This window comes from Amycolatopsis sp. CA-126428 (assembly GCF_002904335.1).
In the GTDB taxonomy this organism is placed as follows: Bacteria; Actinomycetota; Actinomycetes; order Mycobacteriales; family Pseudonocardiaceae; genus Amycolatopsis.
Map to the genome: position 1 here is coordinate 1 of NZ_PPHF01000013.1, position 50,205 is coordinate 50,205.

General features: G+C 71.2%; 52 protein-coding genes. 36 read left to right on the top strand and 16 right to left on the bottom strand.

Translation table 11 applies throughout. The features are described from left to right. Positions 1–110: 110 nt before the first annotated feature. Positions 111–674 carry a TetR/AcrR family transcriptional regulator gene (locus C2L58_RS03055; RefSeq protein ID WP_103335641.1) on the bottom strand — a complete coding sequence of 188 codons (564 nt, stop codon included), beginning with the start codon at positions 672–674 and terminating at the stop codon, positions 111–113. A gap of 70 nt (positions 675–744) precedes the next feature. On the opposite strand from C2L58_RS03055, the gene C2L58_RS03060 reads away from it, so the two are divergent. The 13 genes from C2L58_RS03060 (at position 745) to C2L58_RS03120 (ending at position 9,320) form a co-directional block, all read left to right on the top strand. Further along, positions 745–1,647 carry an NADP-dependent oxidoreductase gene (locus C2L58_RS03060; protein ID WP_103335642.1) on the top strand — a complete coding sequence of 301 codons (903 nt, stop codon included), beginning with the start codon at positions 745–747 and terminating at the stop codon, positions 1,645–1,647. 91 nt (positions 1,648–1,738) lie between these two features. After that, positions 1,739–2,932 carry a MurT ligase domain-containing protein gene (locus tag C2L58_RS03065; protein WP_103335644.1) on the top strand — a complete coding sequence of 398 codons (1,194 nt, stop codon included), beginning with the start codon at positions 1,739–1,741 and terminating at the stop codon, positions 2,930–2,932. Next, positions 2,925–3,641, top strand: a complete 717-nt coding sequence (locus tag C2L58_RS03070; RefSeq protein WP_103335645.1) for a type 1 glutamine amidotransferase — start codon at positions 2,925–2,927, stop codon at positions 3,639–3,641. Before C2L58_RS03065 ends, C2L58_RS03070 begins: the two co-directional genes overlap by 8 nt. Before the next feature lie 70 nt (positions 3,642–3,711). Beyond that, positions 3,712–5,100 carry a sensor histidine kinase gene (locus C2L58_RS03075; RefSeq protein WP_233225521.1) on the top strand — a complete coding sequence of 463 codons (1,389 nt, stop codon included), beginning with the start codon at positions 3,712–3,714 and terminating at the stop codon, positions 5,098–5,100. After that, positions 5,100–5,780 carry a response regulator transcription factor gene (locus tag C2L58_RS03080; protein ID WP_103335647.1) on the top strand — a complete coding sequence of 227 codons (681 nt, stop codon included), beginning with the start codon at positions 5,100–5,102 and terminating at the stop codon, positions 5,778–5,780. Before C2L58_RS03075 ends, C2L58_RS03080 begins: the two co-directional genes overlap by 1 nt. 185 nt (positions 5,781–5,965) lie before the next feature. Beyond that, entirely contained in the window at positions 5,966–6,295 is a 330-nt protein-coding gene (locus tag C2L58_RS03085) for a gas vesicle protein GvpO (RefSeq protein ID WP_103335649.1), read from the top strand. 17 nt (positions 6,296–6,312) lie between these two features. Continuing rightward, positions 6,313–6,612 (top strand): gas vesicle protein, encoded by a 300-nt coding sequence (locus C2L58_RS03090; RefSeq protein WP_103335650.1) that lies wholly within the window; start codon positions 6,313–6,315, stop codon positions 6,610–6,612. After that, positions 6,609–7,343: a GvpL/GvpF family gas vesicle protein gene (locus C2L58_RS03095; protein ID WP_103335652.1), complete on the top strand. Its 735-nt coding sequence runs from the start codon at positions 6,609–6,611 to the stop codon at positions 7,341–7,343. The genes C2L58_RS03090 and C2L58_RS03095 overlap by 4 nt, the downstream gene beginning before the upstream one ends. Continuing rightward, positions 7,336–7,608, top strand: coding sequence for a gas vesicle protein (locus C2L58_RS03100; protein WP_103335653.1), 273 nt, complete (start codon positions 7,336–7,338; stop codon positions 7,606–7,608). Before C2L58_RS03095 ends, C2L58_RS03100 begins: the two co-directional genes overlap by 8 nt. Continuing rightward, a complete protein-coding gene (locus C2L58_RS03105; protein ID WP_103335655.1) occupies positions 7,605–7,838 on the top strand; it encodes a gas vesicle protein K in 234 nt (77 codons plus the stop codon). The genes C2L58_RS03100 and C2L58_RS03105 overlap by 4 nt, the downstream gene beginning before the upstream one ends. Then, positions 7,835–8,161 carry a gas vesicle protein GvpJ gene (gene gvpJ, locus C2L58_RS03110; RefSeq protein WP_103335657.1) on the top strand — a complete coding sequence of 109 codons (327 nt, stop codon included), beginning with the start codon at positions 7,835–7,837 and terminating at the stop codon, positions 8,159–8,161. Before C2L58_RS03105 ends, gvpJ begins: the two co-directional genes overlap by 4 nt. Further along, positions 8,158–8,718, top strand: a complete 561-nt coding sequence (locus tag C2L58_RS03115) for a GvpL/GvpF family gas vesicle protein (protein ID WP_103335658.1) — start codon at positions 8,158–8,160, stop codon at positions 8,716–8,718. Before gvpJ ends, C2L58_RS03115 begins: the two co-directional genes overlap by 4 nt. Positions 8,719–8,792: 74 nt before the next feature. Further along, on the top strand, positions 8,793–9,320 hold the full coding sequence (locus C2L58_RS03120) for an NHL repeat-containing protein (protein ID WP_103335660.1): 528 nt from the start codon (positions 8,793–8,795) through the stop codon (positions 9,318–9,320). Here the strand turns inward: C2L58_RS03120 and C2L58_RS03125 are convergent. From C2L58_RS03125 to C2L58_RS03135, 3 genes are read right to left on the bottom strand one after another with little or no spacing between them, the layout of a single operon-like run. Then, the gene (locus C2L58_RS03125) at positions 9,317–9,718 is read right to left on the bottom strand and encodes a CoA-binding protein (protein WP_103335661.1); all 402 of its coding nucleotides are present in this window, start codon (positions 9,716–9,718) and stop codon (positions 9,317–9,319) included. The two genes, C2L58_RS03120 and C2L58_RS03125, sit on opposite strands and share 4 nt — an antisense overlap. Before the next feature lie 23 nt (positions 9,719–9,741). Next, positions 9,742–10,314, bottom strand: a complete 573-nt coding sequence (locus C2L58_RS03130) for a hypothetical protein (RefSeq protein WP_103335663.1) — start codon at positions 10,312–10,314, stop codon at positions 9,742–9,744. Positions 10,315–10,370: 56 nt separating this feature from the next. Further along, entirely contained in the window at positions 10,371–10,874 is a 504-nt protein-coding gene (locus C2L58_RS03135) for a VOC family protein (RefSeq protein ID WP_199191075.1), read from the bottom strand. Positions 10,875–11,012: 138 nt separating this feature from the next. Here C2L58_RS03135 and C2L58_RS03140 point away from each other — a divergent pair, with 138 nt between their 5' ends. Further along, positions 11,013–11,810 carry a 2-keto-4-pentenoate hydratase gene (locus C2L58_RS03140; protein WP_103335666.1) on the top strand — a complete coding sequence of 266 codons (798 nt, stop codon included), beginning with the start codon at positions 11,013–11,015 and terminating at the stop codon, positions 11,808–11,810. Continuing rightward, complete coding sequence (locus C2L58_RS03145; protein ID WP_369903987.1) at positions 11,807–12,568, top strand: 2-keto-4-pentenoate hydratase; 762 nt, start codon at positions 11,807–11,809, stop codon at positions 12,566–12,568. The genes C2L58_RS03140 and C2L58_RS03145 overlap by 4 nt, the downstream gene beginning before the upstream one ends. A 412-nt stretch (positions 12,569–12,980) precedes the next feature. Here C2L58_RS03145 and C2L58_RS03150 read toward each other — a convergent pair whose 3' ends face one another. Together C2L58_RS03150 and C2L58_RS03155 are read right to left on the bottom strand one after the other, a co-directional pair. Then, the gene (locus tag C2L58_RS03150; protein ID WP_103335667.1) at positions 12,981–14,894 is read right to left on the bottom strand and encodes an ABC transporter ATP-binding protein; all 1,914 of its coding nucleotides are present in this window, start codon (positions 14,892–14,894) and stop codon (positions 12,981–12,983) included. Positions 14,895–14,935: 41 nt separating this feature from the next. Continuing rightward, a complete protein-coding gene (locus C2L58_RS03155) occupies positions 14,936–15,403 on the bottom strand; it encodes a DUF1579 family protein (protein ID WP_199191076.1) in 468 nt (155 codons plus the stop codon). 49 nt (positions 15,404–15,452) lie between these two features. On the opposite strand from C2L58_RS03155, the gene C2L58_RS03160 reads away from it, so the two are divergent. Then, positions 15,453–15,899 carry a MarR family winged helix-turn-helix transcriptional regulator gene (locus tag C2L58_RS03160; protein ID WP_103335671.1) on the top strand — a complete coding sequence of 149 codons (447 nt, stop codon included), beginning with the start codon at positions 15,453–15,455 and terminating at the stop codon, positions 15,897–15,899. A 53-nt stretch (positions 15,900–15,952) separates the two neighbouring features. Here C2L58_RS03160 and C2L58_RS03165 read toward each other — a convergent pair whose 3' ends face one another. Beyond that, the gene (locus tag C2L58_RS03165; protein WP_103335672.1) at positions 15,953–16,408 is read right to left on the bottom strand and encodes a winged helix-turn-helix transcriptional regulator; all 456 of its coding nucleotides are present in this window, start codon (positions 16,406–16,408) and stop codon (positions 15,953–15,955) included. 90 nt (positions 16,409–16,498) lie between these two features. Between C2L58_RS03165 and C2L58_RS03170 the strand changes: the two genes are divergently transcribed. Both C2L58_RS03170 and C2L58_RS03175 read left to right on the top strand, forming a co-directional pair. Then, positions 16,499–17,086 (top strand): dihydrofolate reductase family protein, encoded by a 588-nt coding sequence (locus C2L58_RS03170; protein ID WP_103335674.1) that lies wholly within the window; start codon positions 16,499–16,501, stop codon positions 17,084–17,086. Between the two features lie 41 nt (positions 17,087–17,127). Then, the gene (locus C2L58_RS03175; protein ID WP_103335676.1) at positions 17,128–17,511 is read left to right on the top strand and encodes a PPOX class F420-dependent oxidoreductase; all 384 of its coding nucleotides are present in this window, start codon (positions 17,128–17,130) and stop codon (positions 17,509–17,511) included. A gap of 3 nt (positions 17,512–17,514) precedes the next feature. Here C2L58_RS03175 and C2L58_RS03180 read toward each other — a convergent pair whose 3' ends face one another. Beyond that, positions 17,515–18,096: a TetR/AcrR family transcriptional regulator gene (locus C2L58_RS03180; protein ID WP_103335678.1), complete on the bottom strand. Its 582-nt coding sequence runs from the start codon at positions 18,094–18,096 to the stop codon at positions 17,515–17,517. A 95-nt stretch (positions 18,097–18,191) separates the two neighbouring features. Between C2L58_RS03180 and C2L58_RS03185 the strand changes: the two genes are divergently transcribed. The 7 genes from C2L58_RS03185 to C2L58_RS03215 all read left to right on the top strand — a co-directional run bounded on the left by C2L58_RS03185 (position 18,192) and on the right by C2L58_RS03215 (position 27,679). Further along, positions 18,192–20,618 carry a beta-glucosidase H gene (locus tag C2L58_RS03185; protein WP_103335679.1) on the top strand — a complete coding sequence of 809 codons (2,427 nt, stop codon included), beginning with the start codon at positions 18,192–18,194 and terminating at the stop codon, positions 20,616–20,618. A 152-nt stretch (positions 20,619–20,770) separates the two neighbouring features. Continuing rightward, on the top strand, positions 20,771–21,673 hold the full coding sequence (locus C2L58_RS03190) for a GNAT family N-acetyltransferase (protein WP_103335681.1): 903 nt from the start codon (positions 20,771–20,773) through the stop codon (positions 21,671–21,673). 98 nt (positions 21,674–21,771) lie between these two features. Next, entirely contained in the window at positions 21,772–22,197 is a 426-nt protein-coding gene (locus C2L58_RS03195) for a hypothetical protein (RefSeq protein ID WP_199191077.1), read from the top strand. A 31-nt stretch (positions 22,198–22,228) separates the two neighbouring features. Beyond that, positions 22,229–23,848: a 2,3-epoxybenzoyl-CoA dihydrolase gene (gene boxC, locus C2L58_RS03200; RefSeq protein ID WP_103335715.1), complete on the top strand. Its 1,620-nt coding sequence runs from the start codon at positions 22,229–22,231 to the stop codon at positions 23,846–23,848. A gap of 5 nt (positions 23,849–23,853) precedes the next feature. Then, the gene (gene boxB, locus C2L58_RS03205; protein WP_103335682.1) at positions 23,854–25,275 is read left to right on the top strand and encodes a benzoyl-CoA 2,3-epoxidase subunit BoxB; all 1,422 of its coding nucleotides are present in this window, start codon (positions 23,854–23,856) and stop codon (positions 25,273–25,275) included. 8 nt (positions 25,276–25,283) lie between these two features. Then, entirely contained in the window at positions 25,284–26,828 is a 1,545-nt protein-coding gene (locus C2L58_RS03210) for a benzoate-CoA ligase family protein (protein ID WP_103335684.1), read from the top strand. After that, complete coding sequence (locus tag C2L58_RS03215; RefSeq protein ID WP_103335685.1) at positions 26,825–27,679, top strand: amidohydrolase family protein; 855 nt, start codon at positions 26,825–26,827, stop codon at positions 27,677–27,679. Before C2L58_RS03210 ends, C2L58_RS03215 begins: the two co-directional genes overlap by 4 nt. 52 nt (positions 27,680–27,731) lie before the next feature. On the opposite strand, the gene C2L58_RS03220 is transcribed toward C2L58_RS03215, so the two are convergent. Continuing rightward, entirely contained in the window at positions 27,732–28,112 is a 381-nt protein-coding gene (locus C2L58_RS03220) for a VOC family protein (RefSeq protein ID WP_103335687.1), read from the bottom strand. 47 nt (positions 28,113–28,159) lie between these two features. Further along, positions 28,160–28,606 carry a MarR family winged helix-turn-helix transcriptional regulator gene (locus C2L58_RS03225; RefSeq protein ID WP_103335689.1) on the bottom strand — a complete coding sequence of 149 codons (447 nt, stop codon included), beginning with the start codon at positions 28,604–28,606 and terminating at the stop codon, positions 28,160–28,162. 101 nt (positions 28,607–28,707) lie between these two features. Between C2L58_RS03225 and C2L58_RS03230 the strand changes: the two genes are divergently transcribed. Together C2L58_RS03230 and C2L58_RS03235 are read left to right on the top strand one after the other, a co-directional pair. Then, positions 28,708–29,847, top strand: a complete 1,140-nt coding sequence (locus C2L58_RS03230) for a dipeptidase (RefSeq protein WP_103335690.1) — start codon at positions 28,708–28,710, stop codon at positions 29,845–29,847. 46 nt (positions 29,848–29,893) lie between these two features. Further along, positions 29,894–30,346 (top strand): LapA family protein, encoded by a 453-nt coding sequence (locus C2L58_RS03235; protein WP_103335692.1) that lies wholly within the window; start codon positions 29,894–29,896, stop codon positions 30,344–30,346. Here C2L58_RS03235 and C2L58_RS03240 read toward each other — a convergent pair. Further along, positions 30,343–31,164, bottom strand: coding sequence for a maleylpyruvate isomerase family mycothiol-dependent enzyme (locus C2L58_RS03240; protein ID WP_233225522.1), 822 nt, complete (start codon positions 31,162–31,164; stop codon positions 30,343–30,345). The two genes, C2L58_RS03235 and C2L58_RS03240, sit on opposite strands and share 4 nt — an antisense overlap. An 83-nt stretch (positions 31,165–31,247) precedes the next feature. Here C2L58_RS03240 and C2L58_RS03245 point away from each other — a divergent pair, with 83 nt between their 5' ends. The 9 genes from C2L58_RS03245 to C2L58_RS03285 all read left to right on the top strand — a co-directional run bounded on the left by C2L58_RS03245 (position 31,248) and on the right by C2L58_RS03285 (position 46,083). Beyond that, positions 31,248–32,039 (top strand): Abi-alpha family protein, encoded by a 792-nt coding sequence (locus C2L58_RS03245; RefSeq protein WP_103335695.1) that lies wholly within the window; start codon positions 31,248–31,250, stop codon positions 32,037–32,039. A gap of 3 nt (positions 32,040–32,042) precedes the next feature. After that, positions 32,043–33,278 carry a DUF445 domain-containing protein gene (locus C2L58_RS03250; RefSeq protein ID WP_103335696.1) on the top strand — a complete coding sequence of 412 codons (1,236 nt, stop codon included), beginning with the start codon at positions 32,043–32,045 and terminating at the stop codon, positions 33,276–33,278. A gap of 111 nt (positions 33,279–33,389) precedes the next feature. After that, positions 33,390–36,575, top strand: coding sequence for a patatin-like protein (locus C2L58_RS03255; RefSeq protein ID WP_103335698.1), 3,186 nt, complete (start codon positions 33,390–33,392; stop codon positions 36,573–36,575). Positions 36,576–36,634: 59 nt separating this feature from the next. Next, positions 36,635–39,550 (top strand): DUF3376 domain-containing protein, encoded by a 2,916-nt coding sequence (locus C2L58_RS03260; RefSeq protein WP_103335699.1) that lies wholly within the window; start codon positions 36,635–36,637, stop codon positions 39,548–39,550. Positions 39,551–39,729: 179 nt separating this feature from the next. Beyond that, on the top strand, positions 39,730–40,284 hold the full coding sequence (gene ectA, locus C2L58_RS03265) for a diaminobutyrate acetyltransferase (protein WP_369903997.1): 555 nt from the start codon (positions 39,730–39,732) through the stop codon (positions 40,282–40,284). 15 nt (positions 40,285–40,299) lie between these two features. After that, a complete protein-coding gene (ectB, locus tag C2L58_RS03270; protein ID WP_103335701.1) occupies positions 40,300–41,553 on the top strand; it encodes a diaminobutyrate--2-oxoglutarate transaminase in 1,254 nt (417 codons plus the stop codon). 12 nt (positions 41,554–41,565) lie between these two features. Then, on the top strand, positions 41,566–41,958 hold the full coding sequence (locus C2L58_RS03275; protein ID WP_003071625.1) for an ectoine synthase: 393 nt from the start codon (positions 41,566–41,568) through the stop codon (positions 41,956–41,958). A 30-nt stretch (positions 41,959–41,988) separates the two neighbouring features. Beyond that, positions 41,989–42,891, top strand: a complete 903-nt coding sequence (thpD, locus tag C2L58_RS03280; RefSeq protein WP_103335702.1) for an ectoine hydroxylase — start codon at positions 41,989–41,991, stop codon at positions 42,889–42,891. Positions 42,892–43,335: 444 nt separating this feature from the next. Next, positions 43,336–46,083 (top strand): AfsR/SARP family transcriptional regulator, encoded by a 2,748-nt coding sequence (locus C2L58_RS03285; RefSeq protein ID WP_103335718.1) that lies wholly within the window; start codon positions 43,336–43,338, stop codon positions 46,081–46,083. 284 nt (positions 46,084–46,367) lie between these two features. Here C2L58_RS03285 and C2L58_RS03290 read toward each other — a convergent pair whose 3' ends face one another. The 5 genes from C2L58_RS03290 to C2L58_RS03310 all read right to left on the bottom strand — a co-directional run bounded on the left by C2L58_RS03290 (position 46,368) and on the right by C2L58_RS03310 (position 49,920). Then, positions 46,368–47,033 carry a hypothetical protein gene (locus C2L58_RS03290; protein ID WP_103335704.1) on the bottom strand — a complete coding sequence of 222 codons (666 nt, stop codon included), beginning with the start codon at positions 47,031–47,033 and terminating at the stop codon, positions 46,368–46,370. A 306-nt stretch (positions 47,034–47,339) separates the two neighbouring features. Beyond that, the gene (locus tag C2L58_RS03295) at positions 47,340–48,224 is read right to left on the bottom strand and encodes a hypothetical protein (protein WP_043782686.1); all 885 of its coding nucleotides are present in this window, start codon (positions 48,222–48,224) and stop codon (positions 47,340–47,342) included. Beyond that, the gene (locus C2L58_RS03300) at positions 48,221–48,697 is read right to left on the bottom strand and encodes a DUF6932 family protein (RefSeq protein ID WP_103335705.1); all 477 of its coding nucleotides are present in this window, start codon (positions 48,695–48,697) and stop codon (positions 48,221–48,223) included. Before C2L58_RS03300 ends, C2L58_RS03295 begins: the two co-directional genes overlap by 4 nt. A 57-nt stretch (positions 48,698–48,754) precedes the next feature. After that, the gene (locus C2L58_RS03305; protein WP_103335707.1) at positions 48,755–49,168 is read right to left on the bottom strand and encodes a hypothetical protein; all 414 of its coding nucleotides are present in this window, start codon (positions 49,166–49,168) and stop codon (positions 48,755–48,757) included. A gap of 14 nt (positions 49,169–49,182) precedes the next feature. Next, positions 49,183–49,920 carry an OmpA family protein gene (locus tag C2L58_RS03310; RefSeq protein WP_233225523.1) on the bottom strand — a complete coding sequence of 246 codons (738 nt, stop codon included), beginning with the start codon at positions 49,918–49,920 and terminating at the stop codon, positions 49,183–49,185. Positions 49,921–50,205: the final 285 nt, after the last annotated feature.

Here is a 50,205-nt window from a genome sequence, read left to right on the forward strand (position 1 = left end):
GGTGCGGTGCGGTGCGGTGCGGTGCGGTGCGGTGCGGTGCGGTGCGGTGCGGTGCGGTGCGGTGCGGTGCGGGTACCAGAGGGCGCCGCCTTCGGTCGGAGCGCGACTGCTCAGGCGGTAACCGCCGCCCGAACCTCATCCAGAGCCCGCCGTGCAGCCTCTCCGAAGTCCACTGCCTCGGCGCAGCTCCACCGGTCGTAAGCGATCTTCATCGCCAGCGCCCCCAGTTCCGCCGCAACCCGCGCCGCCAGCTCCGGCACCCCGCGCTGCCGCAGCGCGTCAGCCATCGCCGAGGTCAGCGCCAGCCCCTTCAGCGCCTCCCGCTCCATCAACTCCGGGTGCGCCGAGATCACCGACCGCCGCAGGGCGCTGAACTCCCGGCGCTCGGCCGTGAACACCTTCCCGCCGAGCGCGTCCATCGCACACGCCACCGCCTCGAGCGGTGCAGAAGTCTCAGGCGCGCCGGCCACCGCCTCGGCGAGCAGGCCCGCCACCGTGCTCCCCCCGAACAGTACCTCGCGCTTGTCCTGGAAGTGCCGGAAGAACGTGCTCTTCGTCAGCCCCGCCCGCGCCGCGATGTCGATCACCGTCGTGTTCTCGTACCCGCGCTCCGCGAACAGTTCGAGGGCGGCTCGGCTCAGCCTCTCCGGCGCGTTCGGTTCCCAGCGGGCCATGACGACACGGTACTTGGTCCCGTCGGAGTGTGTACAGTGACGGGACCAAGTCCCATAACAGGAGGTCCTCATGAGCCGAGCCGTCGTCTACGAGAAGTTCGGTGGCCCCGAGGTGCTCGAACTGCGGGAAGTGCCGGAACCGCACGCCGGCCCCGGGGAGGTGCGGGTGCGCGTCACCGCCGCCGGGCTGAATCCGATGGACTGGGCGCTCGCCGCCCGGCCCGAAGCCGCCGCGCGGTTCGGGATCACGCTGCCGTCCGGCTTCGGGTACGACTTCGCCGGCGTCGTCGACGAAGTGGGGCCCGGGGTCGAAAACACCGCCGTAGGTGATCGCGTCCACGGTGGCGCGCTCGGCCGAGCCGTCGCCGACTTCGTGGTCGTCCAAGCCGAAGACTCGCTGTTCCCGACCCCGGACGGTCTCAGCGACGAGGTGGCAAGCACGCTTCCCGTCGCCGGCTCCTCGGCGGCCGCCGCACTGGCCGCCGTCGGCCTGCGGGCCGGTGACACTCTCCTGGTCGGCGGGGCCGCCGGTGGCGTGGGCATCTTCGCCGTCCAGCTCGCGAAGCTCGCCGGTGCCACCGTGATCGGCACCGGCTCCGAAGGCACCTTCCCGTTCCTGCGCAAGCTCGGCGCCGAGCCCGTCGCCTACGGCCCCGGACTGGCCGGCCGGGTCGGGAAAGTCACCGCGGCCGTCGACCTCTTCGGCACCGAGACGGCCGAAGCCGCGCTGGAACTCGGCGTCCCACCCGAACGGATCGCCACGATCGCCGCCGGCCCCAACCCGCCGGGCGGTGTGCGGGCCACCGGGGGCGCCGACGCCGAGCCGGGCGCGCTGAAGCAGATCGCCGACGCCATCGTCGCCGGCGGGCTCACCGTGCCCGTCGCCGCGGTCTTCCCGGTCGAACGGATCCGGGACGCCGTCGCGCTGCAGGCCACGCGGCACGTCCACGGCAAGGTCGTCGTCACGCTTTAGAGACCCGCGCCACGGACTCAGGAAACTCACAGCGCCCGGCGGGCAGCATCCAGGCGTGTCCGTCCGAAGTCCTCTCCGCACCCGCGCTTCCGTGGCCGCCGGGCGGCTGACCGCCTGGTTGTCGCGCAGTTCGGGGCTCGGCCGCGGCGGCATGATCGGCGGCCGCGTCACGCTGGCGCTCGATCCGGCCGCCCTGCGCCGCCTCGGCCGCGAACGCACCGTCGTGCTCGTCACCGGCACCAACGGCAAAACCACGACGTCGCTGATGCTCACCCGCGCGCTGGAAACGCTGGCCGAGGTCGCCGCGAACAGCGACGGCTCGAACATGCCCGACGGCGTCCTCGCCGCGCTGACCGCCCGCCCCGACGCGCCCTACGCGGTCCTCGAGGTCGACGAGACCTACGTGCCGTGGGTGGCCGACCAGGTCCGGCCCGCCGTGCTGGTGCTGCTCAACCTGAGCCGCGACCAGCTGGACCGGGTCGGCGAGGTGCGCGCCACCGAGCGCGACCTGCGGGCCGCCATCGCCGGGCTGCCCGGCACGGTGGTCGTCGCGAACTGCGACGACGTGCTGGTGACGTCCGCGGCGAGCGTGGCCGCGAAGCTCGTGTGGGTCAGCACGGGCCGCCGCTGGACCGGCGATTCGACGGCGTGCCCGCGCTGCGAAGGCCGCGTCGAGACCCACGAGCGGCACTGGAGCTGCGAGTGCGGGCTCGCCCGGCCGGAGCCCGCCTGGATGCTCGAGGGCGAACTCGTCCTCACCCCGGGCGGCCGCCAGGTCGACCTCGACCTGCGGCTGCCCGGCGAGGCCAACCGCGCGAACGCCGCGCTCGCGCTCGCCGCGGCGCACCGGCTCGGCGTGCCGCCGCACACCGCCGCGGCGCGGCTGCGGACCATCACCGACATCGGCGGCCGCTACCGGACGATCCGGCGGTCGCGGCACTCCGTGCGGGTGATGCTGGCGAAGAACCCGGCCGGCTGGGTGGAAACGCTGCGGGTGCTGGACGAGGACACCCCGGTCGTCGTCGCGGTCAACGCCCAGGAGGCCGACGGCCGGGACCTGTCCTGGCTGTGGGACGTCCACTTCGAACGGCTGCGCGGGCGCCAGGTGGTCGTCACCGGCGAGCGCGGCGCCGACCTCTCGGTCCGGCTCTGCTACGCCGAAGTGGCGCACTGGGCCGAGCCGGACCCGGTCACCGCGATCGACGCGCTGCCGCCCGGTGCCGTCGAACTGGTCGCCAACTACACCGCGTTCCGCGACCTGGTGGGCAGGCTGCCCGGTGGCTGATTCGGTCGTCCACATCGGACTTCTGCTGCCGGAGGTGCTCGGCACCTACGGCGACACCGGCAACGCCCAGGTGCTCGGCAAGCGGTTGCAGTGGCGCGGGCTCGACGCCGAGGTGGTGCCCGTCGGCCTCGGCGAACCGGTACCGTCCACTTTGGACCTGTATCTGCTCGGCGGCGGCGAGGACGGCGCGCAGGTGCTCGCGGCCGCGCACCTGCGCAAGTACCCGGGCCTGCGGCGGGCGGTCGCGGCCGGCGCGGTCGTGTTCGGCGTGTGCGCCGGCCTGCAGGTGCTCGGCACCCGCTTCCGCGGCCTCGACGGCGTCGACCACGAGGGGCTCGGCCTGCTCGACGTCACCACCGAACCGAGCCCGCAGCGCGCGGTCGCCGAACTGGTCGCGACGCCGTCCCGCCTCCTGGACGGGGCCGCCCTGACCGGCTTCGAAAACCACCTGGGCGTCAGCAAGCTCGGCGCCCGCAGCGAGCCGCTCGGGCGGGTCGTGCGCGGCACCGGCAACGGCGACGGCACCGAAGGCGCGGTGACCGACCGGGTCGTCGGCACCTACCTGCACGGCCCGGCGCTCGCCCGCAACCCCGCGCTGGCCGACCTGCTGCTGGCCTGGACGATCGGGCACCCGCTCGGGCCGCTGAGCCTGGCCGAGGTCGAGCGCCTGCGCGAGGAGCGGCTCGCCGTCCCGCGCCGGCGCCGGTGATCGGGTGGTCCCGCCGGCCGCCGCTGCCGACCACCGGCCGGCGGTCTGCGGCGGTCGTTACGCTGCGTTGGTGAAACTCGGCAGGGTGATCGCCGCGACCGGCGTCCGGATGCGCGCCACCGCGGTGGCGGTGTTCGCGCTCGCGCTGGCCATTGCCGTCGGCGGGGTGGCCGTGGTGCTGCTGCTCGAGGAGTCGCTCGACCGCAGCGTCACCGAGAGTGCCCGCAGCACCGGGCGGCAGGTCGCCATCCAGCTCGTCCGCGAGGGCGCGCGCGACCTGAGCGCGAGCGACGTCGCCAGCACCGGCGACACCGAGGCCGTCACGCAGGTGCTGGACGCGCGGCGGACACCGATCGCGAGCGACCCGGCGATCGTCGGGCACCCGCCGCTGACCACGGCCCGCCCGGTCGCCGGGCACGAAATCGTCGAAACGCTGCCGCTCGGGCTGAACGGCGACAACGACGACTACCGCGTCGTGTCGCAGGAGGTGATCGGGCCGGGCGGCCCGTACACCGTGATTTCCGCGCGCTCACTGGAACCGGTCACGGAGGCGTCGACGCGGCTGACGCTGCTGCTCGGCCTGCTCGCGGTGCCGCTGCTGGCGATCGCCGGGCTCGCGGTGTACCGCGCGGTCGGCTCGGCGCTGCGGCCGGTCGAGCGGATGCGCCGGACCGTCGCGGAGATCTCGACGCGCGACCTCGCCGCGCGCGTGCCGCTGCCGCCGGGCGGCGACGAGGTGCACCGCCTGGCCGTGACGCTCAACGAAATGCTGGCCCGGCTCGCGTCGGCCCAGGCCGCGCAACGCCGGTTCGTCGCGGACGCCAGCCACGAACTGCGCTCGCCGCTGTCGACGATCAGCACCGCGCTCGACGTCTCCGGGCGGCACCCGGAGAGCACGGGGGACCTGGTGCCGGTGATCGGCCGGGAAACCGCGCGGCTGCGCGAACTCGTCGACGACCTGCTCATGCTGGCCCGCACCGACGACGCGACCGACCGGCCGCAGCGCACCGAGGTCGACCTCGACGACATCGTCCGCGCGGAGGCCGAGCGCGTCCGCGGCGAAAGCACGGTGGACGTCGAGGTCCGCGCCGGGCCGGCGAAGGTGTACGGCAGCGAGGCCCAGCTGCGGCGGGCGGTGCGCAACCTGGTCGACAACGCGCGCGGGCACGCGCGCTCGCGCATCCGCGTCAGCAGCGCGGTGTGGGGCGACTTCGCCGTCGTCGAGGTGAGCGACGACGGCCCCGGCGTCGGGCCGGCCGACCGGGAGCGGATCTTCGAGCGGTTCGTCCGGCTCGACGCGTCGCGGCAGCGCGGGCACGGCGGCACCGGGCTGGGCCTGCCGATCGTGGCCGGCATCGCGGCGCGCCACGGCGGCCGGGCGCGGTACGCCGAACCGGACGGGCCGGGCGCGCGGTTCGTGATCGAACTGCCGGTGATCGAACTGCCGAAGGAGGAGTAGTGCGCCTGCTGATCGTGGAGGACGAGCGCGAGTTCGCGGAGACGCTGCGGCGGGGGCTGGTCGCCGAGGGCTTCACCGCCGATGTCGCGCACACCGGCCGGGAGGGCCTCTGGCGGGCGACCGAGCACGAGTACGACGTCGTGGTGCTCGACATCATGCTGCCCGAGCTGTCCGGTTACGAGGTGCTCAAACGCCTGCGGGCGGCCGAGAACTGGACGCCGGTGCTGATGCTGACGGCCAAGGACGGCGAGTACGACGAAGCCGACGCGTTCGACCTCGGCGCCGACGACTACCTGTCCAAGCCCTTCTCCTTCGTCGTGCTCATCGCCCGGCTGCGCGCGTTGCTGCGGCGCGGCGCCCCGGCCCGCCCGGCCGTGCTGGAGGCGGGCGACCTGCGGCTCGACCCCTCCGCCCGTACCGTCCACAGGGGACAAAAGCGGATCGAGCTCACCGCGCGGGAGTTCGGGTTGCTGGAGTTCCTGCTGCGGCGGGCCGGCGCGGCGCTGTCGAAGAACGAGATCCTCAGCCACGTCTGGGACGCGCACTACGACGGCGACGAGAACGTCGTCGAGGTCTACATCGGCTACCTGCGGCGCAAGATCGACGCGCCGTTCGGCACCCACACCATCGAGACGGTCCGGGGTGTCGGCTACCGGCTGGTAGACGTTACCCGATCGTAATCAGCCGGGTGTTTTCCGGAAATTGGTACCGCCGGGTGTCCGCTGGTTGCGCCATTTGTCTCCGTCGGTTGCCGCGGATCGCCCAATAGTTGCCGCGAACCGGTGAAAAATGCCGTGCCCCGACGGCGCTGCGCGTGATCCTCGGTGTTGCTACGGTGGGCACCCTACCTGCGACGAGGAAAGCGATGCCGGAATCGCCACTGCCGCTCCCTGCCCAAAACAAGAATTCCCCCACGCCCGCCGGGAAATCCGTTTCCCGGCTGCGTGCCGCCGACGCCATTCGGACGGCCAAGGATCAGTTCGCCATGGTGACGGGGCTCACTCCGCATGCCGTGACCGGGATCCGCAGCCGGGGTGACGGGGGCTGGTCGGTGCTCGTCGACGTCGTCGAGCTGGCCCGGATCCCGGACTCCACCAGCGTGATGGCCACCTACCGGGTCGACGTCGACGCCGACGGCGAGCTCGCCGCCTGTGAGCGGCTGCGCCGGTTCACCCGGGGTGCCACCGATTCCTGAAAGGAAGGTCGACACGATTGGCCGCTTCGTCCGATTCGTTGGCGGACATTCTGGAACGCGTGCTCGACAAGGGCGTCGTCATCGCCGGTGACATCGGCGTCAGTGTGGTCGACGTCGAATTGCTGACCCTGCGGATCCGGCTGTTCATCGCGTCCGCGCAGACCGCTCGGGAAATGGGCATGGACTGGTGGACGAACGATCCGTTCTTTGCTCCGAATGCCGCACGTGCGGAACTGGGAACGACTGATCTGGCGGCGCGCGTCGCCGAACTGGAGGCCCGGCTGCCCGCGCCGGGCGGGAGGGAAGAATCCCGGTGAGCACCGGAAACTGGCTGTGCGCGTACGCGATCACCCGCAACCGCCCGTCCACCTTGGACATCGGCCCGGTGCCGCGGCTGATCGGCTACCGCGATCTCGGCGTGGTCGTGTCCGAAGTGGCGCCGGCGCGTTTCGACCGCATCGACACGCTCGACCCGGTCGACGGCACCCTCGCCGAGCTGGCCCGCGAGCACGACGCCGTGGTGCGCGCGGTGTTCCGCAGCGAGCCGGTGCTGCCGCTGAGGTTCGGCACGGTCCTCGACGGCGAGGACGCCGCCCGCCGGCTCCTGGAGGCGGGCTACGACCAGGCGCGTGACTGCCTCGAAGAGGTGGCCGGCCACCGCGAGTGGGGGGTGCGGATCCGCCACGCCGAGCCGGCGGCGACCACCCGGCCCGACGCGACGGGCTTGACCGGAACGCAGTACCTCGTGCGCCGGCGTGAACGGCTGAAGGCGATTCAGCGCGCTCGCGAGGACGTGGCCGGCGCGGCACGCCGGCTCGACGAGGCGTTGCGCCGCCACGCGGCCGACAGCCTGGACCGGGCCCGGTCGCACGGGGTGCTGGCGAACACGGCGTACCTCGTGGAGACCGGCCGGGAGGCGGCGTTCCACGCGGAGGTCGAGTGGTTCGCCCGCGAGCTGAGCGCGGCGGGGGCGACGGTGGAGACCTCCGGGCCGTGGCCGCCGTACTCGTTCACCGACGTCGAGCTCGGAGCGACGGCGCATGGCTGACGAGGTTCCCCGGCCCGCGAGGCCCACGACGGCGATCGGCGACCTGCTCACCGGCGCCGGCGCGCCGAGCCGTGGCGACCTGCTCGCCGAGGTCTTCACGCCCACCGGCACCAACACCGCCGAAGCCATCGTGGATCTGCTCGACCGGGTCGTGCACCGCGGGGCCGTCGTCACCGGTGACGTCATCATCTCCCTCGCCGGCATCGATCTCGTGCGGCTCGACCTGCGGTTGCTGCTGCTCGGGCTCGACGGGACGCACCGATGACCCAGCGGATCGCCGCCGACGCCGGCCGCGGGCTCGGGCACCTCGTCGTCACCGTGCTCGACGTCCTCAAGGAGGTGCTGGAGCGGCAGGCACTGCGGCGGCTCGACGCCGGCACCCTGACCCCGGCCCAGGTCGAAGCGCTCGGCCAGGCCCTCATCGCGCTGGAGTTCCGGTTCGCCGAGATCCGCGCCGCCCTCGACGAAATCCCTGCGACCGAAGGAGCGAAGTGACCAGACCGGGACAGACCGGTGGCACCCTCACCGACACCCTCAACGTCCTGCTGGACAAGGGACTCGTCATCGACGCCACGGTCAAGGTGTCCTTGATCGGGATCGAGCTGCTGTCGATCGAGGCCAGGGTCGTGATCGCCAGCGTCGACACCTACATCCGCTACCTCGAAGCGATGCAGCGGGTGAACGCGCAGGCGCAGCAGCCGAACCCCGGGCAGGTCTCCATCGGGCTCGACCACACCGTCGGGCTGATCCCGCCCCCGCCGCCGACACCAGCCGTTGCCGTCCAGGTGGAGCCCGCCATCCCCGTCGAACAGCCGTGACGCTGCAGCTGTACGGGGTCGTGCGGGCCGGGCACCCGCGGGCGTCGCGCACGGTCTGCTGGGAGGACCTCGCCATGGTCGTCGGCGACCCCGAGCCCGACCCGGCGGCGCACTTGGCGGTGGTGTCCGCGCTCGTCGAGGGCGGCCCGGTGCTGCCGGTCCGGTTCGGCACCGTGGCCGAGGACGAGGACGCCGTCCGGACCGAGGTGCTCGCCCCGGCCGCGGACACCTACCGCGCCGACCTCGACCGGCTCGACGGCCTGGCCGAAGTGCACGTCTGCCTGCGGTTCACCGAACCCGGGTCGGCGTGGCGGGCGGCCCGCTCGGACGTCCTGCTTTCCCGGGTCGCCGAACGGGCCCGCGACTCCGTGGCGCTGCCGGCGGGCGAGAGCGCCGACGAGCGGTGGGCGTTCCTGGTCGGGCTGGGCGACCTGCTCGTCGTCCGGGACACCGTCGCCGGGCTCGCGCGTGGCGACGGCGTCCAGGCCGACTGGCTGGGACCGCTGCCCGCGTACAGCTTCCTCGACCGGCGGACGTGCTCCCGCTGGAGCTGGTGAGCGGGGGCGGAACAGTCGCTGAACACTCATCCCGGCGCTGGCCGCGGTGGCTCGCGGCCGGTGATCCTGGTGCTGTGACCAGCAGTGAAGCCGCCGCGCTGCCGCGCGCGTTCGGCGGGCCCGGCGCCGGGCCGGGGCAGTTCCGCGCGCCGTCCGGGCTCGCCGTCGACGCTCGCGGCCGGGTGTGGGTGGCCGACACCGGCAACGACCGGGTCCAGGCGTTCACCCGCGACGGCGCGCTCGTGCGCGTCCTGGCCGGGCGGCTCAAGGCACCGGAAGGGGTGGCGGTCGACGCGGCCGGCAACGTCTACGTCGCCGACACCGGCAACCGCCGCGTGGTCCAGTTTTCGTGGCAGGGCGGGTTCGTGCGCGAGTTCGCCGGCCTGACCCGGCCCCGCGGCGTCGCGCTCGACCACGAGGGGCGGCTGCTGGTCGACGACACCGGGCGCGTGGCCCGGTTCGACACCCGCACCGGCGTCGCGCTGCCCGGCACGGCCGAGCCGATCAGCTCACCGAGGGACGTCGCCGACGACGGCACCGGCGGGGTCTGGGTCGCCGAGCCGGGCAACCACCGGATCGTCCACTTCGGAGCGTCCGGCTAGCTCTTCGAGATCGAGGCGGTCGCGCGGACGACGGCGGTGCAGCGGTTCTCGACGTAGGCGAGCCCGCCCTCTTCGGCGATGCGACGCGCCTCGGCGGAGACGATGCCTTGCTGCAGCCACAGCGCTTTGGCGCCGATCTCGACGGCGTCGCGGGCGATGCCCGGCGCTTCGGGGGACGGCCGGAAGACGTCGACGAGGTCGACCGGCTCCGGGATGTCCTGCAGCGACCGGTACACCTTTTCGCCGAGCAGCTCGGTCGCGGTCGGGTGCACCGGGATGATCCGGAAGCCGTGGGCCTGCAGGACGGCCGGGACGCCGTGCGCGGCCTTCGCCGGATCGCGGCTCAGGCCGACGACGGCGATCGTGCTCGCGCCGGCGAGGATCTCCTCTGGGGTCATACCGGTGGAACGCGCGGTGGGCGTCAAAGCTTCCAGAGCCGCAGGCCGCGCACGCGGTAGACCGGCCACACGACGTGCCACGGCTTCCGGCGGGCGAAGGTCGCGGCGCAGATCAGGATGTTGCGGGCGGACGTCGTCGCGACTTCGTGGCGGTCGGCCCAGGTGGCGCCCTTGGCGCCGACGGCGATCCGGAACACGGTCAGCAGGCCGCGGCCCTGCAGGTCGTACTTCGCGCCGGTGTCCCCGGAGCCGGGGGCCAGTTCGGCGATCTCGGCGCCGAACGCGCGGGCCGCCTGCGGCGCCACTTCGGCGGGGACCACGCCGACACTGCGGGTGATCGCCTTGCCGTGCATCCGCCGCGCGTAGCGGAACAGCAGCGCGCGTTCCCACCACGGCAGCAGCCGGTGGTGCCGGAGGAGGGCGGCGCACTCGCCGTGCCCGATCGCGAAGATGCTCGTGAGCTCGTCGTAGGCGCCGTTCGTCGCGGGCTCGTTGAGGTGCAGGCGCACCTCGAACCGGGTGCGCGCGGTCAGTTCGTCGAGCCGCTCGCGGTGATCGAGCCGCGCCTTCGCGCGGGAGAGGGACCAGTCGGACATCGGACCTCCAGGCGTCGCGCACAGGCTAGTTGGCGCGCGACGCCCGGACCACGCTTTCAGCCGATCTTCTCGCCGTACATCTCTCCGAGCGGGTCGGAGATCAGCTCGACGCGGGCACCGTCCGGGTCGGACAGGTAGATGGACGTCTTGCTCTCCAGCAGGTACTGGACGCCGGCTTCGTCGAGCTTGTCTTTGATGGCGCCCCACCGCTCGGGCTCGACGGACAGCGCCAGGTGGTGCAGTCCACCGAGGACTTCCGCGTACGGGCCGAGGTCCAGGCCGGGCAGGTCGAAGAAGGCGACCGCGTTGCCGTTGCCGACGTCGAAGAAGAAGTGGCTGGAGCCGGGGTAGTCGCGGTTCTCGATCAGCTCGGTGAGCGGGAAGCCCAGGATGTCCTGGTAGAACTCGATCGTCCGCTCGACGTCGCTGGAGATCAGCGCGGTGTGGTGGATGCCGCGGCCGTTCGTCGCCGGGCGTTCGGCGGCCGGGCGCAGGTGGCGCTCGCGCAGTTCGTCGCGGACCTCGGCGAGCTTGGTGACCTCGGCCTGGGTCGGTGCCATGTCCCTCACGTCCCTTCCTGGTGTGGTGCTCACGCTACGCCCGATTTATCTCGCGCGCAAGAGATTGCTTGGTGAGAGTTCCGCTGGACGGAACATCGTCGCTTGTGTGCGCGGGGCGCGCACGGCAGAGTTCCGGGGGTGGACGTCAGTAAGGTGCAGGAGGCCGCCGTCGCGCTGGCGGGGGCCTATGCCTCGCGTGAGCCGATCGAGCCGCTGATCAAGACGTATCCGGACGCGGACGTCGAGGACGCGTACCGGATCCAGCAGGAGCAGGTGCGGCAGTGGGTCGAGGGCGGCGACGCCGTCCGCGGCCACAAGGTCGGCCTCGCGTCGGCGGCGATGCAGCGGCAGATGGGCGTCGACCAGCCCGACTACGGGCACCTCACCGGCAGCATGTTCCACCTGGAGCACCAGCCGATCCCGACGTCGGCGTTCCTGCAGCCGCGGATCGAGCCGGAGATCGCGTTCGTGCTCGGCTCGGCCCTGCGCGGGCCGGGGGTGACGGTCGCCGACGCGGTGCGCGCAGTCGAGTTCGTGCTGCCGTCGCTGGAGATCGTCGATTCCCGCATCCAGGACTGGAAGATCTCCCTGTTCGACACCATCGCGGACAACGCGTCTTCCGGTGGCGTGGTGCTGGGGAGCAGCCCGACGGCCCTGGGGTCGGTGGACCTGCGGCTGGCCGGCTGCGTGCTGTACCGGAACGGTTCGGTGGCGGCGACGGGCGCGGGCGGCGCGGTGCTCGGGTCGCCGTTGAACTCGCTGGTGTGGCTGGCGAACACGGTGGGGCCGCTGGGCGTCACCCTGGAGCCCGGCCACGTCGTGCTGCCGGGGTCGATGACCCGGGCGATCCCGGTGTCGCCGGGCGACACGATCGTCACCACGATCGCCGGGATCGGCAGTGTTACCGCGGTCTTCGGTTCTCCGGAGGAATCGTGAACGTGCGAGAAGCAGCCGCTTCGTTGCTGGGGACGGTCTCGGAGCGCGAGCCGCTCTCGGCCGGCTGGCCGGACCTGGACGTCGACACGGCGTACGCGATCCAGGACGAAGCCCTGCGTCAGCGGCGGGCGCGCGGGGAGACGTTGATCGGGGTGAAGCTGGGGCTGACGTCCCGGGCCAAGCAGGAGCGGATGGGCATCGACGCGCCGTTGCTGGCCTGGCTGACCGACGCGATGGTGCTGCCGATCGGCGCCCCGGTGCCCCACGACGAGCTGATCCACCCGCGCGCGGAGCCGGAACTGGTCTTCGTGCTGGGCCGCCGGCTGGCGGGCCCGGGCGTGACGGCGGCGACGGCGCTGGCCGCGGTCGACCGCGTGTACGGCGGCATCGAGGTGATCGACAGCCGCTACGCGGACTACCGGTTCACGCTCCCGGACGCCGTCGCGGACAACGGCTCGTCGGCGTACTTCAGCCTGGGCCCGGTGGGTGTCGCGCCGGCTTCCCTGGATCTGTCGTTGGAGGCGGCCCTCCTGGAGGTCGACGGCCAGATAGTCGACACGGCAACGGGCGCGGCGGTCCAGGGCCACCCGGCGGAGGCCTTGGCCCTGGCGGCGAACACCCTGGCGGCGCGCGGCTTGGCGTTGGAGCCGGGCTGGCTGGTCCTGACCGGCGGAATGACGGACGCGGTCCCCCTCCGCCCCGGCTCCCGCCTCGCCGCCCACTTCTCCCACCTGGGCTCCCTAACCCTCGCCACCTAACCCCAACGCCGCCCACTCACCCTCGACGCCCCACCAATCACCCCCGATGCCCCTCCAGTCCCGCGAGTTGACCGCCCAGTCACGTGAGTCGGCCGCTCAATCACGTGAGATGCCCGCCCGATCGATTCGCGCGAGTGACGCGTACCGGACCGGCGAACTGGCGTACCCGGAGGGTCGGCTCGCGTGTCTGGGGGGTCGGCTTGCGTACCTGGACGGTCGGCTGGCGAGTCGGCCGCCTCAATACGCGGGCAGATCGGCTGGGTGCGCGGCCGACTGCCTGGGTACGTGGGCCGACCCTCCGGGTACGCGAGCCGACTGCCTGGGTACGTGGGCCGACCCCCCGGGTACGCGAGCCGACTGGACGGGGTGGGGGTGGGGGCGGGGTGCAGGTGAGTGGGGCGGCAGGTGGCGGTTAGGGCTGGCCGTTTCGGTAGGCGCGGGCCTGGATCTCGTACAGCTCGTGGTAGACCCCGCCCGCGCTGATCAGCTCGTCGTGGGTGCCTTCTTCGATCAGTTTTCCCTTCTCGAGCACCAGGATCCGGTCGGCCGAGCGGATGTTGGCCAGCCGGTGCGTCACCAGCACCGTCGTACGGCGGCCGCGGTCCGAGCGGCTCGCGTGCTGGAGCCCGGCGAACACGCGGGCTTCCGCTCGGGCGTCGAGCGCCGCTGTCGGTTCGTCGGCCACCAGGACCGAGGCGTCCCGGTAGATGCCGCGGGCGATGCCCATGCGCTGCCACTGGCCGCCGGAAAGGTCGTGTCCCTCGTCGAACTTCTTCGACAGGACCGTGTTCTCCCCGGCCGGCAGGGAAGCGATCACCTCGTCCGCGCCCGAGTAGTCGACGGCTTCGCGCCACGCCTGCCTGTCCGGGTCCGGCCGGCCGAGGCGGCCGACCGTGATGTTGTTCGCCGCCGTCATCGGCCACTCCGCCGGTTCCTGCGCGATCACCGCGATGTTCGCGTGCACCGATGCCGGATCCGCCCGGGCGAGGTCGACGTCGTCCCAGCGGACCGTGCCCTCGTCCGGCGGGTAGAGCCCGGTGAGCAGCTTGCCGAGGGTGGTCTTGCCCGAGCCGTTTTCACCGACCAGCGCGACCACCTCGCCGCGCCGGATCGTCAGCGAGACGTCCCGGAGCGCCGGGCTGTCCCGGCCCGGGTAGGTGAACGTGACGCCGTCCAGCCGGATCTCGGCCGGGTCGGCCGGCGCGGTCACCGACGTCGGCGGTGGTTGCCGCTTCCGGGATTCCGCGAGCAGCTGGTTGTAGAACCCGATGTAGAAGGAGTCCTCGTACAGCGAATTGACCGCGCGCATGGTGTTGGACAGCGCCGTGGACGCCGTGCGCATCGCCAGCACCGCCGTGCCGGCCAGCGCCAGCTCCATCGCGCCGGTGTAGAGCAGCCAGCCGAGCACCAGGTACGCGACCGCCGTGCCGAAGCCGGCCGCCGCCCGCCCGCTGGTGCGCACCAGGTTGCTCCGGTGCGCCAGCCGCATCTCCTCGCGCGTGAGGCTGCGTGAGATGCGCCGGTACTCGCCGAGCAGCGGCTCCTGCAACGTCAGCGCGTGTCGTTCGAGGGCCATCGAGCGCCAGGTGGCGACCTCTTCCACGACCGACTTGCGGATGTTGCGCCCGACGGTGTCCAGGAAGTGCCGGTAGTTCAGCTTCGCGACGCGCGCGGCGGCCCAGCCGTCGGCCGCCGCCGCGAGCAGGAGCACCGGGGCCAGCCACGGGTTGAGCAGTCCGGCCGTGAGCATCGCCGCCGCCAGCGAGATCACCGACGACGTCAGGTCGGCGAGCCGCCGCAGGCTCGTCTCGATGGCCCGCACCCCGAACCGCGCGCCCTGCCGGGCCAGCTCGCGGAAGTCCGCGTCCTCGAACGCGATCAGCCCGACGCGCACGACCGCGGCCGTCACCGCGTCGTCCGCCGCCGCGGTGACCCGGGGCCGGAGCGCGCCTTCGACGGCGGCGACGGCCGCGTCCAGCACCGCGCGCGCCGCGTACGACCCGGTGACGACCGCGATCGCCGGCAACGACTGCAGCACGCGTTCCGGCGTCGGGCCCTGTTCGAGCAGCGCGGTGAAGACGTTCGCGGTGGCGAGCAGCCCGAACGCCGTGACGCAGCCGGACACGACGTGCACGACGGCGGCCAGCAGCGTCAGCCGCGGCGAAGTCCGCCACGCCAGCCGCAGCACGACCGAGATCGCGGTGGGCAGTGCGCGCACGGCCTGGCCGAAGCCCGCGGCGGCCACGCGTTCGTCGACGCGGGCCCATTCGGGCATCTTGACGTTCTCGACCCCGATCAGCGGGGGCGGCTCGGTGGTTGTGGACACGCCTTCATCTGTACTCCGGGGGTCCGACAGTTTCGGCGCCGCTACTGGTCCTTCCGGGTGTACCTGGCCCGCAAAAACGGGCTGTACTCCGGGTTTTCACCCATCCGGACGTCGATTTCGTGCGCCAGCGTGCCGCCGCCGGGCGTGAGCCGGTGCCGGGCGACGCCGCGCGCGGTCCGCTTCTCCAGGGTCAGCGTCGCGCCGGTCCAGGTGCCGCGGGCGGGCGACTCGGGTGGGAAGCCGTAGCTGTCGAAGCCGTACCAGAGCGTCTCGCCGGTGGCCGGGTCGGCGGTGAAGACGTTGTGGCCGAGGAACTCGGACCCGTCCTCGCGCCGCTGGCGATAGTGCTGGATCACGGCGAAACCGTTGAGGGCCAAGCGGTATTCGCAGTCGGCACGCGCGGTCGAGGCCGGTGCCCACGGCGAGGCGGCGAGTTCCTCGGTGCCGGTCCAGTCGCCGACGAACGCCTTCAGCGCGTCGTGCGCGGGCCCGAGGCGGGGCATGTCCATGGTCGTCTCCGTTTCGACAGGTACCTGTCGATATGCGAGACTAGCACGCATGCGGTCACCTCGAGCCGAGACGTTCACCCGCGTGATCGACGCGGTTTTCGCGTGCAACGGCGGCTTCCTCGCCGCGGGCGACGCGCTGACCGAGCCGGTCGGGCTGACGGCGGCGCAGTGGCAGGTCCTCGGCTTCCTCGAGGACGGCCCGGCGACCGCCGCCGAGGTGGCGCGCCGTCGGGGGCTGCGCCGCCAGAGTGTGCAGGAGACGGTGAACCGCTTGCTGCGCAACGGAATGCTCGACCGCCTGCCGAACCCGGCCGACGCGCGGGCGCCGCTGCTGTCGTTGACGCGGCGGGCTCGCACGGCGATGCGGGCCTTGGGGGAGGCGCAGATCGCGTGGGCCGAGGAGGTGGCGGCTGAAGTGCCACTGGAGGATCTCGAGACGACGCTGCGCACGCTGCAGCGATTGCGCGGAGTGGTGGCCCAGCCGCGGTTGCTGTGAGCGGCGCCGATCAGGTGCCTGGGGCTGCGCGGGGGTAGCGGGGCCGGCGTGGGTCAGCGGGTTGCGCCGGGGCCGGCCAGTACGTCCACGTCTCCCGCGTGCATCGGCTCGCCGCAGTGGGCGCAGCGCAAATCGACCGCGCTGATCTCGCCGCACGCGTGGTGGCGGTGGAGTACCGGAGGCCCGGCCTCGCCCGCCAGCCACTTGTCGCCCCAGCGGGTCATCACCAGCAGCATGTCGACCAGCTCGGTGCCCTTCTCGGTCAGGACGTACTCGTAGCGCGGACGGCGGTCGTACGGGCGGCGCTCGAGGATGCCGGAGTCGACCAGGTGGTTCAGCCGCTCGGTGAGGACCTTGCGCGAGATGCCGAGGTCCGCCTGGAGCTGTTCGAACCGGCTGAGGCCGACCCACACGTCCCGCAGGATCAGCGGTGACCACGGTTCGCCGATGACGTCGAGCGTGCGCGCGATCGAGCACGCGGCCAGTTCGCTGAAGTTCGTGCGCTGCATGACCCCAGTTTAGCACTTGGGGTTCCCTTAAGGAACTTCGACTGCTACGGTTCTGGAGTCTCCTGAAGGAACCCAGAAGGGAAAGTCGCGATGAGCAAGGTCTTCAGCGCCCACGCCGTGTCGGTGGACGGCTACATCACCGGCCGCGGCGCCGGCCCGGGTCAGGGACTCGGCGACGGCGGGACCCTCTTCGACTGGTACTCCGACGGGGACACCCGGAGCCGGGTCTTCGACTTCTTCACCCTCAGCGAGCCGAGTGCCCGCGTCTTCGACTCGCTCGCCGGCCGGGTGGGCGCGATCGTGGCGGGCCGCAACACCTACGAAGACTCGGAACACTTCGGTGGCGGCAGCCCGCACCCGGACGCCCCGCTCTTCCTGGTCAGCCACCGGCCCGCGCCGGAACTGACCGAGCGGCAGACGCTCGCCGGCACCGTCGAAGACGCGATCGCGGCGGCCCGCGAGGCGGCCGGCGGCAAGGACGTCGGCCTCATGGGCGGCGGCGTGCTGGCCTCGGCGCTGCAGGCCGGCCTGGTCGACGAAATCGTGCTCCACCAGGTGCCGGTGCTGCTCGGCGGCGGCCGGCCGTTCTTCCAGGAGCTGCCTTCGCACGTGCGGCTCAGCCTGCTCGAGGCCGTGGCCGCGCCCGGCGTCACCCACCTCCACTACGCCGTCGCCTGAAGCCGTCGCCCGAACCCCCCACCTCAGCAAGGAGCCGACCCATGCTCGACGCCGACGTCCGCCGCATCATCGCCACCACCGCGATCGGTCACCTCGCCACCGTCCTGCCCGACGGCGCGCCCCATTCGGTCCCGGTCTGGGTCGACCCGGAGGGCGACCGCATCGCCATCCTGACCGGCCCGGACTCGCGCAAAGCCCGCAACCTGCGGCGTGACCCGCGCGTCGCGCTTTCGCTGACCCCGCCGGACAACCCGTTCGAGCCCGTGATCATCCGCGGCCGGGTGGCCGAGTGGATCGAGGGCGACGCCGCCTGGGAGATCGTCGACCGGATCGCGAACAAGTACATCGGTGCGCCCTACACGCGAGAGCAGCAGCGGGTGGTCGCGCTCATCGAGGTCGAGCGCCAGAGCGTCGGCATGCGCTGATCGTCAGTCCGGCTTCACCCCCAGCAGGGTGAGGAACGTGCGGAACCCGGCGGACATGTCGACCTCCGCCGGGTCGAGGAGCCATTGCAGCTGGAGGCCGTCGAGGAGGGCGATGGCCAGCGGGGCCAGCTGTTCCGGGGTCGTGCCCGGCGGCAGCTCGTCGCGGTGGCGCTCGAGCATCTGGGTCATGCCCGCCCGCACCCGCGCGTAGCGGTCCTGGAAGTACTTCCGGGCCGGGTGGTCCTCCGTGACGCTGTCCGCCGAAAGCACCGTGTACGTCTGGACGATGCCCGGGCGGCTCGCGTTGTAGTCCACCAGGTCGGCCAGCTGGTTCACCGTCATCGCCGACGGGTCGCCCTCCGGGCCGTGCCCGAAGTGCAGCAGGTCCCACTCGTCGCGGGTCTCCAGCACCGCCGTCAGCAGGTCTTCCTTGGTGGGGAAGTAGTGCATCAGGCCCTGTTGCGTCAGCCCGACGCGCTCGGCCACCGCGGCCAGTGACGTGCCTCGGTAGCCGCGCTCGGCGATCACCTCGAACGCCGCTCGGACGATGCCGGCTCGGCGGTCGGCGCCCCTGGCCCGGGTCATGATCCCGAGCCTACGGCAGTGAGTGTCACGGAAGCATAACGTTCACTACTCACCGCCAGGTAGGGTGACGGCAGGACCGACCGCGGAGGATGCGCATGAGCTTCGACGTCGAAGCGCTGCTGGCCGAGCTCGACCTGGACGCGAAGGCGAGCCTGCTCGCCGGCCAGGACGTCTGGTCCCTTCCCGGCCTGCCGCGGATCGGGCTCGCGTCGATGGTTCTCTCCGACGGCCCGGTCGGCGTCCGCGGCACGCGCTGGAGCCCGGACGACCCCTCGGTGACCCTGCCCAGCCCGACCGCGCTCGCCGCGAGCTGGGACCCGCGCCTGGCCGTCAAAGCCGGGCGCCTGCTCGCGCAGGAAGCCCGGCGCAAGGGCGTGCACGTGCTGCTCGCCCCGACGGTCAACCTCCACCGCTCGCCGCTGGGCGGCCGGCACTTCGAGTGCTACTCCGAAGACCCCCTCCTCACCGGGATGATCGGCGCCGGCTACGTGACCGGCGTGCAGGACGGCGGGGTCGCCGTCACGGTCAAGCACTTCGTCGCCAACGACTTCGAGACCGAACGCTTCACCGCCGACGTGCGCGTCAGCGAGCGGGCCCTGCGCGAGCTCTACCTCGCGCCGTTCGAACTCATCGTCCGGCGCGCGAAGCCGTGGGGGATCATGGCCGCCTACAACAGCGTCAACGGCGTCACGATGACCCAGCACGCCGAACTGCTCAACGGCGTGCTGCGCGACGAATGGGGCTTCGACGGCTTCGTCGTCTCCGACTGGCTGGCCGCGCGCGACACCGTCGCCTCCGCCAACGGCGGCCTCGACGTCGCCATGCCCGGCCCCCGCACGGTGTTCGGCGAACGGCTCGCCGAAGCCGTTCGCGGCGGCGAAGTCGACGAAGCCGTCGTCGACGCCATGGTCCGCCGCGTGCTCCTGCTCGCCGACCGGACCGGCGCGCTCGGCGGCGGCCCCGCGGCAAAAGGGTCCGATGTGGACGGAGACGCGGTCGCGCGCGAGATCGCGCACCGGTCGTTCGTGTTGCTCAGCAACGAAACCGGCGTGCTGCCGCTGCGGGAGCCGCAGAGCATCGCGCTCATCGGCGCGCTCGCCGAGGACCCCAAGATCCTCGGTGGCGGCAGTGCCACCGTGTTCCCCGATCACATCGTCTCCCCTCTGGCCGGCTTGAAAGCCGCCCTTCCCGCGGGCACCGAGCTCGGTTACGCCCCCGGTGCCGATCCGCGAACGACGTTACCGACCGCCACCGACAATTTCCGGCTCCGCGCGACGGCCCGCGCCACCGACGGCACCGAACTCGCGCAGTTTTCCTTGCGTCAAGCCAGAATCGACTGGATCGGCGAACTGCCGGCCGGGCTCGACATCGGCACGCTCGCCTCGGTCGAGATCGCCGGCACGTTCCTCCCGGAGCAAAGCGGCACGCACACCTTCGGCGTCACCGGCCCCGGCGACCTCCGCCTCACCGTCGCCGGCCAGACCGTCTTCGACGGCGTGAACCTGCCGGAAGGCGGGGACATCTTCACGTCGATCATGCAGGTGCACGAACAACGCCGGGAGGTCGAGCTGACCGCGGGCGAGCCGATCGACGTCAGCCTGACCTACTGGATCCCCTCGGAGATGGCGGAATTCGCCAGGGGCACCTTCGCCTGGGTCACCTTCGCGCTCGGCCACCGCGGCCCGGTCCTGGACCCGGACGCGAGCCTCGACGAAGCCGTGGCCCTGGCGGCGAAGTCGGAGGTCGCCGTCGTCGTGGTCGGCACGACCGCCGAGGTCGAGAGCGAAGGGTTCGACCGGACGTCCCTCGCCCTGCCCGGCCGCCAGGACGAACTCGTCGCGCGGGTCGCCGAAGCGAACCGGAACACCGTCGTGGTCGTCAACGCCGGCTCCCCGGTGGAGATGCCGTGGCGCGACGACGTCGCCGCGGTGCTGCTCACCTGGTTCCCCGGCCAGGCCGGCGGCGACGCGCTCGCCGACGTCCTCTTCGGCCGCGAGGAGCCCGGCGGCCGCCTGCCGACGACCTGGCCGGCGAAGCTCGAAGACGCGCCGGTCACCGACGTGACGCCGCAAGACGGCGTGCTCGAGTACGGCGAAGACGTGTACATCGGCTACGGCGCCTGGGCCCGCGCCGGCGGGCAACCCGCGTACTGGTTCGGACACGGCCAGGGCTACACGACCTGGGCGTACCAAGAACTCGACGCCTACCCGGACGAGGAAGGCGGCGTCCGCGTCCGGGTCCGCGTGCGCAACACGGGAACACGCGCGGGACGCGAGGTCGTGCAGCTCTACCTGGCCCCGACCGAGCGCGGCGACCGGCCGCAGCGCTGGCTGGCCGGGTTCGCGAGCGTCGAAGCCCGGCCCGGCCAGGCCGTGGAGACCGACATCGTCATCACGCCGAGGTCGGCCGAAGTCTGGCGCGACGGCTGGCAGCACATCGCGGGCGAGTACGTCCTGGAGGCGTCGCACTCCTACGCCGAGCCCCGGCTGAGCACACGTGTGGTGCTCCAGAAAATCCGTTGATCACCGCGGGCGCCTCCCCTAGGGTCTCGTGAAGGCACCTTGACCAGCGAAAGGAGGTGGGACCGATGATCACGCAACCGATCACGCGCTCCCACCTCGCAGCGAGGGTGCCGGCTGTCTGACCGGGAGCGCGTACTCCTGGAAGGATTTTCATGACCGAACTGGTCGTGCGCCCGCTCGAAGCGGGCGAAGAAACACTGTTCACCTCCCTGCCCGACCGCTGTCTCGTCGGCCGCACGCTGCTCGGCGACGACTTCGTCGAGATGGCGAAGAGGGGCGAGTACCGGCCCGAGTGGACCTGGGTCGCGCTGCGCGACGACGTCGTCGTGGCCCGGGCCGCCTGGTGGGCCAAATCCGATGACGAAACCCCGATCGCGCTGGACTGGTTCGACTTCACCGACTTCGACGCGGCCGTCCACCTGCTGAAAACCGCACCGCTGCGGGCGGAGTACGCACTGCACACGCCCCCGGCGTGGCCGGACGATCCGGACGTCGCGCGCGAAGTGAACGGCCGGGTCGAGGCGGCCGAGGCGGCGGGCTACCGCCGGCTCGTCGAGCGCTACCGCTTCCGCTGGACCCCGGAAAACGGCCTGCCGGAGAAGCCCGGCCGGCTCGAGTTCCGGCCCGAGCCGGACGACGACGTCCTCCTCGACGTCTTCAAGCGGGTGCACGTCGGCAGCCTCGACGCGCACGCGCGCAAGACCATCGAAGAGCAGGGCCTCGAAGCGGCCGCGCGGGAAGACCTCGACCTGATGAAGTGGATGCCGGCGCCGCGGGACTGGTGGCGGCTGGCGTACACGCCCGAAGGCGAGCTGGCCGGCCTCGTCCTGCCGAGCCGCAACGTCTACGACCCGGTCGTCGGCTACGTGGCCGTGGTGCCGGAGCACCGGGGCAAGGGCTACGCGTACGACCTCCTGGTCGAGGCGACGCACGACCTCGTCGGCTACGGCGCGGACCGGATCGTCGCGGGCACCGACGTCGGCAACGTCCCGATGGCGAAGGCGTTCGCGAAGGCGGGTTATCCGGTGGTCCAGCACCGCATCGACTTCGTGTGACCCCCGTCGTGAGTGGCAAGGCGGGTTCTAACCCGCCTTGCCACTCACGAGCCGGGGCGTTACCGTCGCTAGAGCGATCTATCAACTCGGGGGCCGTGATGGACAAGGGACTGACACCGCTTCGGGTGATACTCGGCTTCTCGCTGCTCAGCACGGCGATCCACTACGCGCACAACGCCATCCGGTACGCGGACTATCCGCAGCTCCGGGGGATCACACCGCTCGTCGGCGGCATCGTCGTCGCCGTCACCTGGGTGCTGCTCACGGCGTTCGGCTGGCTCGGCTACCGCGCGTACACGCAAGGCCGGTACCCGCGCGCCCTGGCGTTCCTCTTGGTCTATTCGCTGGCCGGGATGGTCACGCTCGGCCACTTCCTGACCGGCGTGCCGCGCATCCCGGCGTTCTGGTTCGCGACGATCTTCACCGATGCCGCAGCCGGGCTGGCCCTGTGGGCGTTCCTGACCTGGGCGTGGGCCACGCTCAACCGGGTGACCACCCGAGATCAACTTTCTACACAACGTTGACGTCCGTCTGACTCATGTAGACAATCGGGTGGTGACCACCACCACACCGGTTGCCTTCGACCGCCGTCCGGACGAGTACCGCCACTGGCGCCTGCGGGTGGACGGGGAGATCGCCTGGCTGGAGCTGGACGTCGACGAGCAGGGCGGGCTGGTCCCGGGGTACGAGCTCAAGCTCAACTCCTACGACCTCGGCGTCGACATCGAGCTCCACGACGCCACGCAGCGGCTGCGGTTCGAGCACCCCGAGGTCCGCGTGGTCATCGTGACCAGCGCCAAGGACAAGGTGTTCTGCGCAGGCGCGAACATCCGCATGCTCGCCGCGTCGGAGCACCACTGGAAGGTGAACTTCTGCAAGTTCACCAACGAGACCCGCAACGGCATGGAGGACGCCACCGAGCACTCCGGCCAGGTCTACGTGGCCGCGGTGAACGGCACCTGCGCCGGCGGTGGCTACGAAATCGCGCTGGCCTGCGAAAAGATCTTCCTGATCGACGACAACTCCTCGACCGTCGCGTTGCCCGAGGTGCCGCTGCTGGGCGTGCTGCCCGGCACCGGCGGCCTCACCCGGGTCGTCGACAAGCGGCGCGTCCGCCGGGACCTCGCCGACGTCTTCGCCACGCGCCCGGACGGGGTCAAGGGCAAGACGGCCGTCGACTGGCGGCTGGTCGACGAACTGGTGCCCCGCCAGGACTTCCGCGAGAAGGTCCTCGAAAAGGCGCGGGAACTCGCCCGGCGGGCCGAGAAACCGGCGGAACACGGCATCGAGCTCACCCCGCTCGAACATCGCTATGTCGACATCGACGTGGCCAAGGACCAGGTCACGATCACCGTCAAGGGGCCCGAAAACGACCCGGGCGACCTGCACGAAGAGGGCGCGGGCGGCTGGTTCCTCGCGATGACCCGCGAGCTGGACGACACGATCCTGCGGCTGCGCACCAACGAGGTCGAAGCCGGGACGTGGATCCTCCGGACCCAGGGCGACCCGGCGAAGGTGCTGGCGCACGAGCAGGCCGTGCTCGGGCAAAAGGACTGGCTGGCCAACGAGATCACGCACTACTTCAAGCGCACGCTCAAGCGCCTCGACGTCACCAGCCGCAGCTTGATCGCGCTCGTCGAACCCGGCAGCTGCTTCACCGGGGCGCTGCTGGAAATCGCGCTGGCCGCGGACCGCCAGTACATCCTGGACGGCCCGCCGATCGACGACGAAGACAGTGACGAGCGCGCGTCCATCCAGCTCACGGACGCCAATTTCGGCGCCTTCCCGATGGGCAACGGCCTGACCCGCCTGCAGGCGCGCTTCTACGGCGACGACGACCACCTCGCCTGGCTCGCGCGCGAGAAGAACCGCGAGCTGAGCGCGGCCGAAGCCCTCGAACTCGGATTGGTCACCGACGCCCCGGACGACCTCGACTGGGAGGACGAGATCCGGATCGCGCTCGAAGGCCGCGCGTCGCTGTCCCCGGACGCGCTCACCGGCATGGAGGCCAACCACCGGTTCGTCGGTCCCGAGACCATCGAGACCAAGATCTTCGGCCGGCTGGCGGCTTGGCAGAACTGGATTTTCACCCGGCCGAACGCATCCGGGCCGGAAGGCGCGCTGCGCCGCTACGGTACGGGACAGAAGGCCGTCTTCGACAGGAAGCGGGTCTAGCGCAGATGCCCGAGAAGATCGACTACGACGCCAAGATCCCCAACAACGTCAACCTCGCCGAAGACCGCAGGTTGCAGCGCGCTTTGGAGGGCTGGCAGCCGAAGTTCCTGCACTGGTGGGGCGAGATGGGGCCGACACTGGAGACGCAGGGGGTCTACCTGCGCACGGCGGTCAGCGTGGGCCGCGAAGGCTGGGCGCACTTCGACCACGTCAACGTGCCGGAGTACCGCTGGGGCATCTTCCTCGCCGAGCGCGACCCGGACCGGCGGATCGCCTTCGGCGAGCACCAGGGCGAACCGGTGTGGCAGCAGGTGCCCGGCGAGTACCGCGCCGACCTGCAGCGGCTGATCGTCATCCAGGGCGACACCGAACCGGCGTCGGTCGAGCAGCAGAAACTCCTCGGCCTGACCGCGCCGAGCCTGTACGACCTGCGGAACCTGTTCCAGGTCAACGTCGAAGAAGGCCGTCACCTGTGGGCGATGGTGTACCTGCTGCACGCCTACTTCGGCCGCGAAGGCCGTGACGAGGCCGAAGGGCTGCTGCTGCGCAACTCCGGCAGCCCCGACGCGCCGCGCATCCTCGGTGCGTTCAACGAGGAAACCGCCGACTGGCTGGCGTTCTACATGTTCACCTACTTCACCGACCGCGACGGGAAGTACCAGCTCGGCACGCTCAAGGAGTCCTCCTTCGACCCGCTTTCGCGCACCTGCGAGTTCATGCTCAAGGAAGAAGCGCACCACATGATGGTGGGCACCACCGGCGTCGACCGCGTGGTGACCCGCAGCGCCGAACTGATCCGCGAGCACGACACGTACGACATCGGCCCGCACGGCGGCATCCCGCTCGACATCATCCAGAAGTACATCAACTTCCACTACACCGTGTCGCTCGACCTGTTCGGCAGCGAGACGTCGACGAACGCGGCGAACTACTACACCGCCGGGCTCAAGGGCCGCTGGCAGGAAACCCGCCGCAAGGACGACCACAAGCTCACCGAGGACGCCCGCACGCTGGAGCGGCCGACCGGCGACGGCACCTGGACGACCGAGGAGCTGCAGGCGATCCTGCTGCTCAACCTCGATCTGCGCAGCGAGTACGTGGCCGACTGCCAGACCGGCGTGAAGCGCTGGAACAAGATCCTCGCCGACGCCGGCATCGACCGCACGTTCCGCTTGCCGCACCCTGGCTTCAACCGCGAAGTGGGCATAAACTCCGGCCACCACGTCACTCCCGACGGCACCATCGTCGACGAGGCGACCTGGGAGGCAGGCAAGCGCAAGTGGCTGCCCACGACCGAAGACCTCACGTTCGTCCGCTCGCTGATGCGCCCGGTGTACGAGCGGGGGAAGATCGCGAGCTGGGTCGCGCCGCCGCGGCAGGGCATCAACGGCAAGCCCATCGACTACGAGTACGTGCACCTCACGTAGGAGGCCTGGTGGCGACAGGGTTCAATGCCGCGGAGTACCTGCTCTCGGCCGGGCACCCGGACGCGACCGCGGTCGTGTCGCCCGGGCGATCCCTCACCTACGCCGAGCTCGCCGAGGAGTCCCGGCGCGTCGCCGGCGGGCTCGCCGGACTCGGGGTGCGGCCCGAAGAACGGGTCATGTTCTGCATGGTCGACGACGTCGAGCTGCTCACCGGCATCCTCGGCGCGATGCTGGCCGGCGCGGTCGCCGTCCCGGTGTCGACCATGGTCACCGGGCCGGAGCTGGGCCAGGTGCTGGCCGACTCGCGGGCGCGCGTGCTGTGCGTGTCCGGGGAGTTCGCCGAGCAGGCCGGGGTTGCGCTCGGGCTCGCTCCCGAGGTCACCGACGTCGTGCTCGACCGCTGCGACGCGGCCGGGTTCGGTGTCCGGACGCACGACTGGCCGTCACTGGCGGGATCGCTCCCCAGTGGACGGACGTGGGAGGACTCGCCGGCGCTGTGGCTGTACACCTCGGGCACCACGGGGCAGCCGAAGGGCGCGATGCACCGGCACGCGAGCATCCGCGCGGTCTGCGAGACCTACGCCCGCGGTGTGCTGGCGACGACTTCGGCGGACCGGTTCCTGTCCGTGCCGAAGCTGTTCTTCGCCTACGGGCTGGGGAACTCGTGCTTCTTCCCGCTCGGCGCGGGTGGGACGACGCTGCTCGAGCCTTCGCGCCCGACACCCGCGTTGTTCGCGAAGCGCGCTCGCGAGGAGCGGCCGTCGCTGTTCTTCGCGGTCCCGACGTTCTACGCGGCGTTGCTCGCCAGCGACGTCCCGGACGACTCGTTTTCCTCGGTGCGGCACGCGGTTTCGGCCGGTGAGCCGCTGCCCGCGTCCCTGTTCGAACGGTTCCGCGCGCGCTTCGGGCTGGCGATCCTCGACGGCATCGGGTCGACCGAAGCCCTGCACATCTTCCTGTCGAACCAGCCCGGTTCGGTGCGGCCGGGCAGCACCGGCGTCCCGGTGCCGGGCTATTCCGTGCAGCTGCGCGACGAGACCGGGGCGGTGATCGACGCCGCCGGGAAGCCGGGCGAGCTGTTCGTGGCCGGGCCGTCGACGGCGACCGGCTACTGGGCCCGGTACGACGCGACGAAGCTGGTGTTCCAGGGCGAGTGGCTGCGGACCGGCGACAGCTACGTCCGGAACGAAGACGGGACGTACAGCTGTCTCGGCCGGTTCGGGGACATGCTGAAGGCGGGCGGGATCTGGGTCTCACCGTCCGAAGTGGAGGAACGGCTGCGGCAGCACCCGGCGGTGGCCGAGGTCGCCGTCGTCGCCGCGCCGGACGCCGACGGCCTCGACAAGCCGGTGGCGTGCATCGTCCCCGCGCCCGGGTTCGCGGTGGACCCGGACGAGCTGATCGAGTTCTGCCGCGAGGGGCTGGCGGCGTTCAAGCGCCCGCGCGGGGTGGTCGAACTGGCGGAGCTGCCGAAGACGGCGACCGGCAAGATCCGCCGCAACGTGATCCGCGAGCTGGTCCGCGATTCGCTGCGGACGGTACCCAGCTCGTGATCGACGGGCACTTCGTGGTCGACGCCCACGTCCACACGCCACGGCTGCCGACGCTGAAACCGGCGTGGCTGCAGTGGGCGCACGACTTCGCCGGGGCGTACCCGTGGCGTTCGGTGTACGCCTCCGACGGTTCGGTCGTTCCGTCCGCAATGGACGAGCTGATGGCGTCCGAGGGCGTCGACCGGGTCCTGTTGTTCTGCGAGTACAGCCCGCGGGCGACCGGGATCCAGCCGATCGAGGACAACCTGCCGCTGGTTTCGTTCAACCCGGAGCGGTTCCGGCTCGTGGCGAACGTGAACCCGTACCTGCACCACCCGGCGGCGGCGGAGGTGGCGCGGCAGCTGGACCTGGGCGCGGTGGCGCTGAAGATCCACCCGGTGCACGGCGCGTTCTCGCCGGCGGACAAGGAGCTGTACCCGGTCTACCAGCTGTGCCTCGAACGCGGGGTACCGGTGATCCTCCACTCGGGAACGTCGAGCTTTCCGGGCTCCCGCACCAGTTTCGGCAACCCGGAGCTGCTGTCCGATGTGGTCGAAGACTTCCCGTCGCTGCAGTTCGTCTTCGCCCACGGCGGCCGCGGCTGGTGGTACGACGTGGCGGCGTTCCTGGCGCTGGCGCGCGAGAACGTGTGGCTCGACTTGGCCGGGCTGCCGCCGAAGAAGCTGCCGGAGTACTACCGGCGGTTCGACCTGACGCGGCTGGCGGGGAAGTTCGTGTTCGGGACGGACTGGCCGGGCGTGCCTTCGGTGGCCGCGAACGTCCGGACGCTGGCCGGGCTCGGGCTGCCGGACGACGTGCTGAGCGGGGTCCTGTCTGGGAACGCGATCAAGCTGATGCCGTCACTCGCCTAGCGGTCGTGAGTGGTAAATCGGGTTAGAACCCTCATTACCGCTCACGAGCGCGTCAGCCCATGACCTCGTGCAGGCAGAGCACGTTGCCTTCGGAGTCGCTGAACCAGGCCGCCCGCTCGTTGCCCAGCTGGGCGATGTGGTCGACCGTCTTCAGGCCTTCCATCTCGAAGTCCTGGAACCGGACACCGCGGTCCTCCAGGGTTTTGACTTCGGCGGGCAGGTCGCCGACTTCGAAGCTCAGTGCCGTGTTCTCGCTCTGCGCGCCGGCCGGCATCGGGCGGAGGCCGATGGCGCCGCCGGCCGCCGCGAAGTAGAGGGTTCCGTCCTCGCCCTTCCCTGTCTGCTTCAGGCCGAGGGAGTCCGCGTAGAAGTGGCCGGCGCGTTCACTGTCGGTCACCGGAAGCATCGTCGTGATGGTCGATTCGGTCAGCATGGCTTTCATGGTGCGCGCCACCGGCGCCGGGCGTGACCTCGACTTTTTCAACGGTCGCTGTTGAACGCCCGGAGTGTCCGCATCGCTTCGGCGAGTGCCGGCGCGTCCTCACCGAGCGGCGTCAGCACGATCCGGCGCAGGATGTCCGCCGCCGCCGCGCGGGCCTTGTTCGCCACGTCCAGCCCGTGCTCGGTCAGGGACGCGAACGTCACGCGGCGGTCGTCGGGGCTGGGGATCCGGCAGATCAGGTCGGCCGCGACCAGGCGGTCCGCCACCTTCGTGAACCCGCCGCTGGACAGCGCCGCCTCCGTGGCCAGGCGCGTCATCGGCATCCGGTGCTCGGGCGAGCGCACCAGCCGCAGCAGGATGTCGAACGACGCCGGCGCCAGCCCGAAGCGGTCGGCGATTTCGCCCATCAGCCTGTCCTGGGTGGCCAGGTAACCCTCGATGACCAGGCCCCACCAGGTGACGATCTCGTCGTCGTCGGTGTCCACGAGGAGACACTTTACCCCAACACCTCGCCGGATTACTTCTTCCGGGAAAGATGTCAGCCCGTTTGTACGAACCGTATACCGGACCTCCCTACGATCGGGCGATGACTAACGAGGCACTACAGCGTGCTACCAAACTGCTGGACGCCGTCATCCTCGCCGACGGGCACAACGACCTGCCGTGGGAACTGCGGCAGCACGGTGGCCCGAACCCGGTCGAGGCGGCCGCGTCCCTCGACCTGACCGTGCGGCAGCCCGCTCTCCACACCGACTTCCCGAAGCTCGCCGACGGCAAGCTCGGCATGCAGTTCTGGTCGGTGTTCGTGCCCTGTGAGTTCGAAGGCCACAGTGCCGTGACCGCCGTCCTGGAACAGGTGGAGGTCGTCCACCAGCTGGTCGAGCGCTACCCCGACCGGCTGCGCCTCGTCACCACCGCGGACGAGGCCGAAGCCGCGTTCGCCGACGGCCGGATCGCGTCGCTGCTCGGGGCCGAGGGCGGGCACAGCATCGCCGAGTCGATCGGCGTGCTGCGGATCCTGCGCCGCCTCGGCGTCCGCTACATGACGCTGACGCACAACTTCAACACCACCTGGGCCGACGCGGGCACCGACGAGCCGGCCCACGGCGGTCTCACCGAGTTCGGCCGCGACATCGTGCGCGAGATGAACAAGATCGGGATGATGGTCGACCTGTCGCACGTCGCGCCGTCGACGATGCGGGCGGCGATCGAGGTCAGCTCGGTGCCGGTGATCTTCAGCCACTCCTCCTGCACCGCGGTGAACGACCACCCCCGCAACATCCCCGACGACGTCCTGGCGAAGCTGCCCGGCAACGGCGGCGTCGCGATGATCACCTTCGTGCCCGCCTTCGTCTCCCCGAAGGTCGCCGCGTGGAACGAGCGGCTCGACGCCGCGATGGCCGAAGCCGGGCTGGAGCCCCGGAACCTGACGCTGCGCGGGAAGTTCGTCCAGGAGTGGGACGGCCCGCCCAAGCCGCTCGCCACCGTCGAGGACGTCGTCGCGCACGTCGAGCACGCCCGCGAGGTCGCCGGCGTCGACCACATCGGCCTCGGTGGCGACTACGACGGCGTCGGCTCGCTGCCGGAGGGACTGGAGGACACCTCCAAGTACCCCGTGTTGTTCGCCGCGCTGCTCGAGCGCGGGTGGAGTGAGGACGACTGCGCGAAACTGGCCGGGCGGAACACCCTGCGCGTCCTGCGGGAGGTCGACGGTTTCGCCCGTTAGGGGGTTTGAGGCGGCGCTCCGCGCGCGCCGGACGGACACTGAGCACATGACGCACGCGCGCGGGGGCGCGGCCGACCGCCCCACCGGTCCCACCCACCAAGACCTGCCCGAAGGCGCTCTGGAACCCGCCGAGCTGCGCGCCGGCGACGTCCGGCCGGGCGCGGAGGAGGTGACGCCGGTGCGGCCGGCACCCGCCAAACCGGCGACCGCCGAACCGGCGTCCGCCGAACCGGCGTCCGCCAAACCGGTGGGCAAGGCCCGGCCGACGCGGATCAGCGGCACCTGGGTCGCGGTCATCGCCGGCCTGGTCGTGCTGGTCGTGCTGCTGGTCTTCATCCTGCAGAACCTCGACCCGGCGACGGTGCACTTCTTCGGCGCCGAAGGCAGCCTGCCGCTGGCCATCGCGATGCTGTTCTCGGCGATCGGCGGCGCGGTGCTGGTCGCGCTCATCGGCGGCGCCCGGATCCTGCAGCTGCGGAAGCAGGCGCGCCGCCGCTAGACGATGATCGACGTCATCCCGAGCAGCAGCGCGCAAACGTTTTCGTCCCCGGTCGTCCGGACGCCGTCGGTGCTCGTCGGGTTGCGGGTGCAGAGCCGCCAGAACGTGTCCAGGTCCGTCGTCACGGTGGCCAGCGGCGTGCGGGACGGTGGTGCGCCGCGGTCCAGGACCCAGCCGTCGCGCTCGCGGCGCGCGTGCCACTTGCCCTGGCCGGTCACCGTGTAGCCGACCTGCTTGCCGACCCGGGCGTCGACGGCACGCAGGGTGTGCGGCAGTGCCCGGATGAACGTGTCGGCGATCGGCTCGGCGTACTCCGCCTCCAGCGGCGTGTGCTCGAGGGCCTCGCGGATCTGCACGTGGTGCACCCAGAACTCGGAGTAATCGCGGGCCGCGTCCAGCCAGCGCGGGGCGGGCTCGTCGCCGGCCCAGCTCACCGGCATGCCGAGGGCGTCGAGGTCCAGCTGGGCCCAGTACTCGGTCGTCTGGCCCATGAACTCGTACAGCATGGTGAGCAGGACGTCCGTCGAGAGCCGGCGGCACGCGACGACCCACTCCTCGTTGAGCCGGTCGATGAACCGGGGGAAGGCTTCGCCCGGACGGGGGCCTTGGGACGCGTGCCCGTCCCGGCCGTGGGACAGCCGGCCGACCTTGTCGCCCAGCAGGTGAGCGGCGACGTCCTTGACCGTCCAGCCGGCGCACACGGTCGGCCGCGTCCAGTCCTCCTCGGTGAGCGCGCCGAGCAGCGTCATCAGCGCCTGTTCCTCTTTCGAGAAGTACGGGAGGACGTCGATCGGCGGGCCCCAGCGCGTCGGACTCATAGCCGTCATCATGCCGGTAGTCACACCTCCGTTCGGCCTACCCGCAGGTAGCATCACTCGCGTAAGCAGAGGGGAGCAAGCCTGTGAACGCAGAGCGACCGAACGGCCGGGGTGCCGCCGACGACGTGGCCGACCTGGCCCGCCGCGCCGGTCAGCTGGCGGGCTGGGCCGCGCGCACCGGCTTCGCGATCGGCCGCAAGCTGCCCGGCGTCGAGACCGCCGAACGCGGCGTCCGGCAGGTGGAACGCCAGCTGCTGACCGAGCTGCGCCGACGCCTCGACGAGGTCGACGACCCGTACCACGCGGCGCTCACCGCGGCGTCGGCGATGAACCGCCCGGCCGTCCCCGGGAACGTGCCCGCCACCGTGACGCTGGTGCCGGTGCGCGACAACCACGCCGAGCCGCTGCGCGCCGCGATGGCCGAGCTGCTCAACCACTCCGTCGGCTTCGGTCGCGAGCGCGCCCGCGAGTACTTCTACGCGATCATCCTGCGCCAGCTGACGCCGGACGAGGCGCGCATCCTGGCCGCGCTGTCCGACGGCTCGCCGTTCCCCGCGGTCGACGTCGTCGAGCGGACCGGCCTCGGCGGCAACGGCCGGGTCGTGCTGCGCAACGCCTCGACGGTCGGCAAGGCGGCCGGGGTGTCGCTGCCCGACCAGGTGCCCGGCTACGTCACCCGGCTGATCGGGCTCGGCCTGGTCGACCTCGACGAAGAGGTGCCGTCGCTGGAGACGCAGTACGAGATCCTGCTGACCGACGAGACGGTGCGCGAAGCGGAGAAGCACGTCCGGCGCGCGAAGTTCCTCCGGCGGACGATCCACGTCTCGCGCCTGGGCGCCCAGTTCTGGCAGGCCTGCGACCCGAGCTTGGGTTAGCGGATGGGGGCTTTCTTCGCCGGCATCGTCGCCGACTTCGCCCAGCACTGGCCCCTCTACGTCTCGATCCCGATCGTCGCGGCGCTGATCGGCTACGGCACGAAGCTCGTGGCGATCCGGATGATGTTCCAGCCCGTGGAGTTCATCGGCGTCAAGCCGTTCCTGGGCTGGCAGGGCATCGTCCCGAAGCGCGCGGCGCGGATGGCGAGCATCGCCTGCGACACGATGACCGAGCAGCTGATCAAACCGGCCGAGGTCGTCGCGCGGCTGGACGCCGGGCGGATCGCGAAAGAGATCGAGAAGCCCCTGCTGGCGGGCGTCGAGGACATCGTCCGCGAGGTGGCGGCGCACTACCAGCCGGGGCTGTGGGAGTCCCTGCCGGTCCGGGTCCAGCGGCTGGTGATCGAGCGCGTCCAGCACGAGTCGCCGCGGATGGTCGCTGCCGTGCTCGACCTGATCAAGTCCGATGTGGACAGCGTGTTCGACCTCAAGGGCATGGTGGTCACCAGCCTGGTCAAGGACAAGCGCCTGCTGAACCGCATTTTCCAGGAGGCGGGCGCGAAGGAGTTCAAGTTCATCGCCCGCTCCGGCCTGGTCTTCGGCGGCGCGATCGGCGTCGTCCAGATGGTGGCGTGGGTGCTCTTCAAGTTTCCGCCGATCATGCCGGTCTTCGGCCTGTTCACCGGCTGGTTCACCGACTGGCTGGCGCTGCGCATGATCTTCTACCCGATCGAGCCGCGCCGCTATTTCGGCATCCAGTGGCAGGGCCTGTTCCTGAAGCGCCGCGCGGAAGTGGCGGAGGCGTACGGGTCGTTGATCGCGAAGGAGATCATCACCCCGCACAACGTGATCGAGGCGATCCTGCACGGGCCGCTGTCGGACCGGGTGCTGGCGTTGATCCAGCGCCAGCTCGACCGCGAGCTGGGCAGCGTCGCGAAGCCGCTGCTGGTGTTCGCGGTGGGCAGCCGCAAGTACCAGGACATGAAGCTGGCGATTTCGTCCCAGATCATGTCACGCCTGCCGGAGACGATGCGCTACATCGAGGACTACGCGACGGACGCGATGGACATCCGCAACGTGCTGGTGTCGAAGATGAAGCAGCTGTCGCCGAAGGAGTTCGAGAGGCTGCTGCGCCCGGCGTTCGAGCAGGACGAGTGGATCCTGATCGCGACGGGCGCGGTGCTGGGCTTCGCGGTCGGTGAGGCTCAAGTGCTGGTCTTGGAACATCTGGCGGCGTAGGGGCCGAGAGGGCGAACAAGTCCACCCGAATGGCCGTACCTGCGGACGTATCCAGCTGCTCTCCGCACGCCTCTAATCTCCGGCAGGAACGACGACGGGCGGGGGAAGCCCATGGCTGAGACACCGGAACCCGGAAGCGCCGAGGACACACTGCCCCGGCAGGAGATCCGGCTCGCGATGACCATGGTCGGCGGCGCCAGCCTCGCCGTCTGGATGGGCGGCGTCGCGTCCGAGACGTCCCAGCTGCTCCGTGAGGCACGGAGCAGCGTGCCTGCGGGCAGCTACCGGAAGCTGACCGGCCTGCTCCGGGCGGACGTCTCGGTCGACGTCCTGACCGGGACGAGCGCCGGCGGCATCAACGCCGCCTGCCTCGGCCTCGCGGAGGCGTACGACTCCAGTCCGGCGGTCCTGCGCGACACATGGATCGAGACAGGGTCGCTGGACAAGCTGATCCGCGACCCGGCCGAGCCCGAACCGCGGTCGCTGTTCGACGGCGACCGCGTCCTGCTCGACGGGGTCCGTTGCGCGCTCGACCGGATCAAGGGGAACAGCCCGGGGCCGGCGGCGGGCACGCCCGACCTCACCGTGCTGCTCACCGGAACCATGATCGACGGCGAGAGCACCCGGTACCAGGACGCGCTGGGCAATCTCGTGCGGGACACCGACCACCGCATGCTGTTCCGGTTCCACGGCGAGCACTGGCGATCGGGAGAGGTGCTCGGCCCGCTCGCGCTCGCCGCCCGGTCCACCGCCTCGTACCCAGGTGCGTTCGAGCTGTCCCGGGTGCCGATCCGGCCAGAGCATGCGGACGAGAAGCACCCGGACATGCAGCCGTACACCAAGCTCAGCCGCTCGCACTGGGTGACCGACGGCGGGGTGCTGCTCAACAAGCCGCTCCGCCCGGCCCTGGCGGAGATTTTCGCCCGGCCCGCCGCTGCCGACGTCCGGCGGCTGCTGCTGTACGTCGTGCCGACCGGGGAACGGGAGGCCGAGGCGAAACCCTGTGACGCCAACGACTTCCCGATGTTGACCAACACGATGGGCAAGGTCGTCACCGCGGTGATGAGTCAGTCCATCAGCGCTGAGCTCGAAGAGCTTTCCCGGCACAACGCCGGTGTGCTGCTGACCAGGGACACCCGGGTCGTCCTGGCCGGGCTCGGCCTGCGCGGTGGCGCGGAGTCGTTGATCGACAAGCAGCTTTTCCGGGCCTACCTCGAGCGGCGGACGGCCGAAGATGCGGAGGAACTGGCCGAGCTCGCCGCCTGCCGGTACGCGCAGTCCCGTGTGGACAATCCGGAGCTGCAGTGGTCGACGGGGATGTCGGCGACCCTGCGCGGCAAGGCGGCCGAGGGCCTGACGCGCGAGATAGCGCTCGGCCCGCCGGAGACGCGGATGCCGGTGGAGGCACTTCTGCCCTACCGTACTTCGGCCCTCGCCGACGCCGTCGCGACCGGACTCCAGCTGCTCAACGCGGCCTTCCTGCTCGGCCCGGACGCGGCCGACGCGGACGTGCTCAACGAAGCCAAGGCCGAGCTGCACAAGGCGCGCAAGGCTGCTGCCCGGAAGGAAAAGCTCGACGAGTGGGTTGCGCGGCAGCCGCAGCCGCAGCCGGGCGGGTCCCTCGAGCAGTGGATCGACGTGCTGGCCCGTGGATGGGCTGCCGCCGTCGACACCGATGGTCTCACCGGGGCCTGGTCGGCCGTCGTCAAAGCGCTCCGGGCCACGGCACCCGCCTTGCGCCGCCGGGTCGATGCGCGACCGGACGAGAACGACGTCGTGAAGACGCTGCTGAACTGGCTCGCGCTCGAAGGCGGAACCGACGACGAAGTCGTGCAGGCGCGGTTGCTCGCTCTGCACGTCGCTGCTCGCGGGCTGCTGGCGGAGGCGCCCGCCGTCGACCAGCGAGCCGACCTCGTGCAGGTGAGCGCCGACTCGCGGACGCTGCTCGACATGGGCCGGCGGCGCTCGTGGGAGAAGCTGACGGGGATGCAGGCGGGCTACTTCGGTGGCTTCTACAAGGCTTCCTGGCGCGCGAACGACTGGATGTGGGGCCGGATCGACGGAGCGGGCTGGCTCATGCAGGTGCTCCTCGACCCGGTCCGGCTGCGGAACCTCGCCGTCCTCGCCGGCCAGGACGCGTTCCGGTCGCAGGTGCAGCAGACCTTCACGGAGATCGGCTGGTGCCCGCCACGCGAGGCGGACAACCTCAGCGCGGCGGACGTCGCCGAGCTGACCGCTCAGCTCGGCAAGGAGCTGGGCTTCCTCGGGCTCGACGGGCAGCTGGAGCCGGTCGACTACGCCGCCGAAGTGCCCGAAAGCATGCCGGTGACCGCGCTGGTCCTCGCCAGGGCGCGGCAGTCGGAGATCGCCCGGACCGAGCTACCGGTCGTGTGGCGGCATGCGTGCGAGGACGTCGCCGAGGCGAAGGCGAGTGACAAGAAGTCGAAGGCCTTCCGCACGATGGGCACACCGGACCCGGAGACCGGAGACGGGGTGTTCCCGCTGGACAGCGCCGACCGGACGCAGCGGGTGTTCCAGACCTGCCGCGTCTCGGACGAACGGATTTCGGACGAACGTGGCACTCCGCTGCTGGTCAAGACCGTGATCAAGCTGGCGGCGGCCGGGGTCAACGCGGCCGCCGCGACCGTGCCGTCGTCGACGCCGAAGCCCGCGAAGTCGATGGTCACCGCCGTCCGTGCCACCGCCCGCAGCACCTGGCGGATCACCAAGGGCGCGATGGCGCTGAAGACACCGGGAACCATCGCCGCCGCGGTGCTCGCTCTCGTCGCGGGCCTGCTGATGGGTGGCAACGGCAACGCGTTCGTGGGGTTCATCGGGCTGCCGGTGCTGGCCGGCGGCGTGGTCTTCGTCGTCGTCAATGTGCTGCTGATGGCGAAGAAGACACCGCTGGTCCTGCTCTACCTGGTCGGGTTGCTCGCGGTGCTCGGCCTGGTGCTCGCCCCGTTCCTGCCGGTGCTGGCGGAGCCGTTCTTCGGCTGGCTGCGCTCGGTGGTCGACGGCTGGGGCCACGGCGACCGGGCGGTCGCGTGGGTCATTTTCGTGGCCGTCCTGCTGCTGCCGTGGGTCGTCCCGCCGCTGGCCGCGCTGTGGCGGCACATCCGCCCCGGCGACCGTCCGGCGGCGCCCACGGCACCGGCGAAGCCCGAGGCGCCGGCGAAACCGGCGCCGGCGGCCGAGGTCGTCCTGACGGTGCCGGCCTCCGTGACGCTCCCGGACACCGGCCCGGCGGCCCCGGACACCGGCCCGGCGGCCCCGGCTCCTGAGCGAGCGCCGTGAGTGGCGCACCGGGAACGGACGAGACGGCGGGACCGTGGCGGCAGGAGATCCGCCTGGCGATGACGATGGTGGGCGGTGCCAGCCTCGCCATCTGGATGGGTGGCGTTGCCGCCGAGACGTCGCAGCTGCTGCGCGAGTCGCGCGGTGACGACGACCCTGGTGTGTACCGCAAGCTGCTCGACCTGCTGCGTGCCTCCGTGTCGATCGACGTGCTGACCGGAACCAGCGGCGGCGGCATCAGCGCTGCCTGCCTCGGCTTGGCGGAGGCCTACCGCTCCAAGCCGGAGGTGCTGCGGGACACCTGGATCGCGATCGGCTCGCTGGAGAACCTGTCGCGGGGCGCCGCGGATCCCCAGCCCCGATCGGTGCTCGACGGCGACCGGGTCCTGCTGGCCGGTTTGGAGCAGGCCCTGCGTCGCATCACCGCGGAAGGTACTCCGCCGGCCGCCGAACCGGACATCACCGTGCTCCTCACCGGCACGATGGTCGACGGCGAGGCGAGGCGGTTCGACGACGCGCTGGGAAACCTCGTGCGCGACACCGAGCACCGGATGCTCTTCCGCTTCACTGGTCCGGTGTGGACTTCGGGGGTGGAGGGGCCACTGGCGCTCGCCGCTCGGTCCACCGCTTCGTTCCCGGGTGCGTTCGAGCTGTCCCGGGTGCCGATCGGCGATGCCGGCGTCGACCTCCTGCATCCCGACATGTCGGCGTACACCGGCCTCGCGCGGTCCCACTGGCTCACCGACGGGGGGCTCCTGCTCAACATGCCGATCCGGCCGGCGCTGCGCGAGATCTTCGAGCGGCCCGCGAACGCGGACGTCCGCCGGCTCCTGCTCTACGTCGTGCCCACGGGAATACCGGAGGCGGTCGCGCTGGGGGCCGATCCGTTGAACCCGCCGCTGCTGTCGACCGCGATCGGCAAGGTCATCGCCACCGTGATGAGCCAGTCGATCAGCGCCGAGCTGGACGAGCTGACCCGGCACAACGAGGCCGTCGTCCGGGCGCGGGACTCTCGGGTGTCGCTGGCGGCCCTCGGATTGCACGGCGGTCCCGAGGCGCTGATCGGCCCGCGGCTCGCGGCTGCGTACCTGGACCGGCGGACCGCCGAGGACGCCGCCGAGCTCGTCCGGGTCGCCACCCAGCGGTTCGGCTTGTCCGCAGCGGGCAGTCCGGACCGGACTTGGGGGTCCGGCCTGTCGCGGCAGTTGCGCGCGGCCGCCGCGACCGGGTTGGGCACTGGCATCCCGGCCGGGCCCCCGCCGGCGAGCATGACCGTGGCTGACCTCGTCGGTTACCGCACGGGCGCGCTCGAAGACGCGGTGGCGACCGGTTTGCAGCTGATCAACGCCGGGTTCCGGCTCGGGCCGGCCCCCGGGCAGGCGAATGCGCTCAATGAAGCGCGGGCGATGCTGCACGCAGCGCGGCAGGTGGCGGCGCGGAGCGTACGGCTGGCGCAGTGGATCGTCGCCCACCGAGGGCCGGGAGCGCGCACCACCCTCGAAGCCTGGGTCGGCGAGCTGGCCGAAGAGTGGGCCGCGCTCGGCCGCTCCGCCGAGCTCGCTCGGGCCTGGCCGATGGCCGTCGCGGCGCTGCGGGTCGCGGCTCCGGCGTTGCGGGCGCTTGCAGTTGTGCAGGCGGGATCATCATCCGCCGAAACGGTCACGACGCTGCTGGACTGGCTGGCGCTGGACTCCGGCGACGACGTCGTCCAGGCTCGCCTCCTCGGTCTTCACGTGGCGCGCCGCGGTCTGCACGCCGAGCCGCCGCCGGTGGATCAGCGGCTCGACCTCGTGCAGGTCAGCGCGGACTCCCGGACGTTGCTCGACCTGTCGCGGCCGCGCGCGGCGGACAAGCTGACCGGCCTGCAGGCGGGCTACTTCGGCGCGTTCTACAAGTCGTCGTGGCGCGCCAGCGACTGGATGTGGGGCCGGGTCGACGGCGCCGGCTGGCTGGTGCAGTGCCTGCTCGATCCGGTTCGCCTGGAGATCCTGCGTGACATCGTGGGGCCCGAGGTGTTCCGGAACGAGCTCAGGACCACGTTGAGAGACATCTGGCGCAAGCCGGATGAGCGGGACAATTGCTCGCCCGAAGAGGCCGATCAGCTGTGCCGCCAGCTGATCGGCGAGCTGGAGTTCCTCGGTCTCGACGCCGATCTGGAGCTCGTCGAGTTCGGGACCGAACGGCCGGTGAGCCTGCCGGTCACCGCGATGGTGCTGGCCAGGGCGCGCCAAGTGCAGATCGCGGCAGCCGAAATCCCGGTCGTGACGCAGCAGGCTCTGCACGACGTCAAGCACAGCGGGGCGAGCGGGACCGCGTCCGCGGCCTTCCGGTCGAAGGCGGCCCGCGTGCCCGCTGACGTGGCGACCGCTCAGCAGCTGTTCCAGGTGTGTCGGGTTTCGGCGGAGAAGCTCGCCGGCGAGCAGCACACCCCGCTGCTGACGCGGACGCTCCTGAGCCTGGGGGCCGCCTCGGTGAACGTGGGCACCGTCGCGTTCCGGATCCCCCAGGGATGGCCCGTGAAGGTCGGCAACGCGCTACGGACCCTCTTCAAGATCATCGGGAGAATCTCCGCGAACGCGATCCGCATCGGCTCGCAGGGGCCGATCATCGCCGCCACCTTGGCCTTGCTGGCGGGGCTGGCGCTCGGGAACCACGGCGGCCTCCTGTTCGAACTGGCCGGCCTGCCGGTGCTCGCGGGCGCCGTCGTCTACCTGACGACGGCGTTGCTGACGATGGGCAGGACCTCGCGCCGGGTGTTCACGGTGCTGTTCATGCTGGCTGTGACGGCCTTGCTGCTCGCCGCTTTCCTACCCCTGCTCAGGCAGCCGTTCTTCGGCTGGCTGGGGAACGTGGTGGCGGGCTGGCAGCGCGGCGACGCTCCGGTGTGGTGGCTCGTCGTCTCCGGGGTGCTCGTGCTGCCCGCCGTCGGGTTGCCGGCGCGAAAGATCTGGCGCCGCCTGTGGCGGCTGGACTGAGCGATTTCGGCCCGTCGCCTTGCGATCACGGGCGGAAGGGTTCATGGTGCGGGTAGGTCACGAGCCGGGAGCCCGCGCCCCGAGCGCTCTCATGCCCATTAGGTGGCCGCGTCAAACAGGTTTGTGCGACTGCTCACGGGGTACTTCGCGTCCCCGCAGGTCATCGCCCGGGCCGTGAGCTGCGTCGCTGGCAGGCGGAAAATTCTCTGTTACGTTTCCTGAGTATGTCCGTAACGCACTTGATCGAATCCCCGACCAAGGCGGACGGCGCGCAGCTGTGGCGAATCGCGCGCGATTCCGCCAAGCTGGATCTCAACTCGCCGTACGCATACATGCTGTGGTGCCGCGATTTCGCCGAGTCCTCGGTGGTCGCGCGTGAGGATGGCGAGGCGGTCGGTTTCGTCATCGCCTACCGCCGGCCGGACGAGCCGGAGTCGGCGCTCGTCTGGCAGGTCGCGGTCGACGCGTCCCAGCGGGGAAAGGGCCTGGCCGGCGCGCTGCTCGACACGCTGTACACCCGCCTGGTCGGCGAGGGGGTGCGTTACCTCGAGACCACGATCACCCCGGACAACGAGGCGTCCATCCGGCTGTTCAGCTCGTTCGCGAAGCGGTGGAACGCCGCCATGGAAACCAGTGTGCTGTTCGGGGGGGAGGATTTCCCCGACGCGGGGCACCTGCCCGAAGAGCTTTACCGCATCGGTCCGCTGACCGCACCGCCGAATCCGGGCGATTAGGAGAGAAACAACACGATGAGCATCTTCGAAGAGCTCGAATCCGAAGTACGCAGCTACAGCCGCGGCTGGCCGGTCGTGTTCGACCGCGCGCAGGGCAGCTGGCTCCACGACGAAAGCGGAAAGCCCTATTTGGACTTCTTCGCCGGGGCCGGCGCGCTGAACTACGGGCACAACAACCCGCAGCTGAAGCAGGCCCTGATCGACTACATCCAGCGCGACGGCGTCACCCACGCCCTGGACATGTTCACCGTGGCCAAGCGCGACTTCCTGCAGACCTTCCGCGACAAGGTCCTCGACCCGCGCGGGTACGGCTACAAGGTCGTGTTCCCCGGGCCGGGCGGCGCGAACGCCGTCGAAGCCGCGCTGAAGCTGGCGCGCAAGGTGACCGGCCGCGAAGCGGTCATCAACTTCACCAACGCCTTCCACGGCATGACGCTGGGCGCCCTGTCGGTCACCGGCAACTCGATGAAGCGCGGCGGCGCCGGTGTCCCGCTGGTGCACGCCACCCCGATGCCCTACGACCAGTACTTCGACGGCGCGATGCCGGACTTCCTCTACTTCGAGAAGCTCCTGCAGGACTCCGGCAGCGGGCTCAACGAGCCGGCCGCGGTGATCGTCGAAGGCGTGCAGGGCGAGGGCGGCATCAACGCCGCGCGCCTGGAGTGGCTGAAGGGTCTCGACGACCTCTGCAAGCGCCACAACATCCTGCTGATCCTCGACGACGTCCAGATGGGCTGCGGCCGCACCGGCCCGTTCTTCAGCTTCGAGGACGCCGGGATCACGCCCGACATCGTCTGCCTGTCGAAGTCCATCAGCGGTTACGGCATCCCGATGGCGCTGACGCTCATCAAGCCGGAGCTCGACGTCTGGGAGCCGGGCGAGCACAACGGCACCTTCCGCGGGATCAGCCCGGCGTTCGTCACCGCCAAGGAAGCGATCGACGTCTACTGGAGCGACGACGAGCTCGAGAAGTCGACGAAAGCGAAGGGCGAGCGCATCGCCACCGCGTTCTCCGGCCTCGTCGAGGCGTACCCGGAAGCGAACCTGCTCGCCAAGGGCCGCGGCCTGGCGCGCGGTCTCGAGTTCGCGAACGGCGACCTCGCCGGGCGCGTCTGCGCCGAGGCGTTCGCCCGCGGCCTGCTGATGGAAACCTCCGGCCCCGACGGCGAAGTCATGAAACTGCTGCCGCCGCTGACGCTGACCGACGACGAGCTGACGCAGGGCCTGTCGATCATCGACGAGTCCGTCAAGGCCGTCCTGAAAAAGTAAGGGAGTTCGCCCGTGCTCGTCCGCACACTTGACGAGATCACCGACACCGACGCCGACATCAAGACCGAGAACTGGCGCAGCAAGCGGATCATCCTCGCCAAGGAGGGCGTCGGCTTCTCGGTGCACGAGACCACGCTCTACGCGGGGACGGTCAACGACTTCTGGTACGCCAACCACATCGAGGCGGTGTTCATCACCTCCGGTGAGGGCGAGATCGAGGACCTGGCCACCGGCAAGGTGTACGAGCTCAAGCCCGGCACGCTGTACCTGCTCAACGACCACGACAAGCACCAGGTCCGGCCGAAGACCGAGATCAAGTGCGTGTGCGTGTTCAACCCCCCGGTGACCGGCCGCGAGGTGCACGACGAAAACGGCGTGTACCCGCTGATCACCGAGGACGCGTAAGCACCGGAGAGTAAACAGGAGGGGAAGCCCGTGACGCTGACGGACACCCGGGTCGACGACGCTTACCCGACCCGGATCACCGGTACGCCGGAGCACCTGCCCCGCGTGCACCCCACGGTGTGGGGTACCGAAGCCGACGGCCCGATCGACGCCGCCACGCTGGCGAACCACGAGACCAAGGGCTACACCGTGGTCGACGACCTGCTCTCCGTCGGGGAGGTGCAGACGTACTGGCAGGAGCTGGTGCGGCTGTCCTCCGACGCGGAGCTCGCCCGGGACGAGCGCGTGATCGCCGAGGCGAAGACCGGTGAGGTCCGGTCGATCTTCGACGTCCACGAGCTCTCGGGCCTGATCGCGGAGCTGGTGCGCGACCCGCGCGTGCTGGACCGGGCGCGGCAGCTGCTCGGCTCCGAGGTGTACGTCCACCAGAGCCGGGTCAACTACATGCCCGGCTTCAAGGGCACCGGGTTCTACTGGCACTCGGACTTCGAAACCTGGCACGCGGAGGACGGCATGCCGTCGCCGCGGGCGGTCAGCTGCTCCATCGCGCTGACTGACAACCACCCGTTCAACGGCGGCCTGATGATCATGCCGGGTTCGCACCGGACGTTCGTCCAGTGCGCCGGTGAGACGCCGGACGACAACTACAAGAGCTCGCTCAAGGACCAGCGGGTGGGCGTGCCGGGCGAGGACGACATCACGAAGATGGCGGCCGAGCACGGCATCGACCAGTTCACCGGCCAGGCGGGCTCGGCGCTGTGGTTCGACTCGAACATCATGCACGGCTCCGGGAACAACATCACCCCGTACCCGCGCTCGAACATCTTCCTGGTGTTCAACAGCGTGGAAAACGCCCTGCGGGAGCCGTTCGCGGCCGGCACGCCCCGGCCCGCGTTCATCGCCGGCCGTGATTCGACGCCGATCACGCGCTGAGTCGTCCCGGGGGCCTCGGAACGCGAGAAGATCCTGACCCGCCGGTGACCGGCCCGGTGCGCCCTGTTACCGTGTCGCCACCGCGCGGGTGTGTGGCCCGTGCAACACGTCTTCGCGGACGACCGGCGGCGGGTACTTCGCTCGGGGTGAGCTCACCCGCCCGGTTGCCCTCGGTGGCGGACGGGCGGACGGCCCCAGGCGGCCCGGCCGGGAGTTTTGACGGCGACCCCGCACCACCGGATCGGGACCGGTGGTGCGGGGTCCTGTCATGTCGGCGTCAATCGCAGGGGCGCGGTACCCCCGCTGCGGATTCCGCCGTGTCCGGGATATGTCCTGGTCCCGGCCCGGTGGGGCGGTATTCGCCGGCGGGCCATCACGGTAGGTTGATTTTTCCGGCGGGGGCGACGCCGGGGACACCGTGGACCCGGGGAGGTGGGCGCGAGCATGGCCCAGACCCGGCTCCAGCTGCTCGGCCCCGTTCAGCTCTTCCACGGCGACGAACCCGTCCCGATCGGCGGCCCCGGGGTCCGCGGCCTGCTCGCGCTGCTGGCGTTGCGGCCCGGCAAGGTCGTCGGCCTCGACGAGATCATCGACGCCCTGTGGGGCCACGACCCGCCGGCGACCGCCCGGACCATCGTCCACGGCAACGTCTCCCACCTGCGGCGCATCCTGCGCGACCTCGACGGCCCGCGCATCCTCACCACCCCGCCGGGCTACCGGCTGGACGTCGAGCCCGACCTGATCGACGTCCACCGGGCGCGCACGCTGCTGGACCGCGCGTCACTGGCCACTCCGGAGGCCGCCGCCGCGCTGCTGGCCGAGGCGCTCGCGCTCTGGCAGGGCCCCGCGCTGGGCGGGGTGCCCGACTCCCTGCGCGCCCCCGAACTCGAGGACCTCCGCCTCGCCGTGCACGGCGCCCGCGTCGACGCCGACCTCGAACTCGGCCGGCACGCGGAACTGATCGTCGAGCTCAGCCCGATCGTCCGGGCCGATCCCCTGGCCGAGCGGACCGCGGGACAGCTGATGCGGGCGCTGTACCACGCGGGCCGCCGCGGGGACGCGCTCGAGCTGTACCGGACGGTCTCCCGCGCGACCCTGCGCACCCTCGGCGTCGAGCCCGGCGCGGAGCTGCGCTGGCTGCACGAGCGCGTCCTCAACGACGACCTCCCGGCGCGGGACGTCGTCGCCCCGGCCGCCGGCGCGGAGCCGGCGAAAGCGATTTCGCAGCTGCCCGCGGCGGTGCCGAACCTGGCCGGGCGCGCCGAGGAACTGGCCTGGCTCGACGCCCTGGTCACCCGGGCCGAAGCCGGGCAGACGACGATCGCCGTGGTCAGCGGGACCGCCGGGGTCGGCAAGAGCTCGCTCGTCGTGTGGTGGGCGCACCGGGTCGCGCCGCGGTTCCCGGACGGCGTCCTGTTCGCGTCGCTGCGCGGCTTCGACCCGCACCACCCGCCGCTCGAGCCGGCCGAGCTGCTCACGCAGTTCCTCCTCGGCCTCGGCGTCGACACCGCGAAGATCCCGGAGCTGCTGCACGAACGCGTCGCGCTCTACCGCTCGCTGATCGCCGGGCGGCGGATGCTGGTGCTGCTCGACGACGCCCGCACCGCCGAGCAGGTGCGCCCGCTGCTGCCGCCGAGCGCGCGGACGATGACGGTGGTGACCAGCCGCTCGCGCCTCGACGGGCTCGCCGTGTCGAACGCGGCCAAGCAGCGCGTGCTCGGCACGCTCGCGCCCGACGACGCCGTGGCGCTCATCGAGGAACTCGCCGGCCCGGCGAGCCTCAACCACGCCCTCGCGCGGCTCTGCGGCTACCTCCCGCTGGCGTTGCGGATCGCCGGCGCGCGGCTCTCGGCGAGCGCGCAGCGGACCGCGGAGGAGCTCGTCGACGAGCTCGGCAACGAACGCACCCGGCTCGCGGGGCTGCAGGTCGACGGCGCCGACGACAGCGTCCGCGCGGCGTTCGACGTCTCCTTCCGCGGCCTGCCCGGCGAAGTCGCGCAGACGTTCCTGCAGCTGGGCGCGGTGCCCGGGGTGATGGTCGGGCCGCACGTGATGGCCGCGGTCGCGCAGATCACCGTGGCCGAGGCCCGGCGGCGGTTGCGCACGCTGGCCGCGCACAACCTCATCGCCGAGACCGAGCGGGACGTCTTCGTGCCGCACGACCTCGTCTGGCTGTACCTGCGGGAGCTCGCGGAGCAGGAACTCGGCGACAAGGAACGCGACGAAGCGCTCGGCTGGACGGTCCGCTACTACCAGGCGGCAGCCGACCGGGCGCGGCGCCGGCTGGGCCGGGTCGCCGACCCGCTCGACTTCTCCGACGTCCTCGCCGACGACGTGCTGCCGCCACTTCCCGGCTTCGCCGAGGCGCACGACTGGTTCGCGGCCGAGTGGCCGAACCTGCTGGCCGTCCTCGACGCCGCGTACACCGCGGGCCGGCACGACGACGTGTGGCGGCTGGCTCGGCTGGCCCACACCTACCGCGTCGCTTGCCCGCTGCTGGACGAGTGGATGCGGATGGCCGACCTCGGCGTCGCCGCCGCCGAAGCCGCGGGCGACGTCGAGGGCCAGTGCTGGCTGTGGCTCGCGCGGTGCGAGATCGCGCTGACGTTCGAGCTGCCGGGGTCCGGGCTCACCGACGCCGAACGGGCGGCGGAGCTGTCCGCCGCGTCGGCCGACCAGCGGCTGCGGACCTCGGTGGACCTGCACCTCGGGCGGGCGCTGAGCCGGCTCGGCGAGCACGAGCGGGCCATCGAACGGCTGGCCGAGGCCATCGCGAACGCGCCCGACGTCACCCTGCGCGGGCAGGCCCTCAGCAGCTGCGCGCAGGCGGAGAAGCGGGCGGGCCGGCTGGCCGACGCGATCGCCCACCAGCGCGCCGGCCTGCGGATCGACCGCGAACTGGGCGACGACGTCCAGGTCGTCGTCTCCCTGGACAAGCTGGCCGAGCTCAGCCTGCGGATCCGGGACCTCGAGGCCGCCGAGCGGTACGTCTGGGAAGCGATCGACCTGGCGATCAGCCGCGAGTTCGTCGCGCGGGAAGGGACGCTGCGGCTGACGCTGGGCCGGGTGCTGCGGGCCCGGGGCGACATCGACGGCGCGCGCGAACAACTGGCGTTGTCGGTGCGCATTTACGAGCGCGTGCACCCGAAGCTCGTCGGCGAGGTGCGCACCGAACTCGCCGATCTCCAGTGACGGCTTTCCCGAACTGCGGCCGTTCGGAATTTCATTGCGAATGGGTCACGGCCGGTGCCTGTGCGCTGAATCCTTAGTGGATTCTTAGTGGGCGCGGGCGGTGTCCGCGTAGGTTCGGCGGTGCCGGCAGAGCCCTAGGGGAGGGGCAGGCTGAGACGCCGGTGCCAGGCCCCGCGCGGGAAACCGCCGCGGGGCCCGGAGCCGCCAGGAGCGGCTCGTGGCGGCCCGGCCGGCCGACGTGGGGGTAGGCCGGCCGGTCGCCAGGCGGCGTTCCCGCGCTTGGCTCAGCCGACGTTCGCCGTGCAGAGCGCGATCGTCGTCCCGCTGTTTTCCGCGACCTTCTTGCCGTCGACGAGAATGGCGCACTTGATTTCGTTGCTGACCGTCGCATTGCGGGTGTCCGCGGTGAGCGTCAACAGGTAGGAGCCATTGTTGTAGGACGCCTGTCCCTGCCAGGCGTCGGTGCTGGCGGGCGCGTTTTCGGTGCGCTGGTCGTTGAGGCTGCCGTAGCGCACGGTCGCGCCGCCGGCGGAGGTGACCTGGAAGGTCACGGCGTGCTTGTCGGTGGCCACCGCGGGGAGGTGGAGCCCGGACTCGCCGCCCCCGAAGAAGGTCGAGTACAGCAGCATCCCGGCCGTGGTGAGCAGCGCGGCGGCGGTGACGGTGGTGGCGGTGATCGCCACCCCGCGGTCGCCCACGGTGCCCTTCTTGGCCTGGACCAGCCCGGTGATCGCCAGGATCAGCCCGATCCCGCCCAGCGGCCACGCGACGAACTCGACATCCGGGACGAAGGTGACGACGAGGGCCGCCACACCGAGCAGCAGGCCGGCGATCGCCAGGATGTTCCGGGCGGGCTTCGCATTGGCTTGACGACGCTCCGTGGCCGTCACCGGCGGCGCGGGCCGGCCGTGGCGCGCGGTGGCCGGCGGGTACTGCGGGTCGGTCATCATGCGAACCCCTTCGGGTGGGAGTGCGACGACGTTAACCCATAAGTGTGGCCCAGAACGAAATTGTTACATTCTGGAAAAAGTCATTGTCCCACCATTTGGGGTCAGGTATCGATATTTCCTGACATCGCGGGCATGGTGTGGCCCGATGATCAATGGGAAGAATATCGGAGTTCCCACTGTTCGACGCGGCCTTTTGCGACCTCGCAGCGGGTATCGTAAATATCCTACGGTCATCCGGGCACCGCCGTGAGGCCTACGACGACCGTCGGTACCGGCGTTCAAGACGAAAGTCGTATACCGGACTTCTCAGTCGAAAAGGCTTACTTCCGGGGTGATTTCGAGCAGTTCGAAGACGGGCCGGCCACGTCGTCCGTCGATCGTCGTCGTGCGCACGACGCGTAACCGGGCTGTCACCGGACGGTCGAGGTTCTCCTTGATCTGGTCGAGCAGGTCCGGCGCCACCGCGCCCTGGATCGTGCCGCCCGACTCGCGGTCGAGGTAGAAGATGCGCCGGCGAGTGCGGACGCCGTCGAGCCGCCCGCGGACCGTCTCGTAGCCGACCTCCTCGCGGGACTCGCGGAGGCTGCCCTGCAGGATCCGCGCCTGCTCGGTGGTCATGCTGCGGGTGACCTGCTCGCCGGCGGTCGGGGTCAGCGCCATCCCGATGCCGGCGTTCTTCGCGACGGCGTTGACGATGTCGCTCACCGCGTTGCGGACGGTGTCGCGCTGGAGCAGCACGGCGTCGAGCGCGCCGTCGTCCGAGCCGTTCGCCGGCAGGAAGTCGCACAGCTCCTTGACCGCGCGCTCGGACAGCGTCTCGATGCCGTCGACGATCAGCGCGTCGTCGGAGACGTCGAGCTCCGGGAAGCCGAAGAAGATCGCGTTGCCCGCCTGGCCGCGCTGGATCAGCGGCGCCTTGTCCCGGTCGGTCTGCTGGACCTGGGTGACCTCGCCGGACGGGTTCCGGATGATGTGCCCGATCTTCGCCGTCGCGTCCTGCAGGGCGCGGCTGATGTCGGAGAAGGTGTACGCGTCGATGGTCTGCTCGCCGATCACCGACACGTGCAGCAGCGGTGAGCGGGACGTCCGCTCGAACTTGGCGTTGGCCGCCATCGCCGAGGCGCGGGCCAGGTCGTCGAGCCACGTGCCGCCGGGGATTTCGTCGGCGATGCGCCGGAACTCGTTCCTCACCAGATCATCTCCGGGTAGCCCCTGCCGCCTCGGGCCCAGACCTCGGCCCACACGTCTTCGTCGCCGGGGCGGCACAGGAAGCCGTCCAGCATGCCGCCGACCGGCTGCACCTGGTCGAGGTACATCGCCGGCTGCCCGACGATCACGCCGCGCAGCGTGAGCAGGCCGTAGAGCGCGGACCGGCCGGCGTCGTCGAGCCGCTTGAGCGCGCCCCACTCGTCCGGGATGAGGACGACGTCGAGGCTTTGCGGCGGGTGGGCGGTGCGGGTGATCAGCTCGCCGCCGATCCAGGCGCGGCCGGACGGGATGATCCGCCGGGCGACGCCGAGGTAGCTGTTGAGCGCGCTGAAGAGGATCTCGCGGTCGTTCTGGTGCGGGGCGTCGAACACCAGGCGTTCGTAGACGTCGGCGAGGTCGCCCGCGTGCCGGCCCGGCGGCAGGACCTGCTGCGACGTCCAATGGGGGAGCGCCACTCCACCCCCTCCTCAGCCTTCGCTCACAGTGCGTAGCCGAACTTACCAGGATGGGTGTCAGCCACCGCGCCCAGGCTGGTGCCACTGCCGGGTCGCGTCCGGCGGCTCTTCGGCCTGCGGCCAGGCGGGTTCTTCTTCGGTGGGCCAGTCCTCGGCCTGCACCCCGCGCTGCGGTGGCAGCGGCAGGTGTCCTTCGCGGTGGCCGACGGGAGCGGCTTCTTCGTCGTCGTGGACCTCGGTGCGCGGCTCGGGCGCATGCTGCGCCCACGCGGCGGGGATGAACTGCGTCTGCTCGGTCGAAAGAGGCGGCGGCGGCTCATACGGCGGCGCTTCGTCCTCGAACTCGGCTTCCCGCGCCGCGGGCTCGGGCCGGGGCCGCGGGGCGGCGCGCAGCACGAGCCACGACGTCACCGCACCGAGGGCGAAGGCGACGATCAGCCACAGCCAGATCTGCCCGAACAGCCAGAACATCAGCTCATCACCCCTCAAACGACCGTGATCTCGACACGCCGGTCTTCTTCGCCGCCGGTGGCCGGCCGCGTGTCGCCCAGCCCCCGGTAGGTCACGCGGTTGATCGCCAGCCCGTTGGCGGTGAGGATCCGCGCGACGGCCCGGGCGCGGTCCCGCGAGAGCTTGAGAGCGGCGCTCTCGCCACCGGGCCCCCGGGCGACGTGCCCGGTGACCCGGTACCGGAAGCCGGCGGGCGCCTTGGCGAGAGCGATCGCGACGCTGCGCGCGGCCTGTTCGCCGTCCGGGGTGAGCTTGGCCGTGTCGGGCTCGAAGGCGATGGGCGCCTCGGTGAGCAGCCGGTCGATCTCGGCCTGCACGCCGGCCTTGTCGGTGGGAGGCGGAGCGGTGGTGCTGGTGGTCGGCGGCGGACTCGACGTGGTGGCGACGGTGGTCGGCGGCGGCGGGCTCGGGGTGGCGCTGCTGGGCACCACGGGGGTGACATCGCCGTTGACCTTGGCGGCGCGGACCCCGTCGACGTTTTGCACGATTTCGAGGGCTCTGAGCGCTTGGCCGGGCGGGAAGCCGCTGAGCGTGGCATCTCGCCCGTCGAAGCGGACATCCCCGGTGGGGAGCCCGGCTTCGAAGAGGGCGGTCTGGGCCCGCGCGGCCAGGTCCCGTTCCATGCTCCCGGACCGGGCCCAGGTGGCGACCCCCGCGAGCAGCGCTGTGACCAGCACCGCAACCGGGACCACGAGGATCCAGCGCCGACGCATAAGGGGACTGTAAGCCGGGTGCCGCGGGTTGGCGACCTGAATCCGGGTGGTGATCCACAAGTTGTCCCCAGGTAAGTCGACATGTGGACAACTCGGGGGATCGTGATCGGCCGGACACTTTCCGTCGGAGTCGGTCGGTAGGCTGGAGACGGGTGGTTCCCCCAGGGAGGGCGGGCCAGGTTCGGGGGCCGGTTGGCCGGCGGGAGCATCATCCGCAGCGGGCAGCGGGCAGCGGGCAGCGGGCAGCGGGCAGCGGGCAGCGGGCAGCGGGCAGCGGGCAGCGGG

Excerpts from the sequence above, each read along its gene's own strand:
- C2L58_RS03055 (WP_103335641.1), bottom strand. The coding sequence starts at position 674 with ATGGCCCGCTGGGAACCGAACGCGCCGGAGAGGCTGAGCCGAGCCGCC.
- C2L58_RS03060 (WP_103335642.1), top strand. The coding sequence starts at position 745 with ATGAGCCGAGCCGTCGTCTACGAGAAGTTCGGTGGCCCCGAGGTGCTC.
- C2L58_RS03085 (WP_103335649.1), top strand. The coding sequence starts at position 5,966 with ATGCCGGAATCGCCACTGCCGCTCCCTGCCCAAAACAAGAATTCCCCC.
- C2L58_RS03100 (WP_103335653.1), top strand. The coding sequence starts at position 7,336 with ATGGCTGACGAGGTTCCCCGGCCCGCGAGGCCCACGACGGCGATCGGC.
- C2L58_RS03105 (WP_103335655.1), top strand. The coding sequence starts at position 7,605 with ATGACCCAGCGGATCGCCGCCGACGCCGGCCGCGGGCTCGGGCACCTC.
- C2L58_RS03125 (WP_103335661.1), bottom strand. The coding sequence starts at position 9,718 with ATGACCCCAGAGGAGATCCTCGCCGGCGCGAGCACGATCGCCGTCGTC.
- C2L58_RS03130 (WP_103335663.1), bottom strand. The coding sequence starts at position 10,314 with ATGTCCGACTGGTCCCTCTCCCGCGCGAAGGCGCGGCTCGATCACCGC.
- C2L58_RS03135 (WP_199191075.1), bottom strand. The coding sequence starts at position 10,874 with ATGGCACCGACCCAGGCCGAGGTCACCAAGCTCGCCGAGGTCCGCGAC.
- C2L58_RS03155 (WP_199191076.1), bottom strand. The coding sequence starts at position 15,403 with ATGGACATGCCCCGCCTCGGGCCCGCGCACGACGCGCTGAAGGCGTTC.
- C2L58_RS03160 (WP_103335671.1), top strand. The coding sequence starts at position 15,453 with ATGCGGTCACCTCGAGCCGAGACGTTCACCCGCGTGATCGACGCGGTT.
- C2L58_RS03165 (WP_103335672.1), bottom strand. The coding sequence starts at position 16,408 with ATGCAGCGCACGAACTTCAGCGAACTGGCCGCGTGCTCGATCGCGCGC.
- C2L58_RS03170 (WP_103335674.1), top strand. The coding sequence starts at position 16,499 with ATGAGCAAGGTCTTCAGCGCCCACGCCGTGTCGGTGGACGGCTACATC.
- C2L58_RS03175 (WP_103335676.1), top strand. The coding sequence starts at position 17,128 with ATGCTCGACGCCGACGTCCGCCGCATCATCGCCACCACCGCGATCGGT.
- C2L58_RS03180 (WP_103335678.1), bottom strand. The coding sequence starts at position 18,096 with ATGACCCGGGCCAGGGGCGCCGACCGCCGAGCCGGCATCGTCCGAGCG.
- C2L58_RS03185 (WP_103335679.1), top strand. The coding sequence starts at position 18,192 with ATGAGCTTCGACGTCGAAGCGCTGCTGGCCGAGCTCGACCTGGACGCG.
- C2L58_RS03190 (WP_103335681.1), top strand. The coding sequence starts at position 20,771 with ATGACCGAACTGGTCGTGCGCCCGCTCGAAGCGGGCGAAGAAACACTG.
- C2L58_RS03195 (WP_199191077.1), top strand. The coding sequence starts at position 21,772 with ATGGACAAGGGACTGACACCGCTTCGGGTGATACTCGGCTTCTCGCTG.
- boxB (WP_103335682.1), top strand. The coding sequence starts at position 23,854 with ATGCCCGAGAAGATCGACTACGACGCCAAGATCCCCAACAACGTCAAC.
- C2L58_RS03220 (WP_103335687.1), bottom strand. The coding sequence starts at position 28,112 with ATGCTGACCGAATCGACCATCACGACGATGCTTCCGGTGACCGACAGT.
- C2L58_RS03230 (WP_103335690.1), top strand. The coding sequence starts at position 28,708 with ATGACTAACGAGGCACTACAGCGTGCTACCAAACTGCTGGACGCCGTC.
- C2L58_RS03235 (WP_103335692.1), top strand. The coding sequence starts at position 29,894 with ATGACGCACGCGCGCGGGGGCGCGGCCGACCGCCCCACCGGTCCCACC.
- C2L58_RS03240 (WP_233225522.1), bottom strand. The coding sequence starts at position 31,164 with ATGAGTCCGACGCGCTGGGGCCCGCCGATCGACGTCCTCCCGTACTTC.
- C2L58_RS03250 (WP_103335696.1), top strand. The coding sequence starts at position 32,043 with ATGGGGGCTTTCTTCGCCGGCATCGTCGCCGACTTCGCCCAGCACTGG.
- C2L58_RS03255 (WP_103335698.1), top strand. The coding sequence starts at position 33,390 with ATGGCTGAGACACCGGAACCCGGAAGCGCCGAGGACACACTGCCCCGG.
- C2L58_RS03260 (WP_103335699.1), top strand. The coding sequence starts at position 36,635 with ATGACGATGGTGGGCGGTGCCAGCCTCGCCATCTGGATGGGTGGCGTT.
- ectB (WP_103335701.1), top strand. The coding sequence starts at position 40,300 with ATGAGCATCTTCGAAGAGCTCGAATCCGAAGTACGCAGCTACAGCCGC.
- C2L58_RS03285 (WP_103335718.1), top strand. The coding sequence starts at position 43,336 with ATGGCCCAGACCCGGCTCCAGCTGCTCGGCCCCGTTCAGCTCTTCCAC.
- C2L58_RS03290 (WP_103335704.1), bottom strand. The coding sequence starts at position 47,033 with ATGATGACCGACCCGCAGTACCCGCCGGCCACCGCGCGCCACGGCCGG.
- C2L58_RS03305 (WP_103335707.1), bottom strand. The coding sequence starts at position 49,168 with ATGTTCTGGCTGTTCGGGCAGATCTGGCTGTGGCTGATCGTCGCCTTC.
- C2L58_RS03310 (WP_233225523.1), bottom strand. The coding sequence starts at position 49,920 with ATGCGTCGGCGCTGGATCCTCGTGGTCCCGGTTGCGGTGCTGGTCACA.